General features: G+C 35.2%; 49 protein-coding genes (2 of these 49 only partly in view). 19 read left to right on the top strand and 30 right to left on the bottom strand.

Annotated features, from left to right (window positions below):
- The 3 genes in view from ACKPCA_RS18780 to ACKPCA_RS18770 are tightly spaced (at most 3 nt apart) and all read left to right on the top strand, a layout consistent with a single transcriptional unit that may run on beyond the window.
- On the top strand, positions 1-483 hold the 3' portion of the coding sequence (locus ACKPCA_RS18780) for a rhomboid family intramembrane serine protease (protein WP_054714363.1). The gene continues 123 nt to the left of window position 1, outside the view; 483 of the gene's 606 nt are visible here — the last part of the coding sequence; its start codon lies off the left edge, out of view; the stop codon is at positions 481-483.
- A 3-nt stretch (positions 484-486) separates the two neighbouring features.
- Complete coding sequence (locus ACKPCA_RS18775) at positions 487-984, top strand: D-glycero-alpha-D-manno-heptose-1,7-bisphosphate 7-phosphatase (protein WP_054714361.1); 498 nt, start codon at positions 487-489, stop codon at positions 982-984.
- A gap of 1 nt (position 985) precedes the next feature.
- Positions 986-1,840, top strand: a complete 855-nt coding sequence (locus ACKPCA_RS18770; RefSeq protein ID WP_321280427.1) for an aminotransferase class IV — start codon at positions 986-988, stop codon at positions 1,838-1,840.
- Positions 1,841-1,857: 17 nt separating this feature from the next.
- Here ACKPCA_RS18770 and ACKPCA_RS18765 read toward each other — a convergent pair whose 3' ends face one another.
- On the bottom strand, positions 1,858-2,448 hold the full coding sequence (locus ACKPCA_RS18765) for a YqgE/AlgH family protein (protein WP_218186007.1): 591 nt from the start codon (positions 2,446-2,448) through the stop codon (positions 1,858-1,860).
- A gap of 155 nt (positions 2,449-2,603) precedes the next feature.
- Here ACKPCA_RS18765 and ACKPCA_RS18760 point away from each other — a divergent pair, with 155 nt between their 5' ends.
- Positions 2,604-4,532 (top strand): Na+/H+ antiporter NhaC family protein, encoded by a 1,929-nt coding sequence (locus ACKPCA_RS18760; protein ID WP_321280425.1) that lies wholly within the window; start codon positions 2,604-2,606, stop codon positions 4,530-4,532.
- A 747-nt stretch (positions 4,533-5,279) separates the two neighbouring features.
- Here ACKPCA_RS18760 and ACKPCA_RS18755 read toward each other — a convergent pair.
- Positions 5,280-7,724 (bottom strand): alpha-ketoacid dehydrogenase subunit alpha/beta, encoded by a 2,445-nt coding sequence (locus tag ACKPCA_RS18755; protein ID WP_321280421.1) that lies wholly within the window; start codon positions 7,722-7,724, stop codon positions 5,280-5,282.
- A 231-nt stretch (positions 7,725-7,955) separates the two neighbouring features.
- On the opposite strand from ACKPCA_RS18755, the gene ACKPCA_RS18750 reads away from it, so the two are divergent.
- Positions 7,956-8,201: a hypothetical protein gene (locus ACKPCA_RS18750; protein ID WP_054714352.1), complete on the top strand. Its 246-nt coding sequence runs from the start codon at positions 7,956-7,958 to the stop codon at positions 8,199-8,201.
- Positions 8,202-8,309: 108 nt separating this feature from the next.
- A complete protein-coding gene (locus tag ACKPCA_RS18745) occupies positions 8,310-8,477 on the top strand; it encodes a hypothetical protein (protein ID WP_321280420.1) in 168 nt (55 codons plus the stop codon).
- 164 nt (positions 8,478-8,641) lie between these two features.
- Here the strand turns inward: ACKPCA_RS18745 and ACKPCA_RS18740 are convergent, their stop codons facing one another.
- The 7 genes from ACKPCA_RS18740 to ACKPCA_RS18710 all read right to left on the bottom strand — a co-directional run bounded on the left by ACKPCA_RS18740 (position 8,642) and on the right by ACKPCA_RS18710 (position 15,640).
- Positions 8,642-9,646 (bottom strand): FAD:protein FMN transferase, encoded by a 1,005-nt coding sequence (locus tag ACKPCA_RS18740; protein ID WP_321280418.1) that lies wholly within the window; start codon positions 9,644-9,646, stop codon positions 8,642-8,644.
- 112 nt (positions 9,647-9,758) lie between these two features.
- Entirely contained in the window at positions 9,759-11,018 is a 1,260-nt protein-coding gene (gene nqrF, locus ACKPCA_RS18735) for an NADH:ubiquinone reductase (Na(+)-transporting) subunit F (RefSeq protein WP_054714347.1), read from the bottom strand.
- A gap of 54 nt (positions 11,019-11,072) precedes the next feature.
- The gene (nqrE, locus tag ACKPCA_RS18730) at positions 11,073-11,690 is read right to left on the bottom strand and encodes an NADH:ubiquinone reductase (Na(+)-transporting) subunit E (RefSeq protein ID WP_054714346.1); all 618 of its coding nucleotides are present in this window, start codon (positions 11,688-11,690) and stop codon (positions 11,073-11,075) included.
- Between the two features lie 18 nt (positions 11,691-11,708).
- Positions 11,709-12,353 carry an NADH:ubiquinone reductase (Na(+)-transporting) subunit D gene (locus ACKPCA_RS18725; RefSeq protein WP_054714342.1) on the bottom strand — a complete coding sequence of 215 codons (645 nt, stop codon included), beginning with the start codon at positions 12,351-12,353 and terminating at the stop codon, positions 11,709-11,711.
- A 7-nt stretch (positions 12,354-12,360) separates the two neighbouring features.
- Positions 12,361-13,065 (bottom strand): NADH:ubiquinone reductase (Na(+)-transporting) subunit C, encoded by a 705-nt coding sequence (gene nqrC / locus ACKPCA_RS18720; protein WP_054714339.1) that lies wholly within the window; start codon positions 13,063-13,065, stop codon positions 12,361-12,363.
- A 20-nt stretch (positions 13,066-13,085) separates the two neighbouring features.
- Entirely contained in the window at positions 13,086-14,264 is a 1,179-nt protein-coding gene (locus tag ACKPCA_RS18715) for an NADH:ubiquinone reductase (Na(+)-transporting) subunit B (RefSeq protein ID WP_321280410.1), read from the bottom strand.
- A gap of 20 nt (positions 14,265-14,284) precedes the next feature.
- Entirely contained in the window at positions 14,285-15,640 is a 1,356-nt protein-coding gene (locus ACKPCA_RS18710) for a Na(+)-translocating NADH-quinone reductase subunit A (RefSeq protein ID WP_054714333.1), read from the bottom strand.
- A 206-nt stretch (positions 15,641-15,846) separates the two neighbouring features.
- Between ACKPCA_RS18710 and ACKPCA_RS18705 the strand changes: the two genes are divergently transcribed.
- Entirely contained in the window at positions 15,847-17,136 is a 1,290-nt protein-coding gene (locus tag ACKPCA_RS18705) for a type IX secretion system plug protein (protein WP_321280408.1), read from the top strand.
- A gap of 65 nt (positions 17,137-17,201) precedes the next feature.
- On the opposite strand, the gene ACKPCA_RS18700 is transcribed toward ACKPCA_RS18705, so the two are convergent.
- A complete protein-coding gene (locus tag ACKPCA_RS18700) occupies positions 17,202-18,584 on the bottom strand; it encodes a metallophosphoesterase (RefSeq protein ID WP_321280406.1) in 1,383 nt (460 codons plus the stop codon).
- A 351-nt stretch (positions 18,585-18,935) separates the two neighbouring features.
- Here ACKPCA_RS18700 and ACKPCA_RS18695 point away from each other — a divergent pair, with 351 nt between their 5' ends.
- Together ACKPCA_RS18695 and bioB are read left to right on the top strand one after the other, a co-directional pair.
- Complete coding sequence (locus ACKPCA_RS18695) at positions 18,936-19,283, top strand: hypothetical protein (RefSeq protein WP_321280404.1); 348 nt, start codon at positions 18,936-18,938, stop codon at positions 19,281-19,283.
- A gap of 28 nt (positions 19,284-19,311) precedes the next feature.
- Complete coding sequence (gene bioB, locus ACKPCA_RS18690; RefSeq protein ID WP_321280402.1) at positions 19,312-20,289, top strand: biotin synthase BioB; 978 nt, start codon at positions 19,312-19,314, stop codon at positions 20,287-20,289.
- Between the two features lie 151 nt (positions 20,290-20,440).
- Here bioB and ACKPCA_RS18685 read toward each other — a convergent pair whose 3' ends face one another.
- Genes ACKPCA_RS18685 through ACKPCA_RS18675 form a run of 3 tightly spaced genes read right to left on the bottom strand, consistent with a single transcriptional unit; the run spans position 20,441 to position 22,933 of the window.
- On the bottom strand, positions 20,441-21,151 hold the full coding sequence (locus tag ACKPCA_RS18685) for a LytR/AlgR family response regulator transcription factor (protein WP_321280401.1): 711 nt from the start codon (positions 21,149-21,151) through the stop codon (positions 20,441-20,443).
- Positions 21,132-22,205, bottom strand: a complete 1,074-nt coding sequence (locus tag ACKPCA_RS18680) for a sensor histidine kinase (RefSeq protein ID WP_321280400.1) — start codon at positions 22,203-22,205, stop codon at positions 21,132-21,134. The genes ACKPCA_RS18685 and ACKPCA_RS18680 overlap by 20 nt, the downstream gene beginning before the upstream one ends.
- Positions 22,202-22,933: a hypothetical protein gene (locus ACKPCA_RS18675; protein ID WP_321280398.1), complete on the bottom strand. Its 732-nt coding sequence runs from the start codon at positions 22,931-22,933 to the stop codon at positions 22,202-22,204. The genes ACKPCA_RS18680 and ACKPCA_RS18675 overlap by 4 nt, the downstream gene beginning before the upstream one ends.
- Before the next feature lie 230 nt (positions 22,934-23,163).
- On the opposite strand from ACKPCA_RS18675, the gene nhaC reads away from it, so the two are divergent.
- The 3 genes from nhaC to ACKPCA_RS18660 all read left to right on the top strand — a co-directional run bounded on the left by nhaC (position 23,164) and on the right by ACKPCA_RS18660 (position 27,028).
- Positions 23,164-24,603: a Na+/H+ antiporter NhaC gene (nhaC, locus tag ACKPCA_RS18670; protein ID WP_321280397.1), complete on the top strand. Its 1,440-nt coding sequence runs from the start codon at positions 23,164-23,166 to the stop codon at positions 24,601-24,603.
- A 252-nt stretch (positions 24,604-24,855) separates the two neighbouring features.
- Positions 24,856-26,487 (top strand): L-glutamate gamma-semialdehyde dehydrogenase, encoded by a 1,632-nt coding sequence (gene pruA / locus ACKPCA_RS18665; RefSeq protein ID WP_054714306.1) that lies wholly within the window; start codon positions 24,856-24,858, stop codon positions 26,485-26,487.
- A 232-nt stretch (positions 26,488-26,719) separates the two neighbouring features.
- A complete protein-coding gene (locus tag ACKPCA_RS18660) occupies positions 26,720-27,028 on the top strand; it encodes an FtsB family cell division protein (RefSeq protein ID WP_054714304.1) in 309 nt (102 codons plus the stop codon).
- Positions 27,029-27,500: 472 nt separating this feature from the next.
- On the opposite strand, the gene ACKPCA_RS18655 is transcribed toward ACKPCA_RS18660, so the two are convergent.
- Both ACKPCA_RS18655 and ACKPCA_RS18650 read right to left on the bottom strand, forming a co-directional pair.
- Positions 27,501-28,769, bottom strand: coding sequence for a glycosyltransferase family 2 protein (locus tag ACKPCA_RS18655; RefSeq protein WP_321280395.1), 1,269 nt, complete (start codon positions 28,767-28,769; stop codon positions 27,501-27,503).
- 243 nt (positions 28,770-29,012) lie between these two features.
- The gene (locus ACKPCA_RS18650) at positions 29,013-29,600 is read right to left on the bottom strand and encodes an OmpH/Skp family outer membrane protein (protein WP_054714298.1); all 588 of its coding nucleotides are present in this window, start codon (positions 29,598-29,600) and stop codon (positions 29,013-29,015) included.
- 258 nt (positions 29,601-29,858) lie between these two features.
- Between ACKPCA_RS18650 and ACKPCA_RS18645 the strand changes: the two genes are divergently transcribed.
- Positions 29,859-30,770, top strand: coding sequence for a proline dehydrogenase family protein (locus ACKPCA_RS18645; RefSeq protein WP_054714294.1), 912 nt, complete (start codon positions 29,859-29,861; stop codon positions 30,768-30,770).
- 54 nt (positions 30,771-30,824) lie between these two features.
- Here ACKPCA_RS18645 and ACKPCA_RS18640 read toward each other — a convergent pair whose 3' ends face one another.
- Positions 30,825-31,535: a carboxypeptidase-like regulatory domain-containing protein gene (locus tag ACKPCA_RS18640; protein ID WP_054714290.1), complete on the bottom strand. Its 711-nt coding sequence runs from the start codon at positions 31,533-31,535 to the stop codon at positions 30,825-30,827.
- Positions 31,536-31,570: 35 nt separating this feature from the next.
- A complete protein-coding gene (locus ACKPCA_RS18635; RefSeq protein WP_321280392.1) occupies positions 31,571-32,143 on the bottom strand; it encodes a nitroreductase family protein in 573 nt (190 codons plus the stop codon).
- Between the two features lie 172 nt (positions 32,144-32,315).
- Between ACKPCA_RS18635 and ACKPCA_RS18630 the strand changes: the two genes are divergently transcribed.
- Both ACKPCA_RS18630 and ACKPCA_RS18625 read left to right on the top strand, forming a co-directional pair.
- Complete coding sequence (locus tag ACKPCA_RS18630; RefSeq protein WP_321280391.1) at positions 32,316-33,413, top strand: adenylate/guanylate cyclase domain-containing protein; 1,098 nt, start codon at positions 32,316-32,318, stop codon at positions 33,411-33,413.
- A 35-nt stretch (positions 33,414-33,448) separates the two neighbouring features.
- Positions 33,449-34,330: a DUF6268 family outer membrane beta-barrel protein gene (locus ACKPCA_RS18625; RefSeq protein ID WP_321280390.1), complete on the top strand. Its 882-nt coding sequence runs from the start codon at positions 33,449-33,451 to the stop codon at positions 34,328-34,330.
- A 33-nt stretch (positions 34,331-34,363) separates the two neighbouring features.
- On the opposite strand, the gene ACKPCA_RS18620 is transcribed toward ACKPCA_RS18625, so the two are convergent.
- Positions 34,364-34,945 (bottom strand): superoxide dismutase, encoded by a 582-nt coding sequence (locus ACKPCA_RS18620; RefSeq protein ID WP_321280388.1) that lies wholly within the window; start codon positions 34,943-34,945, stop codon positions 34,364-34,366.
- A gap of 127 nt (positions 34,946-35,072) precedes the next feature.
- Complete coding sequence (locus tag ACKPCA_RS18615) at positions 35,073-35,675, bottom strand: superoxide dismutase (protein WP_054714275.1); 603 nt, start codon at positions 35,673-35,675, stop codon at positions 35,073-35,075.
- Positions 35,676-35,857: 182 nt separating this feature from the next.
- Here ACKPCA_RS18615 and ACKPCA_RS18610 point away from each other — a divergent pair, with 182 nt between their 5' ends.
- Entirely contained in the window at positions 35,858-37,162 is a 1,305-nt protein-coding gene (locus ACKPCA_RS18610; RefSeq protein WP_321280386.1) for an MATE family efflux transporter, read from the top strand.
- Here ACKPCA_RS18610 and ACKPCA_RS18605 read toward each other — a convergent pair.
- Positions 37,155-37,844 carry a nucleoside phosphorylase-I family protein gene (locus tag ACKPCA_RS18605; protein ID WP_321280384.1) on the bottom strand — a complete coding sequence of 230 codons (690 nt, stop codon included), beginning with the start codon at positions 37,842-37,844 and terminating at the stop codon, positions 37,155-37,157. The two genes, ACKPCA_RS18610 and ACKPCA_RS18605, sit on opposite strands and share 8 nt — an antisense overlap.
- A 108-nt stretch (positions 37,845-37,952) precedes the next feature.
- Here ACKPCA_RS18605 and folE point away from each other — a divergent pair, with 108 nt between their 5' ends.
- A complete protein-coding gene (gene folE / locus ACKPCA_RS18600) occupies positions 37,953-38,579 on the top strand; it encodes a GTP cyclohydrolase I FolE (RefSeq protein ID WP_054714266.1) in 627 nt (208 codons plus the stop codon).
- Positions 38,580-38,753: 174 nt separating this feature from the next.
- On the top strand, positions 38,754-39,644 hold the full coding sequence (gene fabD / locus ACKPCA_RS18595) for an ACP S-malonyltransferase (protein WP_321280383.1): 891 nt from the start codon (positions 38,754-38,756) through the stop codon (positions 39,642-39,644).
- A 46-nt stretch (positions 39,645-39,690) separates the two neighbouring features.
- Here the strand turns inward: fabD and ACKPCA_RS18590 are convergent, their stop codons facing one another.
- From ACKPCA_RS18590 to ACKPCA_RS18570, 5 genes are all read right to left on the bottom strand, one after another.
- Positions 39,691-42,666 (bottom strand): PEP/pyruvate-binding domain-containing protein, encoded by a 2,976-nt coding sequence (locus ACKPCA_RS18590; protein WP_321280382.1) that lies wholly within the window; start codon positions 42,664-42,666, stop codon positions 39,691-39,693.
- A 334-nt stretch (positions 42,667-43,000) separates the two neighbouring features.
- Positions 43,001-44,041 (bottom strand): 2-oxoacid:ferredoxin oxidoreductase subunit beta, encoded by a 1,041-nt coding sequence (locus tag ACKPCA_RS18585; protein ID WP_321280380.1) that lies wholly within the window; start codon positions 44,039-44,041, stop codon positions 43,001-43,003.
- A 2-nt stretch (positions 44,042-44,043) separates the two neighbouring features.
- On the bottom strand, positions 44,044-45,888 hold the full coding sequence (locus tag ACKPCA_RS18580) for a 2-oxoacid:acceptor oxidoreductase subunit alpha (protein WP_321280379.1): 1,845 nt from the start codon (positions 45,886-45,888) through the stop codon (positions 44,044-44,046).
- A gap of 927 nt (positions 45,889-46,815) precedes the next feature.
- Entirely contained in the window at positions 46,816-48,234 is a 1,419-nt protein-coding gene (locus ACKPCA_RS18575; protein ID WP_321280378.1) for a RagB/SusD family nutrient uptake outer membrane protein, read from the bottom strand.
- A 12-nt stretch (positions 48,235-48,246) separates the two neighbouring features.
- Positions 48,247-51,354, bottom strand: coding sequence for a SusC/RagA family TonB-linked outer membrane protein (locus tag ACKPCA_RS18570; protein WP_321280377.1), 3,108 nt, complete (start codon positions 51,352-51,354; stop codon positions 48,247-48,249).
- A gap of 440 nt (positions 51,355-51,794) precedes the next feature.
- On the opposite strand from ACKPCA_RS18570, the gene ACKPCA_RS18565 reads away from it, so the two are divergent.
- Positions 51,795-52,328 (top strand): gamma carbonic anhydrase family protein, encoded by a 534-nt coding sequence (locus ACKPCA_RS18565; RefSeq protein WP_321280376.1) that lies wholly within the window; start codon positions 51,795-51,797, stop codon positions 52,326-52,328.
- Positions 52,329-52,378: 50 nt separating this feature from the next.
- Here ACKPCA_RS18565 and murI read toward each other — a convergent pair whose 3' ends face one another.
- The 5 genes from murI to ACKPCA_RS18540 all read right to left on the bottom strand — a co-directional run.
- Positions 52,379-53,206, bottom strand: a complete 828-nt coding sequence (murI, locus tag ACKPCA_RS18560) for a glutamate racemase (RefSeq protein ID WP_321280374.1) — start codon at positions 53,204-53,206, stop codon at positions 52,379-52,381.
- 89 nt (positions 53,207-53,295) lie between these two features.
- Positions 53,296-53,811, bottom strand: a complete 516-nt coding sequence (locus ACKPCA_RS18555) for an OmpH/Skp family outer membrane protein (RefSeq protein ID WP_054714238.1) — start codon at positions 53,809-53,811, stop codon at positions 53,296-53,298.
- A gap of 29 nt (positions 53,812-53,840) precedes the next feature.
- Positions 53,841-54,362 carry an OmpH/Skp family outer membrane protein gene (locus tag ACKPCA_RS18550; protein WP_054714235.1) on the bottom strand — a complete coding sequence of 174 codons (522 nt, stop codon included), beginning with the start codon at positions 54,360-54,362 and terminating at the stop codon, positions 53,841-53,843.
- Positions 54,363-54,437: 75 nt separating this feature from the next.
- A complete protein-coding gene (gene bamA, locus ACKPCA_RS18545; protein ID WP_321280372.1) occupies positions 54,438-56,951 on the bottom strand; it encodes an outer membrane protein assembly factor BamA in 2,514 nt (837 codons plus the stop codon).
- A 24-nt stretch (positions 56,952-56,975) separates the two neighbouring features.
- On the bottom strand, positions 56,976-57,671 hold the 3' portion of the coding sequence (locus ACKPCA_RS18540; protein WP_321280370.1) for an isoprenyl transferase. The gene runs 51 nt beyond the window's last position; only the last 696 of its 747 coding nucleotides appear in the window; the start codon falls outside the window, past its right edge; it ends in the stop codon at positions 56,976-56,978.

The following is a 57,671-nucleotide window of genomic DNA, read 5'->3' as shown; positions in this document are numbered from 1 at the left end:
ATAATTACGTACGGATTTTTACATGCCAATTGGGATCACCTGCTGGTAAATATGATTGTGCTGTATTTTTTTGGAGATGCTTTGGAATACTACTTTAGCTATAATTTTGGTTCTGCAGGAGTAATTTATTTCATTGTCCTATATCTTGGTGCTATTGTTCTATCTACGCTATATGATTTAAACAAACACAAAGAACACTACCATTACAATGCAGTTGGTGCTTCTGGTGCTACCTCAGCCGTTGTTTTTGCAACCATATTTTTTGCCCCATTACAGCCAATTTATTTGTTCTTTGTAATACCGATTCCCGGAATAATTTTCGCAGCTGGATATCTTTATTATTCCTACTATATGGGAAAGAAAAATATCGATAACATTGGTCATAGTGCACATTTCTATGGAGCTTTGTTCGGATTTCTGTTTCCATTAATCATTAAACCCAAATTATTCTCCTTATTTTTGCAGCAGATTCTCAATTTTTAAAGCATGCAAAAAGCTATTTTTCTTGACCGCGATGGTGTAATCAACTCCGATGTGGGTCATTATTACATTTATCGTATTGAAGACTTTGTAATTAACGATGGCATTATTCCATCATTGAAAAAATTCACTGAAGCTGGCTACAAGTTGTTTATTGTTACCAATCAAGGTGGAGTTGCAAAAGGAATTTATACTGAAGATGATGTAAATGAAGTTCATGAACATCTTCTAAGCATTCTGAAAAAAGAGAATATTACAATTGAAAAAATCTACTTCTGTCCTCATCACAACAGTGTGGCAGCTTGTGAATGCAGGAAACCAAGTCCTTATTTCATCAAAAAAGCAATTCAGGATTATAAAATTGATCCAGACCAATCTTATATGATTGGTGACAGCTTACGAGATAAACAATCGGCGGAAGCCGCGGGAATAAAAGGAATAAAGGTAGAAGCAAATGAAAATATCGAATCGTACTGCGATAAAATTATAAAAGGAGAATTATAGTATGGGGGTTAGCGAATATATTAATTTAAATGGTGAATTGTTTCCTAAAGACAGTCCAGTTTTTGGGGCTGCAAACCGTGCTTTCCGTTATGGCGATTCTCTTTTTGAAACCATCCATTCAAATGGAACTGAGATTCAATTTTTCGATCAGCATTTAGATCGATTAATTATGGGAATGAAAACCATAGGAATGATTGTACCTGAAAACTTCAGAGATAAACTGAAAATCAACATTACGTATTTGATCAATAAAAACAAGTCTTTTGCAGGTACGAGAATCCGCTTGAGCGTATTTAGAAATGATGGTGGATTATATACTCCTATTGATAATACGGTTTCGTATTTGATCGAAACATCTCGTCTAGAGAAAGACCAGTATGTGATCAATAAAAAAGGGCTTAAAATTGACATTTATAAGGACTGCAGAAAATCATCCGACATTATTTCTCAATTCAAAACTGGTAATTCCCTTCTGTTTATTATGGCAGGCAATTATAAAAACAGTATGCATTTGGATGACTGTTTAATTCTTAACGAGAGAGGAAATCCAATTGAAAGTATCAGTTCTAATTTGTTCATTGTAAAAAATGATATTCTGATGACACCTTCTATCGAAAGTGGAGCAGTAAGTGGAATTATGAGAGAACAATTAATTGAAACTGCCCTAAAATTAAACATGACCGTTTACGACGATTGTATGATTACGGTTAATGATTTGCTTGAAGCTGATGAAATTTTCTTAAGTAATGCAATTAACGGAATTAGATGGGTAGTTGCTTTTAGAGAACGTAGATATTTTAATAAAATCGCAAAACTCTTACTTGAGGAATTAAATAAAAATGCATTCAAATTCTAATTAAGGTTGATCTCATATTAATTCATACTTGGATTTTCAGGAAAGTTGGACCACATACGGTATCTGCCTCCGAGCTTGCGCAATGATTGCTCCCACAGATTGTCATTATTGAGGCTCATTATGCTTCTAACATCAATTTGGCTAACCAACCATGAATTTTCCTTTATTTCCTCATTCAGCTGCCCCGCACTCCACCCTGAGTATCCTGCAAAAAATCTCACCTGGTGAGGAAGCACTTTCTTCTCCTCAATTAAATCCTTTAAAACACTAAAATCACCACCCCAATACAAATTATCAAAAATATGAATGCTGTTTGGAATTAAGTGGGGAAGCGTATGAATGTAATAAATCCTGTTGGTATCTACTGGTCCTCCAACAAAAACATCGCCGTCAAAATGAGCAATGCTAACCAATACTTCATCAACCGATAAATTAATTGGTTTGTTCAAAACGAATCCTACTGCACCTTCATTATTAAATTCAGCCAACAATACAATGGAGCGTTTAAAATATCTTCCTTCCAGAAAAGGTTCTGCTATTAATACCTTTCCTTTTTCAGGATTAATATTATTGTTGTCCATTCTAAATAAATCCGAAGTCCCGTCCACACTATAAAGTTTAAGTTTCCAAATACAAATTAACCAATTTTGTCAAAGAAAAAAAGAATAAGTCCTCATGAAAATCTTAATACTTACGTCCTTTAAATTTGTACAAAGCAGGTAAAAATAATTACATTTAACACTGTCTAACCAAATTCCCCGCAATGATTAAAAACTCTATCCTCTCAATTCTTTTATTACTGCTATTGCTATCAGTTCAAAATGCTATTGCTTCTGATCCAGAAAAGAAAACTATCAACAAAGATTTTACGGTTGAACTACCAAAAATAATTATTGGTGATATTCCTTCAGAAATTACACTTCATTTAAAAGATGAAAGCCATCTAAACAAAGATTCGGTTTTGGTAAAAATAAATGGAAGTGATGTTTGGGTTCAACCTGAACTAAATCAATTGAAGGTTCCATTTGTGTTTAAAGGAAAAGATGCTTTTATGGTGAGCATTTCAGAACAAACACAAAAGATAAATTACACGGCCATTCCTTTGTGGATGTCGATTTTGCCTCCCCTTATAGCCATTTTAATTGCTTTAGTGTTTAAAGAAGTCTTTTCTGCTCTATTTGTAGGTCTATTCTCAGGAACTCTTATCATTTTTGGATATCAGGACATCTCCTTTTTTTCAGCCTTTTTTAAAGCAATTTTTGCAATTTCAGACACCTATATCATCCAATCTTTAGCTGATACAGGCCATATTTCCATTATTGTCTTTTCAATGCTTATTGGAGCTATGGTAAACCTGATTACTCAAAATGGCGGCATGCAAGGTGTGGTGAATAAACTTTCGCGGTTTGCAAACAGTTCTCGATCCGGACAATTTGTTACCTGGCTTTTGGGTGTACTAATATTTTTCGACGATTATGCCAATACCTTGGTGGTTGGAAATACCATGCGCCCGGTAACGGATAAATTAAAAATATCCCGAGAAAAACTAGCCTATATTGTAGATTCAACTGCTGCGCCAGTAGCTTCCATTGCCATGATAACAACTTGGATTGGAATAGAATTAAGTTACATTCAATCTGCAACTGTTCAAATCAATATAGACGAGAGCCCTTACAGTATATTTTTAAATTCATTGCCAACACGATTCTATCCTTTCTTCACTATCTTTTTCATTTTAATGATAGTAATCTTGAAGAAAGATTTTGGACCGATGTATAATGCAGAAAAAAGGGCTAAATCTGAAACGAAATTTTCAGAAGTCAATAAACATTCCAATGATGAAGTCGACAGTATGGAAATATCGCCCGAAATACCTACACGATGGTACAATGCTGGAATTCCAGTAATGGTAGTAATATTCGGGACATTTGCAGGCTTAATTTATACTGGTTGGAATGAGAACATTTGGGCGAACTCTTCTATCTCGCTTGGCACAAAACTATCACATATTATTGGAGCTTCTGATTCTTACCTAGCTCTACTTTGGTCATCAATTTCGGCGGTTTTAGTTGCGGCATCATTAAGTATCGGACAAAGAATTCTAAGTTTAAATAAAACAATTGATGCTCTGATAAAAGGGTTTAAAACCATGCTAACCGCAATTCTTATTTTGATACTGGCATGGTCTTTAGCAGATATCACAAAAGATTTGCATACAGCAGATTTTATTTCGAAGATCTTAATCGCAACTGAAGTTCCTCCTCAATTCTTGTCAACATTTACTTTTATTCTATCGGCTTTAATTGCTTTTTCCACAGGTTCATCATGGGGAACAATGGCTATTCTTTATCCATTAATTCTTCCTGCTTCCTGGGCTCTTTGTCATTCGGCTGGAATGAGTGATATTCAAAGTATGAATATTTTTTACATTACAGTTTCTGCAATTTTAGCTGGTTCTGTACTTGGTGATCACTGTTCCCCAATATCGGACACTACCATTTTAAGCTCCCTGGCTAGCTCTTGCAATCATATCGAACATGTAAGAACCCAGCTTCCCTATGCGTTAACTGTAGGTGCTGTAGCAATTATTTTTGGCTTATTGCCCGCGTCGTATGGTATCAGCTCCTGGATATTAATTCCATTAGGGTTTATTTCCCTATTCTTGATTGTAAAATTCATCGGAAGGAGGTAAAAGAAAACCCGGCATTTAAGGTACAATGCCGGGTGATAATCCTATGTTGATTTGCAAATTATCTTATCAGACAATTAACCACTAACCACAATGAATCAAATCAACACTAACTAAAAGTTTTCATTTATATAGACGATTAAAACATCAAAATGGGTTACTTTTCATCTGTGTTTCTTTGCTTTTTTAACAAACTTTAACGTTTATGGAGAGGTTTTAGGTATTTTTTCAACTTACTCCTTAAAATACCAAATAAAAAAACGATCATTCCCCCTAAGAATGATCGTTTAAATGCTATATAATATAGCCCTTTAGAATTGTGCCCATCATATCATTACCATTACTTTACTTAAGGCACGTACGAACTAAAAAGTTATTCGCAACAAGACCCCTATTTCTTGTCATGAACAATACTAAAACAAGGAAGTAATAAAAATGGGTGACAAGAAGTTAAATTTTTTTAAAGATTTATATTTATATAAAGAGTAGAGTGAAAAAAAAAAGCAATCACTTTTTAATAAAGTGATTGCTTATGCAAGTATATTTTGCTTAAATGTTTGTACGGCTGGAAAGAATTACCACATTGCATCCAACTATTACTAACTAAAAGCTTAATTGAGAAATAACCCACTAAGAAAATCTCTCAATCACTCATAAGACAATTAAATATTCAAATAGGGTGAAAAAAACTATAAAAAAAAATCCACAAACTTTTCTGTTTGTGGATTCATTATCAATATAATAAAATTACTATTCTGTGTAAATTGAAGGAAATTTATTTGGATTTGATTCTCTCATGATATCATAAATTACTTCAAAAACATCTTCTGCGTTAGGATTGGAGAAATAGTCCCCATCCGTTCCGTAGGCGGGTCTATGATCTTTTGCTGTAATGGTTCTTGGTTCCGAATCCAAATGGAAATAGGCTTTTTGATCTTCCAATACTTTTTGCATCATAAATGCGGTTGCTCCACCGGGAACATCCTCATCGAAAAATACAATTCGATTGGTTTTCTTTACCGATTCTAAAATTCTTTGGTTTACATCAAAGGGCAGTAGTGTTTGAACATCTATCAGCTCTACAGAGATATCAAAATCTTTTAGTTGCTTTACTGCATCTTCTGCAATTCTTACACAAGACCCATACGTAACCAAAGTAATATCACTACCTTCATTTAAAACCTCAGGAACTCCCAATGGTGTTTTAAACTCGCCCAAATTCTCCGGTAGTTTTTCCTTTAATCGATATCCATTTAAAGGTTCAATTACCAGAGCAGGTTCATCGGATTCCAATAGTGAGTTATATAAACCTGCAGCAACAGTCATATTTCTTGGAACACAAACATGAACTCCGCGTATTGAATTAATTACCATACTCAATGGAGAACCTGAATGCCAAATTCCTTCCAGTCGGTGACCACGTGTTCGGATAATCACAGGGGATTTCTGACCTCCTTTGGTTCTATATTGCATGGTTGCCAAATCATCACTCATGGTTTGCAGCGCATAAAGCAAATAGTCGAAATACTGAATTTCAGCGATCGGTCTTAATCCACGCAAAGCAAGTCCAATTCCTTGTCCAAGAATGGTAGCTTCACGAATTCCTGTATCGGTAACGCGAAGTTCTCCAAACTTCTCCTGCATTCCTTCTAAACTTTGGTTAACACCACCGATAAATCCGGTATCCTCTCCAAATGTTAGTAATAAAGGATATTTCGTAAATAATTTATCAAAATTATCGCGCAATACTTCTCTCCCATTTACCATTTTAGAATTTTCCCCATAAACCGGTGCTACTGGTTTTATATTGCCAACTTTTAACTCTGTTTCACTATACAAATGACTACTGTATCGTTCATGATTTTCATCAATAGTACTTTTCAGCCAAACCTGCAGTTGAGATTTCAAAGGCTTAAAGCTTTCACAGGTTGAACAGATGTGTCTTAAAATCTTTTTGGCTGCACTCACATTGTCTTTACGAACAGGATGAATTACTTTCTTTAATCCTGAGGTGATATTATTGATACGGTCTGTCTTCTTACAATTACATCCTGCATTTTCTACAAGTGTAATCAGTTCATCACGCTCTTTTTTGATTGGGTCAGCAAAGCTTTTCCAAGCAGTTTGACGTGCTTTCTTTACAATATCTATGGCCTCTTTCTCAATCTCATCCAACTTCTCACTTTCAATCAATTCCATCGAAAGAATCCATTCTCTCATCTTCTTGATTGGATCGAAGTTAGTCTCCCATTCCAAACGCTCCTTTGATTTGTATCTTTCGTGAGAACCGGATGTTGAATGACCTAAAGGTTGTGTCATTTCAGAAACATGAAACAATACTGGTACATGATCGAGACGACAAAGTTCTACTCCTTCAGCATACATCTTACACAAAGCAGGGTAATCCCAACCTTTAGCTTTATAAATTAAATATCCATCTCCCTTCTCATCTTGCTCAAATCCCTTTAATACTTCTGATATGTTTTGCTTGGTAGTCTGATATTTATTTGGAACTGAAATTCCCCAACCATCATCCCATACACTCATTGCCATTGGCACTTTTAATACTCCTGCAGCATTAATGGTTTCCCAAAAATGTCCTTCAGAAGTACTAGAATCACCAATTGTACCAAAAGCTACCTCATTTCCTTCAATCGAAAAGTTAGTAAACTGATGTAACTCTTTATTCTCTCTAAATAATTTTGAAGCATATGCTAAACCCAGTAATCGAGGCATTTGTCCTGCGGTTGGCGAAATATCTGCTGATGAGTTTTTTTGTTCTGTAAGATTTTTCCATGAACCATCTCCATTCAAACTTCTCGAGGCATAATGGTTATTCATCAAACGTCCTCCGTTTGCTGGGTTTTTATCTAGTTGGGTTTCCCCAAACAATTGTGCAAAAAACTCTTCTGGCGTTAGCATACCAGCTGCAAGCATAAAAGTTTGATCTCGATAATATCCAGATCGCCAATCGCCTTTTCTGAATGATTTTGCCATCGCAATTTGAGCAATCTCTTTTCCGTCACCAAAAATTCCAAATTTGGCCTTACCAGTCAAAACTTCTTTACGACCTAAAATACTTAACTGACGGCTTATATTTGCTATACGATAATCTTCAAGAACTTCGGAAGTAAAATCTTCGTATGATAAATTATCATCTTTTGCTTCCATGTTTTCCTTTATTGTTTCTGACATATTATTTCAATTTTCTGAATTCGAAATAATCTCCCCCTTATTTCAGAACCCATAGTATGTTAGTGTGTTTATTTAACAAATCTTTTTTGATTTTTCTAAAATCAAATTTAGAAAGAATTATTCTAAATAAGAAGAAATACTCCAAGTATTTAAGACCTTTTATTCTTGTTTAATTTGGTCGAGAAATACTGAAATGATATCTTTGCCTTTAATTTATTAAGAATTATCGAAATGTTTATAAAGCTTATACTTATAACTGCTGTTATTCTGGCAATTGCATTTATTGGATTCGCCATTTCAATCTTGATTAAAAAGAATGGTAGATTCCCTGAATTGCATATTGGAAGGAATGAAGAACTAAAGAAAAGAGGAATTAGTTGTGCTACATCGCAGCACAAAATGGAGCAGGAAAAGGCTAAAAATGCGAAACTTCATAGGAAGTTAACTCTTCTTGATAAAGAATTGGAAAGTCTTTAATTCAGCACTGCTCTAACGCCCTGAAAAGTTAAAAAAGACTAAAATTCTAATTTTTGCCAAACAACACAATTCCATTAAACGTATCTTTATTAAAATGTAACGATTAAAATGACTATGTTTCTAAAGATATTATTACTCGCAGTATTTTTGCTTTTTTTGGCATTTATTGGATTTGGTATTAAACTCTTGTTTGATAAAAATGCCAAGTTTACAGGAGGTGGATGTAGTTCATGCGCTTGCAGCGATGATGAAGCAGAAACCTGCAATACGAAATAAATGGTTATCGGTTTTCCGTTTTATTCTGTTTGTATTATTTCATAACAACTACTTTTCAAACATTTAATCAGAGAACCGATAACTTATATTACCTGTAAAAAGGTTTGTGAAGTACATCACCCCACAAATCATATTTGAATATTATTTGATGGATACCCTTGGAATTACTCAAGAATATTTCCTTTTAGGTTTTCTGTAGTGTATGTTGCCAAACTCCCATTTTCATCTGTGTAGATAAAATAAGCCTCCAATTCAGGATCATTTTGAACGATTTCAACACTCTTTTCTAAACCCAACACCATAAATGCAGTTGCATAAGCATCAGCCTTCATACAAGTTGGTGCAACAACCGATGCTGACAATAAACTGTGTTGTACTGGGTATCCCAATCGTGGATCAATAGTATGAGCATATTTCTTTCCATCTTTCACATAGAACTGGCGGTAGTTTCCTGATGTTGCCATAGCTCCATTTTTCAATTCCAACACATCCTGAATTTGTCTGGTCAAACTTGTAGGATCATCAATAGGTTTATCGATTCCCACACGCCAAGGTCTTTCTTTATTGCTAATTCCATTAACCCTTATTTCACCTCCAATTTCAACCATATAGTTGGTGATTCCTTTTGACTCCAAAAAGTCTGCTACAATATCAACTCCATAACCTTTGGCAATAGCACTGGCATCAAACATGATCCTAGGATCTTCTTTAATCACTTTTCCAGCCTCCAATCTCACTTTTTGATATCCTACTACTTGTAACAAACTATCAACTGGGATTTCCTCTGGTTCGAGCTTATTTTTAAAACCAAATCCCCAAGCATTAACCAGCGGTGCAACCGTCCAATCAAAAGCGCCATCCGTCTCCTTGGCAATCTGTTCACTAGTTTCAAAACAAGTTGTAAAATAATCATCCAAAATAACCGTTGAATCATTCTCATTCACTCTTGAAATTACCGACTCAGGATTATAAGTAGATAAGGAGAAATCAAACTCCTTTAATTTTTCAAGAATTTCGGCTTGCAATCCATCTTCATTTGGATATTGATATACCATGTGATAAAAGGTTCCAAACACTTTTCCCTCATTGAAATGATATTTTGCTTCCTGTTTGCATGCTCCAACTACAATAATTAGTAGAAAAAGACTTATATACTTTAGCTTGTTCATGATATTAAATTATAATTGATGAATGATAAAAAAATTACCATTCTAAAACACGAAATTACACAGAGTCCTTAAAACAAACAAGCCCCGATAAATCGAGGCTTGCTTTATATTGTTATGATCCGAAATCGTCAAATTCAACCATTTCGTCTGGTACTCCTAATTCATACAGCATGTTTGTAACAGCTGAGTTCATCATTGGAGGTCCACACAAGTAGTATTCGATATCTTCCGGCTCTTCGTGTTTGCTTAGGTAGTTATCGTAAATTACCTGGTGAATAAATCCAGTTGGTCCTTCCCAATTATCTTCTGGTAGTGGCTCAGAAAGTGCCAAGTGCCATTCGAAGTTAGGGAAATCTTTAGCGATAGCATCAAATTGCTCAGCGTAGAACACCTCTTTCAATGAACGAGCTCCATACCAGAAAGTAGCCTTACGACCTGTTTTCACTGTGTGGAACAAGTGGAAGATGTGTGAACGCATTGGAGCCATACCAGCACCACCTCCAATAAACATCATCTCGTTATTTGTTTCTTTGATGAAGAACTCTCCATAAGGACCCGATACAGTTACTTTATCACCCGGCTTACGTGAGAAAATGAAAGAAGAACAAATACCTGGATTTACCTTCATCCATGTGTTATTTACTCTATCCCAAGGTGGAGTAGCAATACGAATGTTCAACATCACGATGTTACCCTCTGCAGGGTGGTTAGCCATAGAGTATGCACGATAAGTTGGCTCTGGGTTCTTCATTGTAAGATCCCACAACTTAAACTGATCCCAATCAGCTTTGTACTCATCTTCAATAATCATATCCTTGAAATCAACATCAATCTTAGGTACATCAATCTGAATGTATCCACCTGATTTGAAGTCAAGAATTTCTCCTTCAGGAAGTTTTACAACGAACTCTTTAATGAAAGTAGCAACGTTGTGGTTTGAAACAACCTCACACTCCCATTTCTTAATTCCCATAATTTCCTGAGGGATAGACATAGTCATATCCTCTTTTACTTTTACCTGACAAGCCAAACGCCAATCGTTTTGAGCTTCTTTACGGGTAAAGTATCCTGTTTCTGTTGGTAAAATTGATCCAGCACCTGAGTGTACCTGACACTTACACATTGCGCAAGTTCCACCACCACCACAAGCTGATGGCAAGAAGATTTTAGCATTACCCAATGTACCCAAAAGGGTATTTCCTGGCTCAACAACCAATTTTTGGTCTCCTTCGTTAATATCAATTGTAACTTCTCCTGATGGAGTAAGCTTCTTTTTAGCGTACAATAGGATAGAAACCAGTACCAGTATCACAAGCAAAAAAATCACAATGCTAGTGGCAATTACTGTTCCCTGTGTTGTTAATAATATCATCTCTATTCCGATTAAATTTTTTGAAAATTCAATTTACTTTATTCTGTTATCAGCTTAGAGTTTGATACCCATGAAGCTCATAAAAGCAATTCCCATTAATCCTGTTACAATAAATGTAATACCTAATCCTCTAAGTGGAGCAGGAACATTTGAGTAACGGATTTTTTCACGAATTGCTGCAATACCTACAATCGCAAGTAACCATCCAATTCCAGATCCTAATCCGAAAGATGTTACTTCAGCAATTGAACTGTATCCTCTCTCTTGCATAAATAAGGATCCACCTAAAATTGCACAGTTTACAGCAATCAATGGCAAGAAAATACCTAATGAAGAATAAAGTGCTGGTGCAAATTTTTCAACAATCATCTCCACCAACTGTACCATAGAAGCAATTACAGCAATAAACATGATAAAGCTTAAGAAGCTTAAATCAACATCTGCCATAGAAGGATCTAACCATACTAAGGCTCCTTCTGCTAAAATGTATTTGTCTAGCAAGTAGTTCACTGGAACTGTAATACCCAATACGAATACTACTGCCAAACCTAATCCCATAGAAGTTTTTACGGTTTTTGATACCGCAAGGTATGAACACATTCCAAAGAAGAACGCGAATACCATGTTGTCGATAAAAATCGACTTGATAAATATATTAATCAGATTTTCCATGTTTCGATTTTCTTTAGATTAGTTCGACTCAATTAAGGACTTGTCCTTAGATCTCTGTACCCAAATAATGATACCTACAACTACCAATGCCATTGGAGGTAGAATCATTAATCCGTTGTTTTGATATCCCATATCGTAAAATGCCTGAGGGATTACTTTAAACCCATATAATGTACCTGATCCTAATAGTTCACGGAAAAATGCTACAATTACAAGGATTAAACCATAGCCTGCAGCATTTCCAATACCATCAAGGAAAGCAGGCAGAGGCTTGTTTCCAAGGGCGAATGCTTCCAAACGTCCCATAATGATACAGTTGGTAATAATCAAACCAACGAATACTGATAACTGTTTACTCACGTCGTAAGCGAAAGCTTTCAACACTTGGTCAACAAGGATTACCAAAGCGGCAACCACTACTAATTGAACAATGATACGGATTCGTGATGGAATTGTATTTCTAATTAATGATACGATAACATTTGCAAGTGCCAATACAGCCATAACCGAAATAGTCATCACAACTGCTGGCTCCAACTTAGCAGTTACTGCCAAGGCCGAACAAATACCCAAAACCTGCACAGTAATCGGGTTATCGCTTCCCAAAGGATTGGTAAGCAATTTTTTGTTCTTCGTTGAGAATAATGGTTCTTTATTGCTCATCTTGTGCTTATTTTGAAGATTTTAAAAACTTTTCATAACTGCCAAGGCTTTTCAGAAGCATTTCTTCCAAACCTTTTGATGTAACAGTACCACCTGATACTGCATCAAATTCATGTAAATGTCCTGAAGCAGTTCCTTTTACCAATGCAAGAGGAATAAATTTGCCTGATTGATCGAAAAGTTGTTTCGAAGCAAATTGTTTCTGGAATTCAGGTTTCGATATTTCAGCACCTAAACCAGGTGTTTCCCCTTGATGATCGAAGGTTGCGCCATAAATGGTATTACCATCCAATTCCATAGAAATATATCCCCAAATTGGTCCCCACATTCCTTTTCCACGAACAGGAAGAATCATCTTCTTACCAACAGCTTCATTTTGGAAGATGAATACAGGTAATTTTCTATCCGTCAAATCAATTTTGTTCTCCTTTTTCAAGTCAACTCCAAAAGCTTCCTCTTTATCTTCTGAAATAAGAGCTCCAGCTGCATTTACTATCTTTGCCTCAACAATATACTGATCGTATAACTTTTCGGCATCAGCAAAAGTAGAAGCTACCCCTACAGCTTTCAGGATAGCCTGTTTTTTCTCAATTTCCTTGTTCTTGTTCTGACGAGGTTTTAATTGCAAAGCAGTAAATGATAATACTGCAGCCACAATCAGTACCATTACAGAAGCATAAAGGAAAGTATATGTATTACTATTCGTATTCATGTCTTACTTTGATTATTTGATTAAGCTTTCACCTTAACTCGTTTCAATCTTCTCTTCACATTGCCTTGAACAACATAGTGATCAATCAATGGCGCAAATGTATTCATAAGAAGAATTGCCAACATCATAGCTTCAGGGAAACCTGCATTCATTACACGAATCAATACTGCAAGGAATCCAATTAAGAAACCATAAATGTATTTACCTCGAGTAGTTTGAGTAGCTGAAACTGGGTCTGTTGCCATAAATACAGCTCCAAATGCAAATCCACCCATGATTAAATGCTGCCATGCAGGAATCAATTCCATATATGGATTTGTGCCAATCAAGTTGAAAATAGCTCCCATTGCATAACCACCAACGAATACTGACAACATGATTCTCCAGCTTCCGATACCAGTAGCAATCAAAATCACTGCCCCAATCAATATCGCAAGAGTAGATGTTTCACCAATCGATCCTGGGATCAAACCAATGAACATATCCCAAGCATTGCTAAGGTGTTGTTCGAAGATTGATTTTGCAACTTCACCATTAGCATCAACCAAAGTTGCAGCGTGAGCTAAAGGAGTTGCTCCAGAAAAAGTATCCGCTTTTTCTGCAATCCAAACAGCATCGCCAGACATTTTTGATGGGTAAGCAAAGAAGAAGAACGCACGTGCTACCAAAGCAGGATTCCAAATGTTCATTCCGGTTCCACCGAATACTTCTTTACCAATAACAACCGCAAAAGCAGTTGAAACAGCTACCATCCAAAGTGGAGCCTCAACAGGCATAACCAAAGGAATTAACATACCCGAAACCAGGAAACCCTCGTTTACCGCATGTCCTCTCATTTGCGCAAATGCAAATTCAATTCCCAAACCAACAACGTAAGAAACTACAATAATTGGTAATACTTTGATTAAACCAAAAACAAACATATCCATCAATGCAGCAGTTTCACCTACTGATAAGAAATGCTGATATCCGATGTTGTACATACCGAACAACAACGAAGGTATTAAAGCCAAAACAACCACAGACATAGTACGCTTCAAATCGATAGCATCCTTGATGTGTGTACCTGTTTTGGAGGTATGATCAGGAACAAATAGGAAAGTGTCAAAAGCGTCGAAAGTAGACTTCAACTTTGCAAACTTGCCCCCTTTTTCAAATAAAGGTTTCTTTTTATCAAGAAATTTTCTAAGTGCTTTCATTGTATATTATTATCCGTTTTTTAGCTCATTTCTTTAATCATCAGATCAATTCCCTGACGTACGATATCCTGAACATCAATTTTTGAAGTACATACAAATTCACACAAAGCGAAATCTTCTGGTGCTACTTCATAAATACCTAACTGTTCCATTTGGTCAATATCTTCAACCAAAATAGATTTAATTAGGTGTACAGGTAATACATCCATAGGAAGAACTTTCTCATATTCTCCGGAAACAACGTAAGCACGGTGCTCTCCATTTAAATTGGCATCCAAACGATATTCCTTGTTTGGTGACAACCAAGAGAAGAAGGATTTTGACATTGAGAATTTATCTAAACCTGGCAATGCCCAGCCTAAAAACTCATGCTTATCTCCTTCAGGTATCACTGTAATTTGAGAATCATACATTCCAATGAAACCATCTTCTGGTATATGATTACCAGTTAATACGTTTCCTGAAATTACACGAATCTTCTCATCATCTTTCAGCTTACCTTTTAAAATATTTCTAACTGAAGCTCCAGTAATGGTTTCAAAATAACAAGGTGTTTTTACTTCAGAACCACAAAGCGCAACTTTACGACTTACATCGTAAATACCTTTTTGGAACAAACGACCAATGAAAACTACCTCTTGCGGACGAACAACCCAAGCAACTTCACCTTTATTAATAGCATCGATGTGGTGAATTTGGACACCAACATTACCCGCTGGATGAACACCTACAAATTTGTTTACAGTAGCATTCTTAACTTCTGAAAACATTTTTGCCTGATTCATGTTTGGATTAATGTTCAAATGAACTTTTCCGTCGGTTAATTTCGCAAGAGCATCAATACCTGCTTGGAATGCTTCTGCGTCTCCCTCTAAAAGGAAATCAACATCGGCAGCCAATGGCGCTGAATCGAAAGCAGAAATGAAGATTGCTTTTGGCGTTTCCTGTGGATTCGCAATCACGTCGTAAGGACGTTGACGCATAAAGGCCCAAAGACCACTCTTAAGCAACTCTTCCTTAACCTCTTCGCGCGAAAGACCATTCGGATCAGCTTTTTTAAACTCTTCGTATTGGATTTCTGCGTCGGCTTGAACAACTACTTCTAAAATTTTTCTTCGTTCTCCACGATTAATAGCAATTACTTTACCGCTAACTGGAGAAGCAAAATTAATTTCAGGCTTGTATTTATCGAAAAATAAAGGACTTCCGGCCTTTATTTCCATATCAACCTTAACTTTTAATTTTGGTGTTAATCCAGGAAAATCGGTAGGTTTAATTGCATATGTCTCAGAACGATCAGCTTTTTCAAGTACTTTTTCAGCCTTTCCTATCAGCTTAATATCTAAGCCTTTTTTGATCTTTTTAACTTCAGACATGTTAAACTATTTGATTTTATTAATTTGCGTCAAAAATAACTAAATAATACTCTATTTCATAATAGAACCAAGTGCGAGCACGTGTTCTAAAACGATTGTGTACATGTTTTGTAATACATGTAAAAAATTCGCACACAAATATATAAAGCAATTTCTTATTTTTTAAGTTTTTGGTTTATTTTTAACCAATATATATACATATTAATATGCGTAAAATTTTCCTTATATCATTCATCTTCAGTTTGATTTCAATTTCAGCAACTTACAACACATTTGGTTCTGACTTTGATCTAGTATATCGTAATGAAATCAAGAAAAGTAGTATTCATACTGTTCAAATATTTCCCAGAGGATGGGAACTTGCCCCTCCGATAATTGAACTGAAAGGAGATAATCAGCTCCTTTTTTCCTTTGACGAAATTAAAGAAAATATTCAAGATTACTCCTATAGAATTATACATTGTGATAAAAATTGGTGTAATTCAGAACTGAGTGAATTTGATTTTTTAGATGGTTTTTCAGAAAATCAGATTACGAATTACGAACATTCATTCAATACCAATGTGCAATATATCCATTATAGCCTGAAAATTCCAAACAATGATATCAGCTTAAAATTATCTGGCAATTACATTATCGAAGTATTCGAAGATTTCGATCCTGAAAAAGTAGTAATACGACAACGCTTTATGGTATTGGATTCGAAAGTAGAAATCAAAGGAATCGTAAAACATCCTGTTTCTATTGAAAAAAGAGAATCTCATCAGGAGGTGGATTTTAGTATTTTTCATCCCAACTTTAAAATCGACAATCCGCAACTCGATCTAAATGTTATCCTTACACAAAACAATCGCCTTGATGGAACTGAAAAAAGATTGAAGCCTATTTTCATCCGTAAAAACGAATTGGTTTTTGATTACGAAGATGAAAATATATTCCCCGGAGGTAACGAATTCCGCAATTTCGACTTAAAAAGTATGAGGTATCAAACCAGATTTATTCGAGAAATTACAAGCGAAAATGATACTACTTCGGTATTGCTATCGCCAGGAGACAACCGTCATTTTAAGCAATACATTTTCGAACAAGATATCAATGGCAATTATCTTGTAGAGGTACAAGAACGTGATATTCCGGAAACCGAGGCTGATTATGCGTACATCACTTTTACATTACCTATGGATAATGAATTAAAGCATGGCGATTTCTATGTACATGGCAATTTTAACAATTGGCAATGCAATGAACGAAACAAAATGCACTATGATTTTGACAAGGGAGCTTACACTTCAAAAATATTCATGAAACAAGGTTATTACAATTATCAATTTGCATTAGTTGATCACAATTCCAAAATTCCTGATACTGGATATATAGAAGGAAACCATTGGGAAACTGAAAACGACTATGTAATCTATGTCTATTATCATGACATTGCATTGAATTACGATATGCTAATTGGATATAAGACAATTAACTCCACCGAAAATTTTTAATAAAAAAGAGTGATAGGCGAAACCTATCACTCTTTCTCATACTTTGTATGTTACATCAAATTCAATTAATTGTTATTGCCTGTTATAACAATTTCCCCATTCTTAATCAAAAGTGCCTGCAATGGAAGGTCTCCATCTCTCATTGGTATGTTTACATCAATAATTTTTCCACTAAAGAATTCTGATATCTGATCTACCTCCGTATGCCCAACAACAATGGTCTTAACATTCAGGGTTTTTAAAATACGATCAACACCTTCCTTATCAATCTTATCATATTTTTTTCTCTCCATAAAATAACCTCTATACCAAAACGGGCCGGTTGATGAAAATACCTCATTACATGCTTCAATATTATTAGCATTCATACCACCCATTAAATATTGACGAGTTGTATTATTTACAGCCTCAACATTGTGACCTTTCTCCAATATATCTTCCGATATTCCTCCATGAACAAACAGGAAATCGTTAATTTGAATAATGGAGTTTCTGGTTCTCAACCATTCACCTAATACCGAATTTGAATGGAACAACGAAGCATACTCTAATCCTAATGGCTTACACAAACTCTTATACTTATCATTGATGTAACGGTTATCATTATTCAAAATCATTAATTCATGATTTCCAAAAACAAAATGCAAATTTCCTTCTGCTTTTTTAGCTTCTTGCTCCAGTCGGTAAATGAACCACAGAATCTCAGTTACTTTATCCCCTCTATCAAATACATCCCCAACATAAACAAGATGTCCTTTACCAAAATTCCACTTATTTTCTGCATCAATTACATTGTGTTCTCGAAGTGTATTAATCATTCGATCATATTCTCCATGCACATCACCTAATACGAGAATAGGTTCAGAAGTATTGGTTTTCCATGCGGGAATTTCAGATTTACTTATTGGATAAACCTCTTCTCTTCCAATCCAACTCTTAAAATTTGAACATGTGTCTACAAGATATTTACCATCGAGAAAAACAGTGCTTTTTGCAGGATTATTTTTTAGATAATATACATATCTACCTTCAGGTCTATAATCTACGAAAGGTCCATCAAATATTTCGTTCTCTTCCTTACAGTATGCCGATGCCCCTTTTTCAAGTAAAATTCGAACAAGTTCATTATCATTTGTTTTCCTTGCATAATCGAAGGGTGTAAAACCAAAATTATCAATAAGGTTAATTTCTGCTCCTTTTTCAATTAAGGAATAAGCAAGTTGTCTCATTGCACGTCTGGCAGCCCAATGTAAGGGAGTTAAACCCAATGAATCTGTCACATTAACAGAACCTCCTTTTTCAATTAAACTGTAAGCTAAAGCTCTATCTCTGTTTTCAATTGCTTTAATCAGCAATCCTTGACTATCAATTTCATCTTTATTGGAAGTTTGAAGATCACATGCTGTCAAACAAACAGTAATCAATAGCAATAAACTCAGGTATCTCATATTAAAATTTTAAATCTGATGCACATCCATTATCCTCAAATCAATACTCTTTTTTTGAAAAGGATATTTTGGCATCATAAAGTGTAGATTAAGAAGGCTAAAATTAGGTGAATTAATTAAAGATACAATAAGGCATTTCCCTAAATAACATTATCATGATATGACACTTATACCTAATTGGAGTGAAATAATTTAATCCAACAAAAAATCTAATCCAGAGACAAATAAGCTTCTAACAGGATCACAACCATATGTTGTAGAAACATTTCTAAAAAGAAAAAAAACAATACTTTTGACTCCGAAATATCAAGATTCATTATCTTGTAATCTTTCAAATTAATTCAAACAATTATGACGTCTGTACAAAAAATCGGTAAGCAAAAATCGGATTTGCAGGTATTCAGACGATGGAGCAGAAAATCATATGCTGCATTTGCAAGCATGAATCAGGAAATTAAAATTTCCAACATGAATGCAAGTTACAACCTATTGGTTCCATCGAAAGAATCCGGCTTTTCGGTATTCTGTTTTTTACCAGAAAGCGGACGGGATAAAAATGAGGAAGATGATCCGGATCTTATAGCATCCGAAATCATCGAAATGCTGGTGATACAAAACGAAAGCAGAAAAATCACCAATGGGAAAGAGTCCGACATAGTGTCGAATAAGATTCTTTCTGCTCAAAATATCCTATCCTAAAAATTTAATTGACTAGAAAAATCTTATTATGACTGACATTAGAAACAACTGGACACACGAAGAAGTTAAAGAAGTTTACAACCTGCCATTGCTTGATTTGGTACATCGTGCATCGAACATCCACAGAAAATATCACGATGCATCGAAAATGAACATGAACACCTTGATTTCGGTTCGTACCGGAGCATGTTCACAAGATTGCAAATACTGTGCACAATCGGCAAGATACAATACCCATGTTAAGCCAGAGAAATTAAGCTTAGAGCAAGTTTTAGAGGAAGCAAAATTCGCCAAAGAAAATGGTGTAAAGCGCGTGTGCCTTAGCTCGGCTGGTCGTGATGGAAATCGTGACGATCGTTTCGATGAAATTGCTGAAATGATTACCGAAGTGAAAAAAATGGGTTTAGAGGTTTGTTGTACCATGGGTATGATCAACAAAGAGAAAGCTCACAAATTGGCTGAACTTGGTATTACTGCTGTAAATCACAATATTGATACTTCGGAGCGTCATTATCCGAACATCACCACTACACGAACTTACTCGGAAAGATTGGAAACTCTTGCTAACCTTCAGGAGGCAGGCATTCAATACTGTTCTGGTGGAATTCTTGGGATGGGCGAAAACGACGAAGACCGAATTGAAATGCTTCGAACTTTGGCAAATCAGGAAAAACACCCGTATAATGTTCCTTTGAACTCTCTGGTGCCAGTAAAAGGAACACCTTTTTATGGTAAAGAAACCATAGGAATTTTCGAAATGGTTCGTGCCATTGCAACGGCTCGCATTTTAATGCCTAAAACTGTTGTTGCTTTTGCAGCGGGTAGAACTCACTACAGCCAGGAAGGTCAGGCGCTTTGTTTTCTTGCAGGAGCCAACTCAATTTTCTTTGGAGACAAATTACTTACAGTTGATAACATGACCATTAACGAAGATGAGCATTTATTGGGACAACTGGGATTGACTCCTACAAAATACCATGAGTTGACCACTTTGGAAGAAAAGTAATTTTTGATTGAAGTAACATGAAAAGCATTGTGTGAATGCGAAGCATGTAAAAACCAAAATATAAAAAAAGCTCGCATTTAGGCATTGAACTTTTGCGAGCTTTTTATTTTTTAGAATTGATCCCCACCAAATACGATAAAGATTCAACAAGTTATTCCTGTAATAATTGCATCAATTGTTCGCGATAGGAACTTGCAATAGGCACCATTTTCTTGTCAATACAAACCTGGTTTCCCTCCAGAAAATCAATTTTTCCAACGTTGATAATAAATGAGCGGTGAATGCGTAAAAATTCTTTTGATGGCAACTTGGTTTGAAAGTTTTTTAAGGTATCATGAATTACCAAACAATCATCTTCCCTATGGAGCTTTAAATAATCACCTTCCGATTCTATAAAGCTTAATTCCGAAGGCTTAATCAAGTAAGTTTTCTTATTCGACTTTACCAGTATGGTTTCTTCCTGATTTTCTAGCTTCTCACCTACCTTATCCTGTAAAGACAAGAATTTATTCACCGATCTTAAAAATCTTTCGAAAGAGAATGGCTTTAAAAGATAATCCAAAGCATTCAAATCAAAACCTTCAACGGCATACTCGGGATATGCTGTGGTGAATATCACTTTGGGTGATTGATCCAGACTTTTCAACCATTCAATTCCATTCATTTTGGGCATATTAATATCCAAAAACAATAAATCGATTGGTTCTTTTAATAAAATTTGGTTTGCCTCCAAAGCGTCATTGCATATGGCTTTTAGCCTTAATTGCGGACAATCCTGAAGGTAAGATTCCAATATCTCTTGCGATAATGGCTCATCCTCAACAATAATGCAGTCATATATTTTATCGGCGATTCTGTTCATGGTTTAGGTCGATTTTAAGGGCTACAGCAAATTCATCTTCTTGTTTCGATAAATTTAACTCATGTTTGTTTGGATATTGTGAATCCAATCTGCTTTTTACGTTTTCAATTCCAAATCCTCCTATTGGGTCAATTTCCCTGGAAGTATGTTTTGGGATAGAGTTTCGTAAATACATTTCCAAGTGGTTGTCTTCAATTTTAATCCTAAGATCAATTACATCTCGTTCCAACTGATTTAAACCTCCATGTTTAAAACTATTTTCTATAAACGGAATCATTAAAAATGGAGCAATCTTCTGAGAATTAAACTCTCCTTCGATGATGTACTGAATTCGGGTTTTGTTTTTGAATCTTAACTTCTGCAACTCCAGATAATTGGTGATATAGTTAATTTCTTTCTCCAATTCCACATACTCATCGTTGCTTTCGTAAATCATGTAACGCATTAAATCCGATAGCTGAAGAATGTATTTTGGTGTTTCATCCGATTTCTTTCTGGCCAAGGCATACAAAGAGTTCAAGTTATTGAATAAGAAATGGGGATGAATATTGGTTTTCAAGGCCAACAATTCGGTTTCCGATTGCTTTTGTTTCAACTCAACCAGCTTCTTCTCTGCCTCAATTACTCTAAACCACGATTTCGAAAGTTTTAACAATGTGCTCAATCCAAGGTAAACGATACTGAATTTTAATAGTTCATTTATCTCATACGAAGAAATAAAGAAATAATCAGGAGAAATGAAATCGCTTAAATGTTCGAAGGTGAACTCATTTAAATAAGCAACCGCAAGCCATAAGCCAACAAATCCAATGGCATGCAACAAATATTTTTCCTTCTTTAGTGCATATGGAATTAGCACTAATACATTTGCATAAACTCCAAATACCAATGAGATATGAAAAAGAGCTGTATAAACCACATCAATCTTCGATATCTCTTCCTGCAAAGCAAAGAAATGTACTAGAGTATAGAATGAAAGCATCCAAAACAGAATATGATGCACCAACCTGTTCTGGATTATATTGAGTACACTATTTTTAATTCGATCTATCATTTTATTCTTTTCAAAATCAAAGCCTCATCTGGATCATTAAACATCTTCGAATCAGCAAATTTTATCAGGAATTTTTGAATATCCTCAGTTTTAGCTGTAATAATCACTCCATTATCACGTTCAACGTATTCTATGCGAACACGCTTATTTTCTATCAAATCCTCAAAATCGTCGTTTTCAATTGTATTCACAATCAATTCATCATCTTTTATATCAATCTTAAAAAAACCATGAGTTGTTACTAACATCCCTGCAATAAAACTTCCCGAAATTTTATCCTCTATATGCTTGTCATTAGGGATTAAATCCATAAAATAATGTCCCCCAAGATTGGATAACCTACCATCGAATACACTGGTGTCCTTTTCTGTAATCATTGTTATCTGGTAGTACTTATTCACTTTAGGGATCTTAACTTTTGCATCTAACTTTTTCTCTATCTCCTTCAGTTTCTTTTTGATATTATCATGGTCAATTTCATCCGATCCAAAACTACTTCTCGTATCAAGCTTCCCTTTTATTCTAAGATCTGAAGAATCAACAATGGTTTTAATAATGTATTGGTCTTTTTCATTGCCCTGCCAAACACCATTTAGCTCATCCAAATGAATTCTGTCCATGTTTGTATACAATGGATTCAAAGAACTCACCACGCAAGATTGAGTAGCCACAAGAAGAAAGATAAAAAATCCAATAAATTTTATTCTTTTAATCTGTTCTGTTTTCATGATTATTGTTTTAGTGAAACATTTGTCCTATTGATCATGATCTACAATCAAAATAAAGGAATCAATACTTCAATCTAAAATTCTTTCGATGTTTGCCATGCTTATTTCGATAGATAACAAAACAATATCGATTTCAGATTATAAATTTAACAAGTGCTATGGTTTATATTCCATTTCACAACGATTTTTTGTAAGTTCACAGGCTCTAAATCTAACCCAAAAACCAACTCATGACCCAAACCAACAAATCTCTTTCGCTTGGGGAAGCTTTAATTCCCATACTATTGTTGATCGTTTTACTTAGTATTAATGCCATTGTTTTTGGAGATGTAGCCATCGAAGGTGCCAACCAATTTTCTTTATTAATAGCAGCTGCCATAGGAGGAATTATTGCTTTACGCCAAGGTAAAGGCTGGGACGATTTGCAGAAAGGGTTTGTCAAGAGCATCGGGACTGCATTGCCATCCATGTTGATATTATTGCTGATTGGATCCTTAGCTGGAACATGGATGATTTCTGGCGTTGTTCCCGCCATGATTTATTATGGCTTGGAGTTCCTGAATCCAAAACTATTTTTAATGCTATCGGTTGTAATATGTGCGATTGTTTCTGTTGTATCAGGAAGTTCATGGTCAACCGTTGCCACCATTGGAGTAGCACTACTGGGAATTGGAAATGCGATGGAGATTAACCCGGCTTTGGTTGCGGGGGCAATTATTTCGGGTGCATACTTTGGCGATAAGGTTTCTCCCCTATCCGATACAACCAATCTGGCTCCAGCCATGGCCAATGTCGATTTGTTTGTACATATCCGTTACATGATGTACACAACTATTCCTTCAATATTAATTACCTTGATAATATTTCTGATAATAGGATTCACTAAACACGGAGAAATCGATCCTGAGAGTATTCGACAAGTACAAGCTGCCATAAAAGATAACTTTACCATTACACCTTGGTTGTTTTTGGTACCTATATTATTATTTGTAATCATCAGCAAAAAGGTTCCTGCATTGCCAGCCATATTTGCCGGAACATTAATAGGAGGCGTATTTGCCATTATCTTTCAACCTCAAATTATCTACCAATTATCTGACAGTTCATCTTTCATTCAAGCCAGCTACGATGTGGTAATGAAATCTATTTTTACTGAGGTAAGTGTTCCTGTTGAAAATGAAAACATACAAGATTTGTTATCAACTGGTGGCATGAAAGGAATGTTGAATACAATTTGGCTGATATTAACGGCTATGGTATTTAGTGGTATTCTGGAAACAGCAGGCATACTAAAAAAAATAACAGAAAACATGCTAAAGGCTGTTCACTCTACAGGTTCACTGGTAACCACAACAGCCATAAGTTGTGCATTCTTAAATTTAACTGCATCCGATCAGTACATATCTATAGTGGTTACAGGAAGGATGTTTGCAAAATCATATCAAGATCAGGATTTGAAACCCGAAGTATTGAGTAGAACATTGGAAGACTCTGGAACGGTAACATCTGTATTGGTCCCATGGAATACCTGTGGAGCAGCTCAAGCTGGCGCTTTGGGAGTAGCCACAGTAGCTTTCGCTCCTTTCTGCTTTTTCAATATTATCAGTCCGTTTGTTACCATTGCGATGGCCTATCTTAATATTAAGATTAGAAGAATATCTAAAAATTAAATAATCTTAAGCCATCTGTAAAACTTATAGACTGTTGGAAGATTATATGCTTAGCCTGTTAAATTGTTAGGCTTTTTATATCATAAATTGAAAATTAATATCAAAAGCCTAATTCTTGTGAACTTCTTAAGCTGAGTGATTTTCATAGAAATTTTAAAGCATGATAATACTCATAAATAAGGAAATGTTTTTTTTTTAGATTTGTTCAGAGACTTATAAATGAAGAACATTAACCCTTAAATAATTATTGCCATGCCAAAAGGTATATACAACGTTCCGGTTGCTACTAATGAGCCAATTTTCTCATATGCACCAGGAACCCCTGAGAGAGCTGAATTGCAAGCTACACTTAAAAAAATGCGTTCTGAAGTAATTGATGTACCAATGTATATCGGTAACGAAGAAGTAAGAACAGGCAACTTGTTTGCAATGACTCCTCCTCACGATCACAAACATTTGTTAGGTCACTACCACCAAGGCGGAAAAGAGCATGTACAAATGGCTATTGATGCTGCATTGGCTGCTAAACCAGCTTGGGAAAACCTTAGTTGGGAGCATCGTGCATCTATCTTCCTAAAAGCTGCTGAATTAATTTCTGGTCCTTACCGTATGAAATTAAACGCTGCTACTATGTTGGGACAATCGAAAAATGCTTTCCAGGCTGAGATCGACTCTGCTTGTGAGATTGCTGACTTCTTGCGTTTCAATGTTCAGTATATGACTGAAATTTACAAGCAACAGCCAATGTCATCTAAAGGTATATGGAACCGTGTTGAGCAACGTCCATTAGAAGGATTTATTTTTGCATTAACTCCATTTAACTTTACTGCAATTGCTGGTAACCTTCCAACTGCTCCTGCAATGATGGGTAATACTGTAGTTTGGAAGCCATCTAAAACTGCTGTTTATTCAGCTAAGGTTTTAATGGAAATATTCAAAAAAGCTGGTGTTCCTGATGGCGTTATCAACTTGGTATACGTTTCTGGTCCTGCTGCTGCTGACGTAATTTTCAACTCTCCTGATTTTGCTGGTATCCACTTTACAGGATCAACTGGCGTATTCCAGGACATTTGGAAAACTATTGGTAACAATATCCACAAATACAAAACTTACCCACGAATCGTAGGTGAAACTGGTGGTAAAGACTATATCTTCATGCACCCAACTGCTGATGTAGAAGAAGTTGCAACTGCAATTACTCGTGGTGCTTTCGAATATCAAGGACAGAAGTGTTCTGCTGCTTCTCGCGCTTATATTCCTGCAAGCAAGTGGGATGCTGTATTGAAATTGGTTCAGGAAGATCTTGCTAAGATCAAGACTGGCGGAACTGAAGATTTCACAAACTTCCACAATGCGGTTATCGATGAATCTTCATTCGATAAATTAGCTCAAGCTATCGACGATGCTAAAGCTTCTCCTGATGCTGAAATTGTTGCTGGTGGTGAGTACGACAAGTCGGTAGGTTACTTTATCAAGCCAACTGTTATCCAGGCTAAGAAAGCTGATTACGCTACAATGGAAGAAGAGTTGTTCGGTCCTGTTATCACAATCTTTGTTTACGAAGATGATAAGGTAGACGAAACTTTAGATATTCTTGATCAGACTTCTATTTATGCATTAACTGGTGCTATTTTCGCTGGTTGCCGTTACGCAATCGAAAAACTGGTTAAGCGTTTAACTCATACTGCTGGTAACTTCTATATCAATGATAAGCCAACTGGTGCTGTTGTTGGTCAGCAACCATTCGGTGGTGGTAGAGGATCTGGTACAAATGATAAGGCTGGTTCTATGATTAACCTATTGCGTTGGGTTTCTCCAAGAACTATCAAGGAATCATTTGTTCCTCCTGTAGATTATATGTATCCTAACTTCTTGGAAGACTAGGAATAAAAATATTGGATAGTTAGGCCGGACTTTTTCCGGCCTCCAATGACATGATTTATTTTGGATGAAAACGATCGGAGTTTCTTCGGTCGTTTTTTTATTGGAATTGCTCACTATTGCTATTGTCAGTAAAGACGTAGCATTGCTACCTCTCTACTGATACACAAACTTTCTACTTTTACGCCTTTCTACTTTTATTCTTTATTTGTAATTTAGCCGGAAAGACAGACCTATGATTCTTAAACTCGCTAAAAAATACATTCCTCAGATTATCAGAAGTAAATATGTAATTACTTTCCTGATTTTTTATGTATGGGTATTCTTTGGCGATCAACATTCCATTTGGGAAAGAAAAGAAAATGAGTCTAAAATTGAAGCTCTCGAAAAAGAAAAAGCTTACTTTCTTGATAAAATAGAAAAAGACAAAAAAAGAATTCACGAGCTAAAAACCAACAAGGAAAACCTTGAAAAGTTTGCCCGTGAGCAATACCTCATGAAAAAGGAAAATGAGGATATCTTTATTTTTATTAAAGAGGATTAATGCTTCTCAATACCAAATTCCCCTTTTCAAACAATTCAATTCTACCTTCGAAAATTTATACCAAAGTTTCTTTTCAAAAACTTACTATAGGTATTTTCCAATTTTGACTATAGTAAGTTTTCGACATTCAGTATACTAAGTTTTTGATTTCAACCTTAACTCTTTATTTCAACAAGCTATTTTTCTACTAACTAAAGCTCATGAGCATTCATGATTTAAAGAGAAATGAAAGTTTCGGTGCTCTGCACCTATAAAAACGACAAAATTAACTGACTATAAATCTTACGCAGCGCTGCTGCTTTTCTCAATATTACAAACTAAATTACTATGGTGCGGAGCACCTATATATTTGTAGACAATTTGAAAATGAAATACAAAAGGTACAGCGTACCGTTATATGATCAGACTCGTTGAATTATAAAAAAAGAGAGCTTTTAAACTCTCTTCTTTGTAGTATTTCATAGTATTTGTACTAATTTTCTTTCTCGTAAGTTCGGTATATTTCCAATAGATCTTTGGCTGAATAGATGCCTTTGGTACTAATTCCCAAGTCGGTTAACAACTGCTTGGCACAAACTACAATGCTTTCCTCATCGATAAATTGCTCGTGTACATTATTCAGGTACTTCAATACCTTAAAAGCATTAAAGGCTCCAAAGAATTTCTTTCTGAAGGTATCAATTGAGGCACAGTTTTGATTGATTTCATCCAGAGCTTCAAAGAAATTATCCTCTTTTAAATAGCTGCGCACCGGACCTGGCAATTTCACCAACAAATCATTCAAATAGGTATCGTAATCCACCCCGAAGAAATCATCCACCTTATCGAAAAAGGCTTTAAGTTCCTTAAATGCTGAATAATTGTAAGTCTGATAATCTATTATTCCCTCATCAACAAAAGTAGAAACAGCTTTTCCGGTACCAAATGGAACACGGTCCGACACTCTAGGTGATGGGATTACACGTGTGGTTTTGATCTCGTAAAACTTTCCGAGAGGGATAATTTTCTGCAAGAAATAAAAATCCTCACCTGCCTGACGGCGATTCATTCCTCCCTGCTTGATGTAAGCACTTGCAGAAACGGCAAAACTAGAACCAACCGTATGGTATGCATGTGGATGCCCCGCATAACGCATGGCAAGCATGTAATATCTCAAGTACAACTCGTACTGCGCAATGGCATCATAAATTTGCTGATCGAACTCCTCTCCTTCCAATGGGTGTTCGTAGAAGATATTTGCTCCGTTGGCCTTAGGATACTTTTTAAAGAGCTTCTCAATTTCTGCCAAATAGTTCGCATCACAAGTTGAATCAGCATCAAAACCAGTAATGATTCCATTTGCTTTGTCGATTTGATTGAAACGAGCTACTGCCTCATCCATGGCAATTTTCCTTGCAAAACCTACTCCTGCAAACTTTCTTTTTAGATTAGGCTGATGAATTAAATAGAACTTCAGTTTCTCATCCTGATGCGTTTCCATCCAGACAGTGGCATCAGCAATGGTTTTTGCATTCTGATCCAATGCTTCCTGCTCGGTTTGTTCTCCTGAATTTACAATTACAATTACTTCAACTACTCCATTGGGTCTGTCGCAATTCCACAATGCTTCCAAACTTGGAATCAAATCCGGCTCATTGTAACAAGGAATTGTTACAATCATATTCAAATTCTCATCAACCGGTGTTGTAATGTACTCTGGGTACATTCTTTGTTTTTTCAGGTATTTATCAGCAAAAGCCATATTTCTATTTTAGATACGAAGGGCAAATATAAAAAACTTCATGATTAAGGGGAAATCACCGAAAGGAATGAGAAGACTAAATAAAGAATGAATGGGTAAATGAGGAGTGAGTTAATGAGATTAAAATCCCTTACTTAATCAGTGACTTTTTAACTATTCCACTTTTTAACTTTTCCAGACAATAAAAGAAAGGGCAGATAGCTCATCAGCCATCTGCCCTTTCTACTTTTTTAAAATCTTTAATTATTTTGCTTCAGGAGTATATCTTGCATTTAAGCCATTGATAATTTCCTGAGTAATGTCTAAACCGTCTTGTGATAACAATACATTTCCACCTTTGGTAGTGCTTAAAATTAAGCTGTAGTTACGAGTTGCATTGTACTCTTTCAAATAGTTGGTAACGCTATCGAAAAGGCGTTTGCTATTTGCTTGTTGTTCGCCCATTAACTCTGCACTTAACTGACGATCCAATTGCTGTAAGTTTTGTTGCTTGGCGATTAATTTTTGCTGAGCTTCTTCTGCTCTTTGACGAGTTAAAAAGCCATTGTTTTGAAGTTTACGCTGGAATTCAACTGCTTCTTTCTCTAATTTCTGAGCTTTAAAGTTAAAATCAGTACGTGAATCTTCTTGTTTCTTCAAAAACTTCTCATTCAAATCACGTGAAAAGTTATAGTTGCTCAATAATGAATCCGTGTTAATGTATACAACAGCTCCTTCTCCAGCAACAGTTTTCACATCTTTCGATTCTCCTTTGCCTGAGAACTGAACAAAGTAAAGAATTGCAACAGCAACAACTAACACAGCATTTAATGCAACAGATAAATTTTTCATAGGTATTTAGTATTTAATTTTTCAAGTTTTTTCGGATACCATTTCGGTATTCCCATTTTTTGATTTTGCCTAACAAATATAACTTTTATAAGTAGACTAAAAAATTCCTGGCATTCAATTTTAAAATCCTCTGTACATTAATTATCATCAAATATCCAAACATTTTGATATGCTGATAAACATCATTCTTTTTCTACTTTATACTCTATACATTGTGGACTACAATTATCAAACGTATATCACTAAAAAATTAACTCAATGTTCAATAAACTAATAGCGGCAACCCTACCCTATATGCCAAAAAAATTGGTTTGGATATTCTCTAAAAGATACATTGCAGGAGAAACCATTGAAGATGCAGTAAGAGAATCGAAGAAATTAAATGATCAGGGAATTAAAGTAACCGTTGACTTATTAGGAGAATTCATTAAAAACCTTGATGAAGCTAATGAAAACAAAGAAGCTTATTTGGAAATTATAGAAACCTTTGAAGCCAACAAAATTGATGGTAACTATTCGGTGAAACCAACCTTCTTTGGCCTGTTACTTGACGAGGAAGTTTGTTACCAAAACATCCGTACTGTTGTAGCAAAAGCTGCTGAATACAATAATTTTGTAAGAATCGACATGGAAGATTCTCCATGTGTTGATAAGGAAATTAACATGTTCAGAAGATTAAAGGCTGAATTCCCTCAAAACGTTGGACTTGTTGTTCAGGCTTACCTTAAGAGAACTCTTGACGATTTGACCAACATGATGGACATGCAAAACGGTGTTTCAAAATTGAACTACCGCTTGTGTAAGGGAATTTATGTGGAGCCTGAAGAAATTGCTTACAAAAAGTACGAAGAAATCAACCAGCATTTCCTTGAGAATTTGGATTTCATGCTTAAAAATGATGTTTATCCTGGAATTGCAACTCACGATAAACCTTTGGTTGATGGTGCATACAAGCTGATTGAAAAGTATAATGTTCCAAAGGATAAGTATGAGTTCCAAATGCTTTATGGTGTAACACCTGAGCTAAGAAAGTCAATTGTTGAAAATGGTCATAACATGAGAGTTTACGTTCCATTTGGAAAAGATTGGTTCGGATACTCCACCCGAAGATTAAAAGAAAACCCAAAAATGGCTTCTTTAATTATAAAGGCATTATTTAGTAGAGGTTAATAAGCCAATTTAGATTTGTAAAAAAAAGCGGTGAAATTCTCACCGCTTTTTTTATTACTTTTCTTTAATTCCGTATCGATACATTTGCTTTAAGGTGGTTATTTCCTTATCGGTAACCAAATTATCAGGAATTTTCATGTTCTTCTTGCGTTTTAATCGTTGTACTTCGGGTAAAGTTCTAAGTGTACTTACACCTGCAACCATATCCTGAGGAACCATTGCTTTATGCTCATTTTCTATCACATGCTGCTTTATCAACAAATCTGTATTTGCTTTGGCATCCATTTTATCAGGTCGCTTGGTTAAGGCCTCGTAGGTAGCCGAGTTCACATTGTTCTTTGCTCGAACATATTCTGGTGTATTTACCTTGGCGTTAATAAAGGCTTCTCTAAAATCACCAAATCGAGGTAAAATCAACACCTCTTGCAGCGAAACAGTATCCTTTGCCATAAATACCCCAAAAAGATATGAATCTTGTTTTAGACTATCGCTAACAACAACTTGAACGTTTTGATATCCAACGTAAGAATATTGAATGGTATCGCCAGCATTTACCCAAAATGAGAAGCGGCCAAAAGAATTTGATGTACCCGCTTTTTTATTATTTATCCGATAGTGTGCATAAGGCAATGGTGACAATTCTTCCTGATCCATAACCGCACCCGTAAAAAATAATGAATCTGTCCTTATCTTCTGTGCATTTAGCTTCTCTGTTGCAAGAACAAAACAAAAAAGAGCAATACAACCAATCACATATCTTCTCATTTTACCAGCTTTTTATTAACTCCGCAGAGTTACAATTACAATTCTTCCAATATTATCTCATCGATACTACGTTTTGGCACATGATGAACTCCCTTTTCATCTCTCCAATACTTGATATCTCCATCTTTCATTTCTTCAATAACTACCTCTTCTTTCGGTTTTCCCAAAGCAATTACCTGAATAATTGAATACCCTTCTTCAATTTTTAACAGCTCACGAAGTTCTTTATTCTTAAATGCATGAATAATGCAACCTCCAAAACCACTTTCAACTGCGCCTAGCAACAAATTTTGAACCGCAATTCCATCGTCACTAAAATAATTTTTACCCAGCTCCTCATCATTAATCATGATCACATATGCTGATGGCCTTTCACCTTTTTCGGGTCCTGCCCAATCTTTCAAATAACCAGCCCAAGCCAGATGCTTAAATACTTCTTCGCACATCCCATCTGATAATACAATTTTATACTTAATGGTTTGCGCATTTCTACCTGAGGCTCCAAGTCTTGCTAAATCAATCCAACTCTTAACCTGCTCCGAAGTTATTTTCTCACTTTCGTAAAATCTCCTGTAACTTCTGTTTTTAGCAACTAAATCTTTTAACATTGCTTAATTTATTATTTTAATAATTTATGTGCTTTATTTATATTATCAAACAAATTGCAACACTTACTTTATAAATTAATTGATTTTTCTCTTTTCATCAAAGAAATAAGTAAATCTATTTAAATTTTATTCTTTGTAATATTAAATTTCAATTTGGCAAAATCCAATAAGTATGTTGAAATACAATAAAAACACTCGTAAAGTTATCATAGACTTCTTAATTATTATTACGATATGGATAGCTGCTGTATTTATTTGGGATATTCTAACCAGCTTTAATCCAAAGATTGAAGGTGAGATTCCCAAGCATATTTCAGTTGCAGAAATGAATAAACTAAATCTAGTTTTAGCAGGTTTATTTTTGGGAGGAATATTCGGCATTCTAAATGTTTTTATCAAACACAAACAAGAACGTCTTCGAAAAAAATCATATGGGCAGATTATTTTCATTTATAGTATCATTCATATCATCTTAACTATCGTAACAATCTTTTTAGTTGGAATTGCATCTCAATTGATATTAAAAGGTGAAATATCAAGAGAAACATTGCTGGAAATAAGACGGTTTGTAAAATCAAGTGATTTTTTCAGAATTGTAACTTTTACGTATTTGGTAAGTGCTACTATTATCCTATTTCAGATTATCAATCAAAAATTTGGTCCAGGTGTTCTTCTTGATTTATTGCTTGGCAAATACCGTCAACCTAAAGAGGTTAAAATGATATTCTTATTTATGGATTTAAAATCATCTACAACTTATGCAGAAAAGTTAGGACATGTAAAATACAGTCAACTCATTCAAGATTGTTTTAGCGACTTAACTCTTGCGGTTAATGAGTTTGATGCGAATATATACCAGTATATTGGAGATGAAGTTGTCCTTATATGGCCTTATAATGATGGCATTAAAAATGCAAAGTGCATTAAAATATTTTTCAGATTTAAGGAATATCTGCAAAAAAGGTCTGATCATTATATGAAATCTTATGGCTTTCTTCCTCAATTTAAAGCAGGCATAAATGGGGGTACATTAATGGCCGCTGAAGTAGGTGTAATAAAGCGTTCCATTGCCTACCATGGTGATGTAATTAATACTGCTTCCAGAATTCAAGGCCTCTGTAATTCTTTCAACGAAGAATTTTTGGCATCAAAATTGATTATTACGGATCTGGCTTTTTATAACTCTTTCAACTATTCCTTTATTGATAATATTCAGCTAAAGGGTAAAAAGGAAAGAGTTGATATCTATTCCATTAAACAACAGCACTAAATATTTGTTTATTAAGCAATTTACAAAAACTCAATATGAAGAAAATTTTATTCATAACCGCAATAATTTTGGGTATAATACTTCCCTCTCAAGCCCAAATGTTGCAGGAAAAATTTGGAGCTGATTACGTATTTATTGGCAAAGGTGATTCGGATAATGGAAATGATATCTCTTTTGAGAAATATGATTTTAGATTTAGCATACATAAAAAGCTAAAAACCCCAGGAAGAAGAATCTTTCATACCTTTAACTATGCGGGTGTCAAAATTGATTATGGAACTACTCCTTTACTAGGAACCGATTTAAAAAATTTCCACACCATTTCATATACATTTGGTTATGCACGTCCATTAAAAAAAGGTTGGTATCTGACAGCCTTTATCAAGCCAAATATTTCTTCCAACTTCGAATCCTCTGTTAGTTTCGACGAGCTAAATTTATTTGGAATGGCTTTGTTTAGCAAACCCATCAATCAAAATAAGAGTATGATATTAAATTTAGGAGCAATTTATTCGAATACCATTGGGGTACCTGCTCCTATTCCTGTTGTAAGTTTAAATTGGAAACCAAATAAAAAATGGAACATAAATTTCGGTTTCCCAATGCTTGATATAAATTATAAGGCTAGTGAAAAAACTACATTAGGAGCGAATCTATTTATTGCTGGTGAAAATTTCACATTAACAGATAAACTTGTATATAATAATGAAATAAGTCCAATTGATAATGTTAGTATTATGAATGTTGGAGGAGGTTTATTTCTGAAGCAAAAATTATCCAAAAAAATAAGTCTAAACGTAAATTCAGGCTATACACTATATAGAAACTTCGAATTTAAGGATGGTAATGATACGATCAATGATTTTGACCTAGACAATAATATATTTATAAAAGCTGGTATCTCAGTAAGTATCTAAAAAAAGGGGTGATTTAAAATCACCCTTTTTTGTTTATTCTTCAAATCGTTTTTCAACCAATTCCCAATTAATAATATTCCAGAAGTTTTCGATATACTTAGGACGTGCATTCTGAGTATCCAGATAGTAAGCATGCTCCCAAACATCCATTGTAAGAATAGGAGTAAAACCATCACGAAGAGGATTGCCTGCATTCTTTGTCTTCACAATTGCTAATTTCCCAGCAGTATCCACTACCAACCAAACCCATCCTGAACCAAATAAGGTAGCTCCCGCTTTCGAAAACTCAGCCTTAAAATTATCAAACGAACCAAAAGAAGCTTCAATGACAGCTTTCAACTTTCCATTTGGTTCGGCAATAGCATTTGGCTTAAATGCTTCAAAATAAAAAGTGTGGTTATAAACCTGGGCTCCATTATTGAAGATTCCTCCTTCTGAATGCTTTACAATATCTTCCAGACTAACATCTTCAAAAGCAGTTCCTTTTATTAAATTATTCAGATTTGTAATGTAAGCTTGGTGGTGTTTTCCGTAATGAAATTCAAGTGTTTTCTTACTAATATAAGGCTCTAATTCGCCTAATTCATACGGTAAGGCAGGTAGTTTGTGTTCCATTTTTTATTGTTTTTTGATTTCCTCTTCAATTTCACAATAAAAAATCACAAATTCAATAAAAAAACACAAAAAGGCCGATCCTTTATAAAAAGAACCGGCCCCAAAATCAAAAAAACAATAAACAAAACTAATCCTGAAAGCGTTTAACCACTTCCTCCCAATTGATTACTTCCCAGAAAACTGAGATATAATCAGGTCTTCTATTTTGAAACTTTAAGTAATATGCGTGCTCCCAAACATCCAATCCCAAAATTGGAGTTCCTTTTACATCAGCAATATCCATCAATGGATTATCCTGATTTGCCGTAGATGTAACTACCAACTTGCCATCAGCTTGCTTTACCAACCAAGCCCAACCTGAACCGAACCTTGTTGCTGCTGCTTTCGAAAACTCTTCTTTAAAAGCATCAAACGATCCAAAATCTTTTTCGATCGCGGTAAGTAAATCTCCACTTGGTTTTCCGCCCCCGTTAGGCGACATTACTTTCCAGAACAAATCATGGTTATAAAATCCACCTCCGTTATTTCTAACAGCAACAGAATGTTGTGAAATATTGGCAAGAATTTCTTCAATACTCTTGCCTTCTAAATCGGTTCCTGCTATTGCAGCGTTTAAATTATTTGTATATCCTGCATGATGCTTAGAATGGTGAATTTCCATTGTTCTGGCATCAATATGCGGTTCTAACGCATCGTATGCATAAGCTAATTTTGGTAACTCAAATGCCATATATTTTATATTTTCTTATGGTTGATATTGGTTTATTTGTCACTAGAAGCAAATCTAATTTTTACTCAGATTAATTCCAAATTATTTAAAGACTTTTTTGTCTTTTATTTCAAAGACCAAATGTTTTTCCATTAAAACAGGATTTTTAACTACTTTCGTTCTCTAAAATAATAAGCTAAACCGTGAACAAAAAAATCCTAAATATCGCAGTACCCAACATAGTTAGTAACATCACCATTCCTTTGTTAGGACTTGTTGACTTAGCTTTAATGGGGCACTTGGGAAAAGTAGATTTTATTGGTGCGATAGCTTTAGGAGGTACCATTTTTAATTTTTTATACTGGGGTTTTGCTTTTTTAAGAATGGGAACTACAGGAATTACTGCTCAAGCATATGGTGCCAGAAACTTAAGCGAATCTATACTGTCTTTATCACGTGCTCTTACTGTTGCTTTAGCTGGTAGTATTCTTATATTAATACTTCAAAAACCAATAGCTATGCTTAGCTTTTGGTTAATCGAGAGTGAAGAATCAGTTGAAAACATTGCGAAATCATATTTTTATATAAGAGTTTGGGCAGCTCCGGCCACCATTGGCCTTTATGCATTAAACGGATGGTTCATTGGTATGCAAAATGCCAAAATTCCCATGTTAATAGCCATTACAGGCAATATTATTAACATTTCTCTATCCGCATTTTTTGTGTATGGATTAATGCTAGATGCAAAAGGTGTAGCCTTAGGCACCTTAATTGCTCAGTACTGCAGTTTATTTTTAGCATTATTCTTCATCCTAAAAAATTACAAGCGCTTATTTAAGTATTGGAGCATTAAAGGCATGATGAAAGTTAATGAATTGAAACACTTTTTTCTAGTCAACAAGGATATTTTCATCAGAACTCTCTGTATTATATTTGTCTTCACCTTCTTTACCACCGAATCAGCAAGTGTGAACAAAGAGGTTCTTGCCGTTAATTCCTTACTGCTTCAGTTCCTTTTTATATTTTCCTATTTTATGGATGGATTTGCTTTTGCTGCAGAAGCTTTAGTAGGTAAATTTATTGGTGCAAACAATTCCCAAAATCTATCTCGGGTGATTAAATTGTTATTCATTTGGGGTATCGGAATCAGTATTTTATTTACAGGCGTATACGGATTATTTGGTATCGATATCTTGTCAGTACTCACCGATGCTGAATCTACCATTACCATTGCCAGAGATTATTTAAAATGGATTGTACTTCTGCCCCTTCTAAGCTTTGCATCTTTCCTAATGGATGGAATATTTATTGGTGCCACAGCTTCTAGATATATGCGAAAAACAATGATGGCAGCAACTATTCTTATTTTTATTCCGCTTTATTACTTTTTAAACGGCATTTTGGAAAATCATGGACTTTGGATTGCCATGCTAGGCTTCATGTTTACCCGAGGACTTTTTCAAACCATTTATTACAAAAAAGCCGTATTGGTTCACTTCTCTAAGTAAATGAAACCAATTCATTAAAAACCTCTTCAATTGTTTCATTAACTACTTTTATCATTTGCTCGTCAGGAGTAATCTTGAAATGTGCATTTTCGATCTTTTCAAGCACATAAAAAAGCTGTATTAACTTCACATTTTCCTTGTGGCAGATATAAAGCAAATTTGCACCTTCCCTACTGATTACGTCGGGATAATTTTTGATATAAGCATTGGCCAAGGTATTTAAACTTGATGGAATTGTATTGCAAGTAATTCCACTCACCTTTTTTAAATCAGAAAACACCTCGGGAATCAGTGTGTCGTTTTCTAATATCTCGTTTTTAAATGGATCTTCGTTTTTATTTCGTTGTTGTAAGTCAAAGATTGAAGCAAAATTACTTTCCTCACCAATTCCGATGTCGCCAAAATAATCATCAATAATACATACCAGCTGATTTTTTTCAAGCTGATCTTTTAAAGAGTAGCATTGTCCAAATTGCAAAACCATATCATACTTGTATTTACCAATGGCTTTAGTATACTCATAAGCCAACATACTACCTCCATATCCCGATATAAGGATATCTACGGATTGATCTTGATATTTGAAACGAGCATAATTTTGGCCCAAATTTTCCTCTAATTCAAGTTGTGAAATAAAATATTTGAGCACATCAAATGTCTCTGTAATGATTAAAATATGCATAAATGCAAGAACTTAGCTAAAACAAAGCACCTAAAAGTTTGTTTATTAGGTGAAATTATTACTTATTTTGCAGAGCAATACAACGACTTATTAAAAACACTGTGACGAATGGAATTTTCAATTAACGGACAAGGAGATAAAGGATTCACAAAAATAGAAAAATACAATCAGGAAACTACAGAAGAACTGATGTATCACTATAAAAAAGTTTTAGAATTACTTGGGGAGGATGCTAAACGCGAAGGATTAGAGAAAACTCCTTTGCGTGTTGCCAAAGCCATGCAGTTCTTAACTCAAGGGTATCACATTAAACCAGAAGATATTTTACGATCGGCAATGTTTAAAGAAGACTACAAACAAATGGTGATTGTGAAAGATATTGAGGTTTACTCGATGTGTGAACACCACATGTTACCTTTTGTTGGAAGAGCTCATGTAGCCTACATTCCCAATGGATATATTACCGGACTTAGCAAAATAGCGCGTGTAGTAGATGCATTTGCTCGCCGCTTGCAAGTGCAAGAACGTTTAACTACTCAAATTAAAGACTGTATTAATGATACGCTTAGTCCTTTAGGCGTTGCTGTGGTTATTGAAGCTCAGCACATGTGCATGTCGATGCGTGGTGTTCAAAAACAAAATTCAATTACAACTACTTCAGATTTTACGGGAGCATTTGAAAACCTTGCCACCCGTGAAGAGTTTATTCGATTGATTTCGGCAAAAACTATCTAATAAATTTATCAATTTTACCGGTATTAAGTATATTAATCCGTTGGCAAGACAATTCTAAAATTGCAGATTGCGAACGGATTAAATATATTTGTGCCCGGAATATTTCAAAACTTACCATGATTTTCATTCTAATATGTATGGATATAGAGTGATTATTACAAATTGAAAAAAAGTATGAAAGCATATGTATTTCCAGGGCAAGGAGCCCAATTTGTTGGTATGGGTAAAGACCTATACGAAAATTCGGAACTTGCTAAGGAACTTTTCGAAAAAGCTAACGAAATTCTAGGTTTCCGCATTACTGATTTAATGTTTGAAGGAACTGATGAAGATCTAAGACAAACTAAAGTTACTCAACCTGCAATTTTCTTGCATTCAGTAATTTTAGCTAAAACACTTGGTGAAGATTTCAAACCTGAAATGGTTGCTGGTCACTCATTAGGTGAATTCTCTGCATTGGTTGCTAACGGAACTTTATCTTTTGAAGATGGTTTAAAATTGGTTTCTCAACGTGCTTTGGCTATGCAAAAAGCTTGTGAAATGGAACCTTCAACAATGGCTGCAATTATCGGTTTAGATGATGAAACTGTTGAGAAAATTTGTGCAGAAATCGAAGAAGTAGTTGTTCCTGCTAACTTCAACTGTCCAGGTCAGTTGGTTATTTCTGGTAGCATGAAAGGTATCGAAATTGCTTGCGAAAAGTTAAAAGAAGCTGGTGCAAAAAGAGCTTTACCATTGAAAGTTGGCGGTGCATTCCACTCTCCTTTAATGGAGCCTGCTCGTGTTGAGTTGGAAGAAGCTATCGAAAATACAAACTTCTCTACTCCAAGCTGTCCAGTTTACCAAAACGTAAATGCAAAACCTGTTACAGATCCATCTGAAATCAAGAAAAACCTTGTTGCTCAGTTAACTGCTCCGGTACGTTTTACTCAAACCATGGTAAATATGATTGCTGATGGTGCAAGTTCATTCACTGAAGTTGGTCCTGGTAAAGTAATCCAAGGATTAGTGAAGAAAGTTGATCGTAAAATGGAAACTGCTGGTATCGATTCATACCAAGGTTAATCCATAAATTCACGAATATAAAAAGGAGGCTTAAAGCCTCCTTTTTCTATTTAAAACTAATAACACTAGTTTGTTTCCTTCCATCCATTAAAATCTCCAATGGCTCTTTAAATCGAACATGTTTGAAATAATGAATTTGTTCAATTTTCTCTTGCTTGTCTAGCACTTCCATGTTCACAAAATTCTGTTCTGAATTGTTCTTGACTGAAAAATACCCAACATTCATAGAGGTTACGTTGTGGAAGAAATGTGAACCCAATGAAGCATCCAATGGGAAATCATCCAAGCCTTGCTCCACAATTACTTTTGCATTTGAGATTTGTGACCAAAGAACTGGAATCCCTGTAAACTTATCGCGTGTTCCCCAACGTCCAGGACCAAACAATACATACTGACGATCTTGCTCTTTCATTTTTTGATTAAGTTTCTCCATCTCCTCCGCCATTTCTTCGGTCTTGGTTCTGTCAAACTTACTTAAATCCATATAGATTACATCGCGGATATGGTTCACCGTTCCGTTACCCATACCTTTATTTGCAAGCATTACCAGTTTGTTGCGATCCACCTGTGACATGTCAATATCAACACTCATTTCCTGACGTATCAAAGGTTTAATCTGCAACAAATAGAAGGTTGGGTTGCCATCTTTACCTTTCGATAAATCTACAGCATACTCTATTTCTACCGGAGCACCCATTGCTTGCTTAAAGATATTCAACAATACGCTTAAGGCATGTGAAATTGGTACCTGATTGTATTTTAAAATGTTTGCAAAATCAACTACTCGTGGCCCACGCAAATTCAAATCTGGCTCTAACCTGTCGTTCTGGAAATCGTAAACCGAAGCACAATGTAATAAATTGCCATCTTTCTCTGCCTGTGCCAGCTCATACTTAATGGTTACAGCATCTTCTCCATCGTTAATCAAATCGATATTCTCCTTTTGCATATCTATCGCATAGAAGTACTTCTGAGAATCTTTAATCTGATCTTCGATTGAAGCCAACTGCAGCTTAGGATGCTCAGGACAGAACCGATGAGTTTTTTCTCCACCAACAACATATTTACCCAAACCAATGGCCATTACAGAAAATCCATCTTCCGGTTTCATGTATGAGAAAGGATAATAGTTGTAGGACTGTGCTACACCACTAATATTAGGATAGAACTTGCCATTGTATTCCTGACCAACAACTTCTTGAATGATTACAGCCATTTTCTCCTCTTCAATTTTGTAATCAACTGCGCTGAAGTACGATTGCGCTTCAGGTGTGAAGATTGAGGCATAAATTAACTTGATAGCCGTAATCAACTGTTGGTATCTCACTTCGATATCCGGATCGTTATTTGGCAACAAATAAGTCGCATAAACTCCTGCAAAAGGCTGCATCAACGAATCCTCAAATAACCCCGAAGATCTAACCGCAATTGGTTTGTTAATCTCTTCGAGATACTGGCGAAGCTTATTTCCTAATTTATCTGGAATATCTCCTTTAATGAATAATTCTTTTACCTTCTTGTAGTTCTTATCAAGGTAAATCTTATCGTAAAGATTATTTTTCTCAATAAAGTTATCATACTCATCAACCCCAACAATAGCTGTTTTTGGAATCGAGACATTGATATCCTTGATTAATTTCTTAAAGTAGATGTTCTCAATAAAGTTACTTAGGAATGCCAGACCACGACCTTTACCCCCTAAAGAACCTCTGCCCAAACGAACAATGTAATGGTTAGAATTAACAATATTGGGTTTGAATCGAATGATTCTCCCTCTTAATTGCTTAATTCTAGAAGCCTCGAATACATCCAAACAAAATTTTCTAAGATCCTTTACGGATTTAAAATCTTCAATCTGATATCTTCTTAGCTTTTTTGCTACGTTAATCTCTCCACGGGCCATCAGCCAGGTCGAAATTCCATTTCGTTTAGAGTGGAAAAGCAGCGATTCATCCGGAATATACTTTAATTTTTCCTCGAACTCTTCCATCGATTTTGCAACGGCAACACGCGTACCACTTTGATTGCGGAAAACAAAATCACCAAATCCCAACTTGGTGTAAATAAAATTATAAATATCCAATGCCAAAGTATCGCTATTTTTATTGATAAAATCAGCATCAACCTGCATTGCTCTAATTGCATTATCGGTATCATGGGATTGCATTAAACATGGAATTCTCATGTTTTTTGCCTGCACATATCTTATTAAGTCAACACCCGAATCATCATCCAATTTGCCATCGCGTGCAAATCGAACATCTGAAATTACACATAGTAGATTTTCAAGATATTTATCCACAACATCTACCGCATCCTCGAATGAGCTTACCAAAATCACTTTCGGACGAGCACGCATTTTTAAAATCTTGTGCAATTCATCAATATCTCCTTCGTCCGAAATCACCTTTTGCGTTTGGGTCATCACCGAGGTATATAACAAAGGAAGATATCTGGAATAGTACTTCACCGAGTCTTCAGCCAAAAGAATTACTCGAACATCTCCACTTTTTGTGTCTGCTTCAAGATTCATTTTGTCTTCGATGTACTTGGTCATTGCCATGAATATCTTAGTTGAACCATTCCATACAAACACACGATCTATATTGTTTTTGATTTTGTCGGCAGCACGATCGAAATAAGCCAAATCGCTATTATTATTTACCAAAACCAAAACAGGAATATCCGGATTAACCGTTTTTATCTGCTGACTAAGCTCTAAAGGAGATTCTTTATCCAAACCTGCCATTAAAATCACCATATCGTAATGACGATTCTCTAATGCTTCCAATGCTTCTTCATTAGTAGCAACACTTGTAAAACGCGGTGCTGCATACAAATTCAACTGTAAATATTCACCAACAATTTTATCTGAGAATTGTCCTTCACGAACAATTGTATATGCGTCGTAATAAGTTGCAATCAACAGAATCTCCTTCACTTTGTAAGGCATCAATTCCTGAAAAATATCACGGTCGTTCTTTTTACGCTTATAAATTTTCGAAATCGAAATTTCTTCCATATTCTTTAGCTAATTTATTTAGTGTTGTTCCCTTATTCTATTACAAAGTTACTAATCTTAATGGTCTGTTGGACTACTTAAATATCAGTATTTTTTCAAACTACAATGGTAATTATTTTTATAAAAAAACGGGCTAAAAGGCTATATAAATTACTAATTATTTGCAGTTTTTCCCTATTGTATGATTTTATAAATGTGCAATTGGAATTAACTGATCATTCCAAACTACCCAATGCCAATTTGTGATAATATTGGTCTTTGAATTACAAAACTTTTAGAAAAAAAAGAGGGAACCAACGATTCCCTCTTTTTTATATCAATTGAAAAGCTTCAATTATTCAACTGTCCAAGTATCTCCACTGTTCAATAAGTCATCCATACATTTAATTGAGGATTGTTCCTGAACATCCTTAATTTGCTGTACCATTTTTTCTTCATAAGAAAGGGCAGCAACATCACGAATTACACCAAACGCCACTGGATACTCAGGTGCAGTCATATTCGACAACAACCAGTGCATGTGTGGGTCTGGAGTATGAGCATCATGAATCAATATATCTTGTTCGGTAATACCATGTTCGCCAATAGTAACAACCATTAGTTTACCATTAGCGCCCATTACCAATCCTTTGTTCTTTTCTTTACCAAAAATCATTCTTTCACCATGACGAAGAACCAATTGATATTCTTCTTTGGTGTTCTTATCAGTAATCAAAGAGTGTGTTCCATCATTATAGATTACACAATTCTGAAGAACCTCAACAATTGATGTTCCTTTGTGCTTTGTTGCATCCAAAAGAATTTCAGAAGTCAACTTAATATTGGTATCGATTGATCGAGCATAGAACTTTGATTGAGCACCTAATGCCAACTCTGCCGGGTGGAAAGGTTGTTCAATGGTTCCAAATGGAGATGTTTTGGTTACCATTCCATGCTTCGATGTTGGCGAATACTGACCTTTGGTCAAACCATAAATCTCGTTATTGAACAACAAGATAGTCATATCAATATTTCTACGTATAGCATGAATAAAGTGATTACCACCAATTGCCAATGCATCACCATCACCCGAAACTTGAAGGATTTCCAGGTCTGGATTTGCCGATTTAGCACCAGAAGCAATTGCAGCTGCTCTACCATGAATTGAATGAAAACCATAGGTATCCATGTAGTATGGAAAACGAGAAGAACATCCAATACCAGAGATTACCGCAAAATTCTCTTTTGGCTTACCCAATTGAGCCATTGCTTTCTGTACCGAATTCAAAACACCGTGGTCACCACATCCTGGACACCATCTTACTTCCTGATCACTCTTAAAATCTTTTGGAGTCAATTTCTCAGGAGCTGGTTGCTTTAATAATGTATCTACCATGATTATTTCTCCTCCAATAATTGATTAAACTTCTCTTTCAATTCTTTTACAGTAAACGGTAAACCTTGCAACTTGTTATATTGCTCGAATTTAACATCCTGGAAGTTGCTTCTTAAATATTCAGCAAACTGTCCATCATTCAATTCACAAACGATAATTTTCTTATAGCGCTTAAATACTTCTCCTGTATTCTTTGGCAATGGGAAAATATAGTTAAAGTGAGCCAATGCAATACTCTTATCTTCTTTTTGAAGCTCACGAACAGCTGTTGTAAGGTGACCATATGTTCCACCCCATCCTACAACCAAAACATCTGCATTTTCTTCTCCTTTAACCGGTAGATCTGGAATAAAGTTAGCTACTCTTTTAACTCTTTCAGATCTGATATCTGTCATTACCTGGTGATTTTCCGGAACGTATGATACTGTACCTGTAACATCCATTTTTTCCAATCCACCAATTCTATGTTCTAATCCTTTTGTTCCCGGAACAGCCCATTTTCTTGCCAATTTTTCTTCATCTCTGGCGTAAGGAAGGTAATCATCGCCTTCTTTTGCCAAAGGAACTTTAATTGGTGAAAGATCCTCCATTTTTGGAATTCTCCATGGCTCTGCACCATTTGCAAGGAAGCCATCAGTTAAAAGAATAACCGGAGTCATGTGCTCCAATGCAATTTTACTTGCACGGTATGCGTACTCGAAGCAGTTTGATGGGGTACTAGCTGCGATAACAGGCATAGGACATTCACCACTTCTACCGTGAATTGCTTGCATCAAATCTGATTGTTCAGTTTTGGTCGGCAAACCTGTTGAAGGACCTCCACGCTGAACGTTTACAATTACCAAAGGTAACTCTGTCATAACTGCTAATCCTGCAGCTTCTGTCTTCAATGCCAAACCTGGACCTGAAGTGGTTGTAACAGCAAAATTACCTGCGAAACTAGCTCCAATTGCAGTACAAATACCAGCAATCTCATCTTCTGCTTGGAATGTTTTCACCCCCAAGTCTTTACGAGCTGCTAGCTCTTGTAAAATCTCAGTTGCAGGAGTAATTGGGTAAGAACCACAAAATAGTGGCAATCTTGCTTTTTCTGCTGCCGCAATTAATCCCCAAGCTGTTGCTTTGTTTCCAGTAATGTTACGATAGGTTCCCTTCTTAATTTTAGCAGGAGCTACACTATAATTGTAAGCCAATGCTTCAATTGTTTTTGCAAAGTTATAACCTGCATGTAATACTTTCTTGTTACCATCAACAACTAATGGATGCTTTTTAAACTTGTTTTCGATAAATTCTTCTGTATGTGCCAATGGACGATCAAACATCCAATATACCATACCTAGAGCAAACATGTTTTTGCTTCGAAGAATACTTTTCTGATCCAGTCCTGAATCTTTCAAACACTCTCTTGTAAGAGAAGTGATTTTAGCCTTTATCAGATTGTAATCGGCAAGTTTATCATCATGAAGTGGATCTGAATCGTAACCTGCTTTCTCAAAGTTTCGATCAGTAAAACTATCCTCGTTCACGATGATTGTTCCACTAGCTTTCACCCATTTTAGGTTTGCTTTTAGCGCCGCTGGGTTCATAGCAACTAATACATCAGCATAATCTCCAGGTGTATTTACCTCTGTATGCCCAAAATGCAATTGGAATCCTGATACCCCTCCTACTGTTCCTTGTGGAGCCCTAATTTCTGCAGGGTAATCCGGGAAAGTAGCTACATCATTTCCAAATAATGCGGAAGTATCGGAAAATTGAGTTCCTGTAAGCTGCATACCATCTCCGGAGTCTCCAGAGAATCTAATTACAACTTCTTCCTTTTCAATGACTTTTGTCTTTTGACTCATGACTGTTTTAATTTAATCTCAGATTAAATTTTTTGTTTTTTTAGTTTATTGCTGTTGAATTTCATTAAACCAAGTAAACCTCCGTCTACATGTTATTTAACATGGTAAAGGTAGCGTTTCCCCAATTCTAGACAAGAAAAGATATGAAATTTTGCTTACTTTTTGCAAACGTTTGTATTATAAAAAGTTACACTTAACTTATGTATATAAATTAGTCTGATTTTTAGTTGATTAAGTCTGAATAAGAAGGAAGTTTAAGTTTGAAATGTAATAATTAAAGGTATATCAACAAAAAACCGAAACAAGCTCAATTGCTCATTTCGGTTTCTATATAATAAAAATTACTTACTAAAATTAAGATTTCACTTTCACCACCTCATTGTTATCTCTTCGAGAAAATCTTGCCTTAGGAACTACATAGCATTTTATATTTTAATCATTAATACCTTATATTCATTTGAAGTAAAAACTTTCCTTACGATTCGATAATTCCAACAATACTTACGTAGCTTCTGCTTAGCTTCTATGTTTCTATGCTTGTAAACTTCTAAATATGTTCCTCTGTTTTTAAAACCAACTCTTCCGATTTTTTTATTAACACAGATTTAACTACCTCCATCAAGACTAATTTATAGTAACTTTTAAAAATCGATGATTATCAATACCAAGATTGTTCTGCAAACATTTAATGCAATTACATTTCTATTCCAAAGGATTGTCTCTATTTTAATAGCAAGTGAAATTTTTACTCTGGATACTTAATCACAATAAATACAAATGCAGAAATATCCTCCTGCAAATTGTCAACCACAAGTTTAATTGAAGGCAACAATAGCTTAGTTCATATATCTTCCGTGTGTAATTAAATTTAGGGACAAAAAAAGAGGCTACCACATGGTAGCCTCCATATTATAATCTAATCAGCAATTAAGGATTTTGATCCTCTTCATTGATGTTTGAATTTGAATCTAATTCTTTTTTAGGAATTTGAAGAACAAACTCTTTGGCATTAGCTGGCAAATCAGCCTGATACCAGTGATCTGCTCCACGTTTCAAAGCCAGTTGACGTCTCTTAATATCGAAAAATGCAAAACCTTCGCCGAATAACTCCTTGCGTCTTTCAAGCAAAATTTCATTTACTAAAGTTGCACCTGTAGCTGCAGATTTAACAGCATCTGCATCTCTATTACCTTGTACCTCAAATAAAGCATCTTGAGCAGCAGTATTATTACCTGCTTCTGCCTCAGCCTCAGCTTCTATTAAATACATCTCAGCAGCACGCATCATTACAATAGCACCAGTATTGTCTGGTTTATCAGTCATCTTAGTACTATACCAAGTTTCTTGAACATCATCATATTCAAACAAGTTTCTGGCATCAGTTGCAGTAAACAACTCTTTGAATGCTTTGTCACAGTAGATATTCATATATCCACTAGCTCTGTTGTGATCCCAGAATGAAAAATAAGCAGCCCAAGATAATGTTTGCTCACCATTGGTTGGAAGCCCCCAAATCCATTCAGCATTACCCGTATCATTAAAACCAGCTTTAAAATCATCCCCAGACATTAAAGGATAATCCTTTCTTGCAAGTTTCGCATATTTTGAAGCCTCAGTCCAATTTTCCATGTTTAAATATACACGAGCCAAAAGACCATTAATTACATCAATATTGAAGTTACTCTTCAAACCTCTGTCTTTACCAACTTTTGATGCGGCGTCCAATAGGTCTTTAACGATTTGAGTATACACTTCTGTAAGAGATGCTCTAGGGTTACCTTTAGTTGCAGCTGTTGATGGTTCTAGGTAAATAGGTACAGCCGGAGCTTTAGCATCCTTAGCATAGGTATGCTGATACAACTTTGCTAACTCAAAATACAAATAGGCTCTAATACCTAACGCTTCACCTAAAATTTGGTTCTTCTCTTCTTCAACAGCATCAATGCCAGGAGTAAAAGTAATGATGGTATTCGCATCATTAATCATTTTATAATATCTAGACCAAATTTCACGAGTACGAGTACTATTTACAGTACGCATTGTTTCCATGAATCTGTAATCCCAGTAATACCAACTTGGTGCAACTAATGCTGCATCCAATCCTTTTAGGTCAGCCATGATTCTTACGGTAAGCAAACCGTAATCATCAGTATTACCATCTACATTCCCAGTACGCATAAATGAATAAATACCATTCAATGCTGCACGCGCACCTCCAATACTTTGAAAAACCTGCTCTGGAGAAACCGACGTGGTTGGCTCAGGATCCTCCAAAAAACTATCACTACAAGCTGAAACGAACATACTTCCAGCAAGTAACATTAATAATATTCTATTTATTTTCATAATTTACCCTTATTAAAAATCTACTTTAACACCAAATGATACTGTTTTTAGAGCTGGGTATCTATTATCTGTTACCCCAGAAGTTGACTGTTCAGGATCCATACCTTCATGTTTAACAAATGTAAATAAGTTATCAGCCTGAACATAAACGCGAGCTCTAGAAAGATTTACTTTCTCTAACAAGCTATTTGGGAGTGTATATCCTAGTGTGATATTTCTCAAACGCAAGTAGTCATTATCATACAAAAATCTTGTTGATACTGCATTATAGTTAGTTCCATCGCTGTTATCCAATCTTGGAACATCAGTAACATCACCTTCTTTTTGCCATCTGTTTAGCATATCTTTGTGCATCTGCTTACCAACATTAGTACCTGCATGCATCAATCCTGCATAGGAGCCATCATATACTTTTCCACCAACAGAGAAGTTGAACATGAAACTAAGATCAAAGTTCTTATAACGGAAGTTATTTGTGATACCTCCAATGAAATCCGGTTCTGCAGATCCCACATAGAATTTATCGGCTGAATCATAATCCTTAGTAGTTACTTTTTCACCTTCGTCGTTCATGGTATACCACATAGCAGCACCATCTAATGGATCAACACCAGCATAGTCTCTAATGAAAAAGTCATAAATGCTCTTACCAGCCTTGTACTTCTTGTATGTAAACTCGATTTCTTCCTGAGGTAACTTAGTTACTTCATTTTTATTTGCAGCAATATTGAATGAAGTTTCCCAATGGAAATCATCATTATCAATGTTTACAGTATTAATCACAAATTCAATACCTGTATTCTTTACATCACCAATATTTTCATTTACAGAAGTAAATCCTGTTGACAAAGCCATTGGACGAGCGAATAATAAGTCTTTTGATTTTCTTTCATACAATTCAATAGATCCATTAATTCTCTGATCCAAGAACCCAAATTCTATAGCAATGTTTGCTTGTGCGTTACTCTCCCATTTCAAATCATAATTTGGAAGAGAAGCCAATATAATACCTGCATTTGCTAAATCATTGTATCCTGTTTCATAAAGTCCTAGATACGGGAAATAATCAGTGTAACCTCCTGCATCAAGAATACCGTCGTTACCCGAAGTACCGTAACTACCTCGGATTTTCAAAGAACTCAACCAATCTACATCATTTAAGAAATTTTCTTGATCAATTCTCCAAGAACCAGATACAGACCAGAAACTACCCCAACGACTATCTTTGTGGAATTTAGTAGAACCATCACGACGGTAACTTGCAGAAACATAATATCTATTTCTAAAATCGTAGTTAAACTGACTAAAGTAACCAACAATTCTATGATCATAAGTTCCTGAAGTCAAATCTGAAACTTGTGCACCAACGGCCAACTCTGTTACTCCATTGAATGGAAACTGAGTTTTCTGTCCTTCCAATGATTGATAGTTATAAGAGTATGCTTCAGTACCTAACAACACTCCAAAAGTATGATCTTCATTGAAGGTCTTGTTCCAATTCAAAGTATTTGTAAAAGTCCAAGAGTAAGTTTCATATTTTCTCTTTGAACTACGACCATTGTAACCAGCACCATCACCAAACTCTGAGTTATAGTAAGCCTCATAACTTCTCACATAGTAATCTGAACGTAAATTTGTTTTGAATGTGAAGTCTTCTAGAAATTTAGCTTCTGCGAACGCATTCATACCAACAGAAGTACGAGTATTTTTAATAATATCCATTGTGGTGGAAGCTACAGGGTTTGAATTATCAGCTGCTCCCATTGGACGATCTTTACCGTAATCGAACTTCTTTTTACCATTCTCATAAACTATATTCCCTTCAGAGTCTCTCTCATACACAGGATAGATACTAGCAGGAACATTTTCAAATAAGAAGATGTTTCTATAAGAATTCCCTGATGAAGTTGGCGCATTTTGTTCTGTTCTACTCATGTTCGCAGAAATACCAGTCTTCAACCATTCTTTAGCTTTTGTTGTAACACTTACACGAGATGAAAATCTTTCGAAATCTGATTCCAATGCAATCCCTTCATCTTTTAAGTAGCCTCCTGATAGGAAAAATTGGGTTTTTTCATTACCACCACTCACACTTAAACCAGCATCAGTTCTTTTTGCAGTTTGAGACAAAGCATCCTGCCAATCAGCATTATATAGCAATTTTGCTCCATCAACAATCTGACCATCTAAACCAATTGGTTTATCAACATTAAATGGATTATATACCAATTGTTTAACTACGTTATCAGTTGCATAAGCTTCAGCTGAAGCATATCCTGCCATAGATTTTGGATCACTAATAGCTCCATTTCTAAGACCTTCCCAATATAATTTATAGTATTCGTCACCTCTTACAAAATCATACCCTTCTACAGCGCGCGTAGAAAAACCATGCTGTAATTTGAATGAAATTTTAGTCTTACCAGACTTACCAGATTTTGTCTTAATAATAACAACACCATTAGCAGCACGTGAACCATAAAGAGAAGCAGCAGCAGCATCTTTCAATACTGTCATAGTCTCAATATCATCAGGGTTAATTGAAGAAATGTTTCCATCAAATGGTGCACCATCAACTACATATAAAGGTGAACTTGATGCGTTGATTGAACCTGTTCCACGGATACGAATTGTAGGATTTTCTCCAGGTTGACCTGAAGATGAAATAACCTGTACACCAGGAGCATTACCTTGAAGAGCTTTTGTTACAGAACTTACCTGTAGATTTTCTAAGGCTTCCTTCTTTACAACTGCAGCTGAACCTGTAAAAGTAGATTTTTTTGCAGTACCATAAGCAACAACCATTACTTCTTCAACACCAATGGATTCATTTTCCATTGCAACATTTAAAGTTGAACTAGTAACAGTTAATTCCTGTGTAGTCATACCCACGAATGAGAAAACCAACACATTTTCACCATCAGGAACATTAATAGAGTATTTTCCATCGAAGTCAGTAGAAGTACCGATGGTAGTACCTTTTACAATTACGGAAACTCCAGGGATCGACAGCCCATCTTCGGCTGAGGTTACCACCCCTGTAACTTCTCGACTTTGAGCTAGAATGCTCTGCAATCCTATAAAAAACAGGATTAGCATCGAAACTAAACTTTTTTTCATAAATTTTTAGTTAGTGGTTAATTATTAATTAATACACATCTATATATATACTCCGAAATCTAATTTTCCCTATATAGACTTCAGATAGAATATGCTCCCTTTAGAACTAAAAATTGAATTTAGGCTTTCATAATTACTTAAATTCAATTATCAGATTTTAATACCCCTATCAAATCTGCAGCATCAAAAGTGTGAAAAAATCTTAAAAAATCAAATCTTTTTTTTCGTAAACCTTTTAAATCTAAATAAAAACATTTTGAATAACTTACAATTAATAACTTTCCAACCTAAATATATATCAATCTCTAAACAAACTAGCTGTTTGATATTCAATATAGTTAATGCTATCGTTTGCATAACTTTTTTTTACAACATACTCTTGCTTTAAGTATCAGATTTTATTTTGATTATCTTTGTATTTATAATCAAACTAAATAAGAATGGCTATTATTAGAGATTTAAACGGAAAATCACCAAAGTTTGGTGAAAACTGCTTCCTAGCTGAAAATGCAGCTATCATAGGAAATGTAGAAATGGGAGACGATTGTAGTATTTGGTATAGTGCCGTTCTTCGCGGAGATGTTCATTACATTAAACTTGGCAACAATGTAAATGTTCAAGACAATGCTACCATACATGCTACATATAAAAAGTCACCAACCAATATTGGAAACAACGTTTCTATTGCGCACAATGCAGTTGTACACGGCTGTACCATTAAAGACAATGTATTAATTGGCATGGGAGCGGTTGTATTAGATAACGCAGTAATTGATAGTAACTCCATTATCGCTGCAGGCTCAGTTGTTACAAAAGGAACTCACGTAGAATCAGGTAGTGTTTATGCTGGTTCCCCTGCAAAAAAAATAAAAGAGATTAGTCCTGAACTTCTTGAGGGTGAAATCAATAGGATAGCCAACAGTTATGCTATGTACGCAAGTTGGTATCAAACTGACGAAGAAACAATTAAATAGAAGAATTTTCTTTCAATAAAAATAGCCTTCGTATTAATGAAGGCTATTTTTTAATAGGATATATGTTTTGCTTTTAAGCTAAGGTTTAAAAATCTACTTGCCTTTTCCTCAAAACTATCAACAAATTCTGTAGTGAAAAACTCTACTTCCGAGTTCTTTGAGCACCTAACATCCATTTCTGGGTGCCTCACCAAATAATCTTTCAAACTATTCGCTACAATTTCCCCCTGAGAAATTAGTTTTATATTATCAGGAAGAAATTTATGGATTTCCTCCTTTAATAATGGGTAATGTGTGCAGCCTAAAATTATTGTATCAATCTGAGGATCTTTTTTTAAAAGGCTATCGACATTCTTTTGAATAAAAAATCGGCCACCTTCGGTTTGAAACTCATTATTTTCGACCAAAGGAACCCACATTGGACAGGCTTCCTGAATTACCTTAATTTCTGGATATAATTTTTTAATTTCTAAAGGATATGAATTCGAACGCACGGTGCCTACAGTTCCAAAAACTCCTACATGCTTCGACTTAGTTCGCAAGCCAATCTCTTCTACACTTGGCCTAATAACACCCAATACACGTTTGTTGGAATTTATTTTTGGCAGGTCACACTGCTGAATTGTTCGAAGGGCCTTTGCTGAGGCTGTATTACACGCAAGTATCACCAATTCACAACCCATAGAGAATAACTGTTCAACCGCCTGCAATGTATAGTCGTATACCACATCATACGATCTGGTCCCATAAGGGCTTCGTGCATTATCTCCTAAATAGATAAAATCATACTCGGGCAATTCTTTTAAAAATTCATTTAAAATACTTAAACCTCCATATCCAGAATCAAATACACCTATTGCTTGCCTATTATCATTCATGCAATTAATTTTTACTACATCACAATTCGTAAAAATAAAAAAGGTGGTATTAAAATACCACCTTTATCTATAATATCTTAAAAGAATATCTATTGTAGACCTAATTTAGCTTTTACCAATGGCATAACATCAATACTATTGTCTGAATTAAACAAGATTACACCAGTACTGATATCCAAGATATAAGTAAAACCATTTTCAGCTCCAACATCTTTAATTGCTTTAGATGCTTTGTCAAAAATAGGTTTCAATAGTTCATTCTGCGTTTTTTGCAGTTCTTGTTGTGCAAAACCATCAAAAGTTTGCATACGATTTTGAAGTTCTTGAATTTCCTTTTCTTTGATTGCTCTAACTGCGTCAGTTAAAGTTTCTCTATCTGCAATATATGCTTGAGCTAATTTTTGATACTCAGCTTTCATTTCCTGAATTTGCTTATCGTATTCTTCAGCTTTTGCTTGAATTTGCTTTTGAGCTTGCTCTTTTTCTGGCATTATAGACAATAATTCATTTGAATTAATATGTCCTAATTTTACAGTTTGTGCAAATAAGTTAGCTCCTGTAAGAAGGAAAGTGGCTACTAATGTTACTTTTAAAAATTGTCTCATAGTATACTCAGTTAGTTTTTATTTGATATTTATTTAGTTCTTATACCCAATTTATACAGCACCTTATCGCTTAAATCAAATTTTTCATTGCTGTATATGATTGTTGGCCCATTAGCACGATCAATAATCATACCATAACTTCCAGACTTTGCTATCTCCTTGATTGCCTCATAGATATCATCCTGAATAGGCTTCATTAATTCTTGTCTTTTTTTATAGAGCTCTCCATTTCGACCAAAGTATTTTTGCTGCAATTTTTGAGCTAATACTTCTTTATCATGAATTTCCTTCTCTCTCTTTGTTCGCATTTCTGATGACAGAAAAACCTCATCTGCCCTAAACTTTGCATGTAATTCTTTAATTTCAGTCGCAACACTTTCAATTTCATTTTGCCATTGCGTTGAAAATTGATCCAATTGCTCCTGTGCATTCTTATAATCAGGTATCTTATTCAAAATATATTCTGTATCGACAAATCCATAGCGCTGTTGAGAGTATACATCTCCTAAACCAACGACTAATACTATTATCAATAAGATTATTCTTTTCATATTTAAACCTTTTACAAACAAACTCTAAATTAAGCTAAATTAAACGAGTAGTCAATACTCAATTCTTAAAATATGTTAAAATTGTTGACCAATCACAAAATGGAACTGACTACCGTTTTGTCCAGGTAGATTAGCTTCATCGAAACCATAAGCCCAATCAATTCCCAAAAGACCAAACATTGGTAAGAATATTCTTAATCCGACACCGGCAGATCGTTTTAAATTGAATGGCTGAAAATCTTCAAAATCATACCAAGAGTTACCCGCCTCAGCAAATGCCAATGCATAAATTGTAGCTGATTGACTTAAAGATAATGGATATCTTACCTCAGCAGTAAGCTTAGAGTAAACATTACCTCCTAAACGTCTACCATTATTTTGAATTGGTGTTAAAGATCCATTTTCATAACCTCTTACCCCAATATTATCACTACCGTACATGCTATAACCTGACATTCCATCACCACCAACTTCGAATCCTTCAAAAGGAGATCTCTTGTGTTTGTCGTAATATCCTAAATAACCAAATTCTGCACCGGTGTAAAGTACTAATTTATCATTTTTAGGAAGTAAACCATTATACATCTTACCTTTAAATACCCACTTATGATATTCAATCCATTTGTACTTTTCATCGTCATCCGCTCTCTCATAGTCTAAATCCTCAAATAGAGAATAAGGAGGTGTAAATTTCAAACTTAAAGAGAAAGAAGAACCTCTACGCGTATACAACGGATTATCTATAGAACTTCTTGATAATGTAGTGGTGAAACTAAAGTTATTTGAAGTTCCATCCGATATTAAATAGTAAGCCCAGTTCTTCAATCTAAAATTCTGATAACTTACCTCATTATACAAAGAAAAATAATCATCAGGCCATTTCAAACGACGAGCCAATCCAACACTAGCACCAAAAATCTTTTGGCTTTGTCCTGTGTCATATCGATCGGAACCTTGCGTGTAATAATATGCATTACGATTAAATCCTGTCTGTTGCGAGTAATAAATCGACGTACTTAATGAGGTAGGTTTTTTTCCTCCCAGCCAAGGCTCTGTAAACGACAAACTATATGAGTTATAATAAGATCCATTCGTTTGAGCACGAATACTTAAGGTTTGACCATCACCAGTAGGAAGTGGACTCCAAGCCTCCTTGTTAAAAATATTACGAATAGAGAAGTTCGAGAATCGTAATCCGACAGTACCGATAATCATACCAGCTCCCCAACCTCCAGAAAGCTCAATTTGGTCATTTGCTTTTTCTGCCAACTCATATGTAATATCTACAGTTCCACTTTCAGGATGTGGCTTTATATCCGGATTTATTGCTTCAGGATCGAAGTGCCCAAGTTGTGCCAACTCTCGCACAGAACGAATAATATCAGATTTACTAAACAATTCACCTGGATAAGTATATAACTCTCTTCGAGCAACATGTTCGTGAGTCTTTGTATTACCTACAATGTTAACGCGATCAATCGTAGCCTGCTTTCCTTCAACCATTCGCATTTCGATGTTAATCGAATCCTTTCCAATTACCTTTTCAACAGGATTTACATTAAAAAATAGATATCCATTATCTAAATACAAATTACTTACAGCATCATCATCTTCTCTTAATCGTTCATTCAAGTAGGTCTGATTGTACACATCACCTTGCTTAAGCTTTAGAACTCTATCTAAATCATAACTAGTATAAACAGTATTCCCAACCCAAGTAATATCATTAAAGAAATACTGATTTCCTTCTTTTAGTTTTAAGTACAAGTTAACTCTGTCTTCAGATACCTGTTCAATACTATCAGAAATAATAATCGCATCTCTATAACCTTCCTCGTTATATTTTGTAATTAAACCGATCTTATCCTCGTACCACTTTTCTTCGATGTACTTAGATGATTTAAAGAAGTTTCTTAAGCGTTTTTCTTTGGATCCTTTAATAGCCTTCTTTACTTTTTTATCCGTAAGAGCACTATTCCCTTCAATAAAGATATTCTTGATTTTAATTTTATTGTTTCTATCCATATTGATATCCAAAATCACACTATTTGGTTCATTTGGATCATCTCTTTGCAACACATTAACATCAACATTGTAAAATCCTTTTTCTTTGAAATAGTTCTCAACAACAATATTAATGTTTGATATCATATAATCTGTTACCTGAGTTCCTTTTTGAAGCTTTAACTTTTCCTTAAGTTTATTGGTCTCGCTTTTAGAAGTACCAATATAATTTACCTCAGATAATCTAGGTCTCTCTTGCAGATGAATATTTAAATAAATCTTCTTATCAATTAACTTTGTTGCTGTAATCTGAATATCAGAAAACAAACCTTGTTTATACAGCTTATTAACTGCCTTAGTAACCTTATCTCCTGGCACTTCTAGCTGAGATCCAACACGCAATCCTGATATTTGTATCAGCACATTAGTTTCCAGATGTTTTACTCCTGAAACTGTTACTCCACCCAATTCGTAAGTTTTAGGGGAAGTGTAATAAAGAGCTGGATTGTAAATCGTATCGGTTTCCTGCGCTATCGCAGTAAAACTTATAAAAAGGGTTAAAATAAAAGTTAATCGTTTAATCATTACTTAGCTTATAATGGTTAATTCTTAATTATCTGTTAACTGTTCACTCGTTTTACCAAACCTGCGTTCTCTGTTTTGATAATTATACAAGGCTTTATACAATTCCTCTTTATCAAAATCAGGCCAAAACAATTCAGTAAAATACAATTCGGCATAAGCCAATTGCCATAACAAGAAATTACTGATTCTCGTTTCTCCACTGGTTCTAATCATTAACTCTGGATCAGGAATACCTGCAGTTGTCAAGTGATTTTCAAAAATTGAATCATCTATATCATCGGCAGACATTTTCCCATCAGACACTTTATTTGCAATCAACTTAACCGCGTTCACAATTTCCCATCTCGCGCTGTAACTTAAGGCCAAAACTAAAGTTAATCCAGTATTTACAGATGTTGTATTGATGGTTCCACTCAATTTTTCTCTTACCTCTTCTGGCAAACTATCTAGATTCCCAATGGCCTTTAATCGAACATTGTTTTTCATTAAAGTTGGAGTCTCATTTTCGATAGCCTCTACCAATAAAGACATTAAGCCAAGAACTTCATCTTGTGGACGATTCCAATTTTCAGTTGAAAATGCATAAAGGGTTAGGTATGAAATTCCTAATTCTGCGGCTCCTTCGACAGTTTGTCTTACCGCTTCAACGCCATTCTGATGGCCTACAATTCTATGTTCACCACGCATTTTTGCCCAGCGACCATTACCATCCATTATTAT

This window comes from Marinifilum fragile (assembly GCF_963677365.1).
In the GTDB taxonomy this organism is placed as follows: domain Bacteria; phylum Bacteroidota; class Bacteroidia; order Bacteroidales; family Marinifilaceae; genus Marinifilum; species Marinifilum fragile.
This window is presented reverse-complemented; position numbering and strand designations above follow the sequence as displayed.

Excerpts from the sequence above, each read along its gene's own strand:
- ACKPCA_RS18775 (WP_054714361.1), top strand. The coding sequence starts at position 487 with ATGCAAAAAGCTATTTTTCTTGACCGCGATGGTGTAATCAACTCCGAT.
- ACKPCA_RS18770 (WP_321280427.1), top strand. The coding sequence starts at position 986 with ATGGGGGTTAGCGAATATATTAATTTAAATGGTGAATTGTTTCCTAAA.
- ACKPCA_RS18760 (WP_321280425.1), top strand. The coding sequence starts at position 2,604 with ATGATTAAAAACTCTATCCTCTCAATTCTTTTATTACTGCTATTGCTA.
- ACKPCA_RS18755 (WP_321280421.1), bottom strand. The coding sequence starts at position 7,724 with ATGTCAGAAACAATAAAGGAAAACATGGAAGCAAAAGATGATAATTTA.
- ACKPCA_RS18750 (WP_054714352.1), top strand. The coding sequence starts at position 7,956 with ATGTTTATAAAGCTTATACTTATAACTGCTGTTATTCTGGCAATTGCA.
- ACKPCA_RS18745 (WP_321280420.1), top strand. The coding sequence starts at position 8,310 with ATGACTATGTTTCTAAAGATATTATTACTCGCAGTATTTTTGCTTTTT.
- ACKPCA_RS18740 (WP_321280418.1), bottom strand. The coding sequence starts at position 9,646 with ATGAACAAGCTAAAGTATATAAGTCTTTTTCTACTAATTATTGTAGTT.
- nqrF (WP_054714347.1), bottom strand. The coding sequence starts at position 11,018 with ATGATATTATTAACAACACAGGGAACAGTAATTGCCACTAGCATTGTG.
- nqrE (WP_054714346.1), bottom strand. The coding sequence starts at position 11,690 with ATGGAAAATCTGATTAATATATTTATCAAGTCGATTTTTATCGACAAC.
- ACKPCA_RS18725 (WP_054714342.1), bottom strand. The coding sequence starts at position 12,353 with ATGAGCAATAAAGAACCATTATTCTCAACGAAGAACAAAAAATTGCTT.
- nqrC (WP_054714339.1), bottom strand. The coding sequence starts at position 13,065 with ATGAATACGAATAGTAATACATATACTTTCCTTTATGCTTCTGTAATG.
- ACKPCA_RS18715 (WP_321280410.1), bottom strand. The coding sequence starts at position 14,264 with ATGAAAGCACTTAGAAAATTTCTTGATAAAAAGAAACCTTTATTTGAA.
- ACKPCA_RS18710 (WP_054714333.1), bottom strand. The coding sequence starts at position 15,640 with ATGTCTGAAGTTAAAAAGATCAAAAAAGGCTTAGATATTAAGCTGATA.
- ACKPCA_RS18705 (WP_321280408.1), top strand. The coding sequence starts at position 15,847 with ATGCGTAAAATTTTCCTTATATCATTCATCTTCAGTTTGATTTCAATT.
- ACKPCA_RS18700 (WP_321280406.1), bottom strand. The coding sequence starts at position 18,584 with ATGAGATACCTGAGTTTATTGCTATTGATTACTGTTTGTTTGACAGCA.
- ACKPCA_RS18695 (WP_321280404.1), top strand. The coding sequence starts at position 18,936 with ATGACGTCTGTACAAAAAATCGGTAAGCAAAAATCGGATTTGCAGGTA.
- bioB (WP_321280402.1), top strand. The coding sequence starts at position 19,312 with ATGACTGACATTAGAAACAACTGGACACACGAAGAAGTTAAAGAAGTT.
- ACKPCA_RS18685 (WP_321280401.1), bottom strand. The coding sequence starts at position 21,151 with ATGAACAGAATCGCCGATAAAATATATGACTGCATTATTGTTGAGGAT.
- ACKPCA_RS18680 (WP_321280400.1), bottom strand. The coding sequence starts at position 22,205 with ATGATAGATCGAATTAAAAATAGTGTACTCAATATAATCCAGAACAGG.
- ACKPCA_RS18675 (WP_321280398.1), bottom strand. The coding sequence starts at position 22,933 with ATGAAAACAGAACAGATTAAAAGAATAAAATTTATTGGATTTTTTATC.
- nhaC (WP_321280397.1), top strand. The coding sequence starts at position 23,164 with ATGACCCAAACCAACAAATCTCTTTCGCTTGGGGAAGCTTTAATTCCC.
- pruA (WP_054714306.1), top strand. The coding sequence starts at position 24,856 with ATGCCAAAAGGTATATACAACGTTCCGGTTGCTACTAATGAGCCAATT.
- ACKPCA_RS18660 (WP_054714304.1), top strand. The coding sequence starts at position 26,720 with ATGATTCTTAAACTCGCTAAAAAATACATTCCTCAGATTATCAGAAGT.
- ACKPCA_RS18655 (WP_321280395.1), bottom strand. The coding sequence starts at position 28,769 with ATGGCTTTTGCTGATAAATACCTGAAAAAACAAAGAATGTACCCAGAG.
- ACKPCA_RS18650 (WP_054714298.1), bottom strand. The coding sequence starts at position 29,600 with ATGAAAAATTTATCTGTTGCATTAAATGCTGTGTTAGTTGTTGCTGTT.
- ACKPCA_RS18645 (WP_054714294.1), top strand. The coding sequence starts at position 29,859 with ATGTTCAATAAACTAATAGCGGCAACCCTACCCTATATGCCAAAAAAA.
- ACKPCA_RS18640 (WP_054714290.1), bottom strand. The coding sequence starts at position 31,535 with ATGAGAAGATATGTGATTGGTTGTATTGCTCTTTTTTGTTTTGTTCTT.
- ACKPCA_RS18635 (WP_321280392.1), bottom strand. The coding sequence starts at position 32,143 with ATGTTAAAAGATTTAGTTGCTAAAAACAGAAGTTACAGGAGATTTTAC.
- ACKPCA_RS18630 (WP_321280391.1), top strand. The coding sequence starts at position 32,316 with ATGTTGAAATACAATAAAAACACTCGTAAAGTTATCATAGACTTCTTA.
- ACKPCA_RS18625 (WP_321280390.1), top strand. The coding sequence starts at position 33,449 with ATGAAGAAAATTTTATTCATAACCGCAATAATTTTGGGTATAATACTT.
- ACKPCA_RS18620 (WP_321280388.1), bottom strand. The coding sequence starts at position 34,945 with ATGGAACACAAACTACCTGCCTTACCGTATGAATTAGGCGAATTAGAG.
- ACKPCA_RS18615 (WP_054714275.1), bottom strand. The coding sequence starts at position 35,675 with ATGGCATTTGAGTTACCAAAATTAGCTTATGCATACGATGCGTTAGAA.
- ACKPCA_RS18605 (WP_321280384.1), bottom strand. The coding sequence starts at position 37,844 with ATGCATATTTTAATCATTACAGAGACATTTGATGTGCTCAAATATTTT.
- folE (WP_054714266.1), top strand. The coding sequence starts at position 37,953 with ATGGAATTTTCAATTAACGGACAAGGAGATAAAGGATTCACAAAAATA.
- fabD (WP_321280383.1), top strand. The coding sequence starts at position 38,754 with ATGAAAGCATATGTATTTCCAGGGCAAGGAGCCCAATTTGTTGGTATG.
- ACKPCA_RS18590 (WP_321280382.1), bottom strand. The coding sequence starts at position 42,666 with ATGGAAGAAATTTCGATTTCGAAAATTTATAAGCGTAAAAAGAACGAC.
- ACKPCA_RS18585 (WP_321280380.1), bottom strand. The coding sequence starts at position 44,041 with ATGGTAGATACATTATTAAAGCAACCAGCTCCTGAGAAATTGACTCCA.
- ACKPCA_RS18580 (WP_321280379.1), bottom strand. The coding sequence starts at position 45,888 with ATGAGTCAAAAGACAAAAGTCATTGAAAAGGAAGAAGTTGTAATTAGA.
- ACKPCA_RS18575 (WP_321280378.1), bottom strand. The coding sequence starts at position 48,234 with ATGAAAATAAATAGAATATTATTAATGTTACTTGCTGGAAGTATGTTC.
- ACKPCA_RS18570 (WP_321280377.1), bottom strand. The coding sequence starts at position 51,354 with ATGAAAAAAAGTTTAGTTTCGATGCTAATCCTGTTTTTTATAGGATTG.
- ACKPCA_RS18565 (WP_321280376.1), top strand. The coding sequence starts at position 51,795 with ATGGCTATTATTAGAGATTTAAACGGAAAATCACCAAAGTTTGGTGAA.
- murI (WP_321280374.1), bottom strand. The coding sequence starts at position 53,206 with ATGAATGATAATAGGCAAGCAATAGGTGTATTTGATTCTGGATATGGA.
- ACKPCA_RS18555 (WP_054714238.1), bottom strand. The coding sequence starts at position 53,811 with ATGAGACAATTTTTAAAAGTAACATTAGTAGCCACTTTCCTTCTTACA.
- ACKPCA_RS18550 (WP_054714235.1), bottom strand. The coding sequence starts at position 54,362 with ATGAAAAGAATAATCTTATTGATAATAGTATTAGTCGTTGGTTTAGGA.
- bamA (WP_321280372.1), bottom strand. The coding sequence starts at position 56,951 with ATGATTAAACGATTAACTTTTATTTTAACCCTTTTTATAAGTTTTACT.